Origin of the sequence: Stenotrophomonas sp. (assembly GCF_031995405.1) — a bacterium.
Classification (GTDB): Bacteria; Pseudomonadota; Gammaproteobacteria; order Xanthomonadales; family Xanthomonadaceae; genus Stenotrophomonas.
On the sequence record NZ_DAMAGC010000023.1, the window covers coordinates 1 to 46,940 of the forward strand.

Annotated in this window: 38 protein-coding genes; 24 read left to right on the plus strand and 14 right to left on the minus strand. The window is 64.9% G+C overall.

Annotated elements, in window-relative coordinates; all coding sequences use genetic code 11:
• Positions 1–182: 182 nt before the first annotated feature.
• The 6 genes from RTO53_RS05995 to ykgO all read right to left on the minus strand — a co-directional run bounded on the left by RTO53_RS05995 (position 183) and on the right by ykgO (position 4,897).
• Positions 183–1,406, minus strand: a complete 1,224-nt coding sequence (locus RTO53_RS05995; protein ID WP_312236949.1) for a TraB/GumN family protein — start codon at positions 1,404–1,406, stop codon at positions 183–185.
• Position 1,407: 1 nt separating this feature from the next.
• Positions 1,408–1,938, minus strand: coding sequence for an N-acetyltransferase family protein (locus RTO53_RS06000; RefSeq protein ID WP_312236950.1), 531 nt, complete (start codon positions 1,936–1,938; stop codon positions 1,408–1,410).
• Positions 1,939–1,957: 19 nt separating this feature from the next.
• Positions 1,958–2,845, minus strand: coding sequence for a carbon-nitrogen hydrolase (locus RTO53_RS06005; protein ID WP_312236951.1), 888 nt, complete (start codon positions 2,843–2,845; stop codon positions 1,958–1,960).
• Between the two features lie 344 nt (positions 2,846–3,189).
• Entirely contained in the window at positions 3,190–4,227 is a 1,038-nt protein-coding gene (locus RTO53_RS06010; RefSeq protein WP_312236952.1) for an agmatine deiminase family protein, read from the minus strand.
• Positions 4,228–4,273: 46 nt separating this feature from the next.
• The gene (locus RTO53_RS06015) at positions 4,274–4,600 is read right to left on the minus strand and encodes a hypothetical protein (protein ID WP_312236953.1); all 327 of its coding nucleotides are present in this window, start codon (positions 4,598–4,600) and stop codon (positions 4,274–4,276) included.
• Positions 4,601–4,771: 171 nt separating this feature from the next.
• Positions 4,772–4,897, minus strand: a complete 126-nt coding sequence (gene ykgO / locus RTO53_RS06020; protein WP_017355593.1) for a type B 50S ribosomal protein L36 — start codon at positions 4,895–4,897, stop codon at positions 4,772–4,774.
• A 194-nt stretch (positions 4,898–5,091) separates the two neighbouring features.
• Between ykgO and cmk the strand changes: the two genes are divergently transcribed.
• The 8 genes from cmk to galU all read left to right on the plus strand — a co-directional run bounded on the left by cmk (position 5,092) and on the right by galU (position 13,401).
• A complete protein-coding gene (cmk, locus tag RTO53_RS06025; protein WP_312236954.1) occupies positions 5,092–5,772 on the plus strand; it encodes a (d)CMP kinase in 681 nt (226 codons plus the stop codon).
• A gap of 194 nt (positions 5,773–5,966) precedes the next feature.
• Complete coding sequence (rpsA, locus tag RTO53_RS06030) at positions 5,967–7,652, plus strand: 30S ribosomal protein S1 (RefSeq protein ID WP_121042136.1); 1,686 nt, start codon at positions 5,967–5,969, stop codon at positions 7,650–7,652.
• Between the two features lie 86 nt (positions 7,653–7,738).
• The gene (locus RTO53_RS06035) at positions 7,739–8,044 is read left to right on the plus strand and encodes an integration host factor subunit beta (RefSeq protein ID WP_017355596.1); all 306 of its coding nucleotides are present in this window, start codon (positions 7,739–7,741) and stop codon (positions 8,042–8,044) included.
• 98 nt (positions 8,045–8,142) lie between these two features.
• Positions 8,143–8,433 carry a hypothetical protein gene (locus tag RTO53_RS06040; protein ID WP_312236955.1) on the plus strand — a complete coding sequence of 97 codons (291 nt, stop codon included), beginning with the start codon at positions 8,143–8,145 and terminating at the stop codon, positions 8,431–8,433.
• 6 nt (positions 8,434–8,439) lie between these two features.
• Positions 8,440–9,618 carry a lipopolysaccharide assembly protein LapB gene (lapB, locus tag RTO53_RS06045; protein ID WP_312236956.1) on the plus strand — a complete coding sequence of 393 codons (1,179 nt, stop codon included), beginning with the start codon at positions 8,440–8,442 and terminating at the stop codon, positions 9,616–9,618.
• 18 nt (positions 9,619–9,636) lie between these two features.
• Complete coding sequence (locus tag RTO53_RS06050; RefSeq protein ID WP_312236979.1) at positions 9,637–10,596, plus strand: glycosyltransferase family 4 protein; 960 nt, start codon at positions 9,637–9,639, stop codon at positions 10,594–10,596.
• A gap of 16 nt (positions 10,597–10,612) precedes the next feature.
• Positions 10,613–12,520 carry a nucleoside-diphosphate sugar epimerase/dehydratase gene (locus tag RTO53_RS06055; protein ID WP_312236957.1) on the plus strand — a complete coding sequence of 636 codons (1,908 nt, stop codon included), beginning with the start codon at positions 10,613–10,615 and terminating at the stop codon, positions 12,518–12,520.
• Positions 12,517–13,401 (plus strand): UTP--glucose-1-phosphate uridylyltransferase GalU, encoded by an 885-nt coding sequence (galU, locus tag RTO53_RS06060; RefSeq protein WP_312236958.1) that lies wholly within the window; start codon positions 12,517–12,519, stop codon positions 13,399–13,401. Before RTO53_RS06055 ends, galU begins: the two co-directional genes overlap by 4 nt.
• A 233-nt stretch (positions 13,402–13,634) precedes the next feature.
• On the opposite strand, the gene RTO53_RS06065 is transcribed toward galU, so the two are convergent.
• The 3 genes from RTO53_RS06065 to RTO53_RS06075 form a co-directional block, all read right to left on the minus strand.
• On the minus strand, positions 13,635–14,843 hold the full coding sequence (locus tag RTO53_RS06065; protein ID WP_312236959.1) for an acetyl-CoA C-acyltransferase: 1,209 nt from the start codon (positions 14,841–14,843) through the stop codon (positions 13,635–13,637).
• A gap of 69 nt (positions 14,844–14,912) precedes the next feature.
• Entirely contained in the window at positions 14,913–17,285 is a 2,373-nt protein-coding gene (locus RTO53_RS06070; protein ID WP_312236960.1) for a 3-hydroxyacyl-CoA dehydrogenase/enoyl-CoA hydratase family protein, read from the minus strand.
• 44 nt (positions 17,286–17,329) lie between these two features.
• Positions 17,330–17,992 (minus strand): TetR family transcriptional regulator, encoded by a 663-nt coding sequence (locus RTO53_RS06075; protein ID WP_256773962.1) that lies wholly within the window; start codon positions 17,990–17,992, stop codon positions 17,330–17,332.
• A 319-nt stretch (positions 17,993–18,311) separates the two neighbouring features.
• On the opposite strand from RTO53_RS06075, the gene ndk reads away from it, so the two are divergent.
• From ndk to RTO53_RS06150, 15 genes are all read left to right on the plus strand, one after another.
• Positions 18,312–18,737 (plus strand): nucleoside-diphosphate kinase, encoded by a 426-nt coding sequence (gene ndk, locus RTO53_RS06080; RefSeq protein ID WP_038688788.1) that lies wholly within the window; start codon positions 18,312–18,314, stop codon positions 18,735–18,737.
• Positions 18,738–18,747: 10 nt separating this feature from the next.
• Positions 18,748–19,953 (plus strand): 23S rRNA (adenine(2503)-C(2))-methyltransferase RlmN, encoded by a 1,206-nt coding sequence (gene rlmN, locus RTO53_RS06085; protein ID WP_312236961.1) that lies wholly within the window; start codon positions 18,748–18,750, stop codon positions 19,951–19,953.
• A complete protein-coding gene (gene pilW, locus RTO53_RS06090; protein WP_312236962.1) occupies positions 19,940–20,737 on the plus strand; it encodes a type IV pilus biogenesis/stability protein PilW in 798 nt (265 codons plus the stop codon). Before rlmN ends, pilW begins: the two co-directional genes overlap by 14 nt.
• Before the next feature lie 6 nt (positions 20,738–20,743).
• Positions 20,744–21,613, plus strand: a complete 870-nt coding sequence (locus tag RTO53_RS06095; RefSeq protein WP_312236963.1) for a RodZ domain-containing protein — start codon at positions 20,744–20,746, stop codon at positions 21,611–21,613.
• A 59-nt stretch (positions 21,614–21,672) separates the two neighbouring features.
• Entirely contained in the window at positions 21,673–22,311 is a 639-nt protein-coding gene (locus tag RTO53_RS06100; protein WP_312236964.1) for a tetratricopeptide repeat protein, read from the plus strand.
• A complete protein-coding gene (bamB, locus tag RTO53_RS06105) occupies positions 22,311–23,519 on the plus strand; it encodes an outer membrane protein assembly factor BamB (RefSeq protein WP_312236965.1) in 1,209 nt (402 codons plus the stop codon). The genes RTO53_RS06100 and bamB overlap by 1 nt, the downstream gene beginning before the upstream one ends.
• A 12-nt stretch (positions 23,520–23,531) precedes the next feature.
• A complete protein-coding gene (gene der / locus RTO53_RS06110) occupies positions 23,532–24,923 on the plus strand; it encodes a ribosome biogenesis GTPase Der (protein WP_312236966.1) in 1,392 nt (463 codons plus the stop codon).
• Between the two features lie 327 nt (positions 24,924–25,250).
• Positions 25,251–26,390, plus strand: coding sequence for a molybdopterin-synthase adenylyltransferase MoeB (gene moeB / locus RTO53_RS06115; RefSeq protein WP_312236967.1), 1,140 nt, complete (start codon positions 25,251–25,253; stop codon positions 26,388–26,390).
• A gap of 296 nt (positions 26,391–26,686) precedes the next feature.
• Entirely contained in the window at positions 26,687–28,513 is a 1,827-nt protein-coding gene (locus RTO53_RS06120) for a monovalent cation:proton antiporter-2 (CPA2) family protein (RefSeq protein WP_312236968.1), read from the plus strand.
• A gap of 149 nt (positions 28,514–28,662) precedes the next feature.
• Positions 28,663–29,544: a bifunctional methylenetetrahydrofolate dehydrogenase/methenyltetrahydrofolate cyclohydrolase FolD gene (gene folD, locus RTO53_RS06125; RefSeq protein WP_256773954.1), complete on the plus strand. Its 882-nt coding sequence runs from the start codon at positions 28,663–28,665 to the stop codon at positions 29,542–29,544.
• Between the two features lie 229 nt (positions 29,545–29,773).
• Positions 29,774–31,231, plus strand: a complete 1,458-nt coding sequence (gene guaB, locus RTO53_RS06130) for an IMP dehydrogenase (protein WP_312236969.1) — start codon at positions 29,774–29,776, stop codon at positions 31,229–31,231.
• Between the two features lie 111 nt (positions 31,232–31,342).
• A complete protein-coding gene (gene guaA / locus RTO53_RS06135; protein WP_312236970.1) occupies positions 31,343–32,908 on the plus strand; it encodes a glutamine-hydrolyzing GMP synthase in 1,566 nt (521 codons plus the stop codon).
• 1,208 nt (positions 32,909–34,116) lie between these two features.
• Positions 34,117–35,739: a carbamoyltransferase C-terminal domain-containing protein gene (locus RTO53_RS06140; protein WP_312236971.1), complete on the plus strand. Its 1,623-nt coding sequence runs from the start codon at positions 34,117–34,119 to the stop codon at positions 35,737–35,739.
• A gap of 97 nt (positions 35,740–35,836) precedes the next feature.
• Positions 35,837–36,670: a glycosyltransferase gene (locus RTO53_RS06145; protein WP_312236972.1), complete on the plus strand. Its 834-nt coding sequence runs from the start codon at positions 35,837–35,839 to the stop codon at positions 36,668–36,670.
• Positions 36,671–36,697: 27 nt separating this feature from the next.
• Positions 36,698–38,815, plus strand: coding sequence for a family 16 glycosylhydrolase (locus RTO53_RS06150; RefSeq protein WP_312236973.1), 2,118 nt, complete (start codon positions 36,698–36,700; stop codon positions 38,813–38,815).
• Positions 38,816–39,637: 822 nt separating this feature from the next.
• On the opposite strand, the gene lpdA is transcribed toward RTO53_RS06150, so the two are convergent.
• Genes lpdA through RTO53_RS06170 form a run of 4 tightly spaced genes read right to left on the minus strand, consistent with a single transcriptional unit; the run spans position 39,638 to position 44,690 of the window.
• Positions 39,638–41,044: a dihydrolipoyl dehydrogenase gene (gene lpdA / locus RTO53_RS06155; protein WP_312236974.1), complete on the minus strand. Its 1,407-nt coding sequence runs from the start codon at positions 41,042–41,044 to the stop codon at positions 39,638–39,640.
• 3 nt (positions 41,045–41,047) lie between these two features.
• Complete coding sequence (locus tag RTO53_RS06160) at positions 41,048–42,388, minus strand: dihydrolipoamide acetyltransferase family protein (protein ID WP_312236975.1); 1,341 nt, start codon at positions 42,386–42,388, stop codon at positions 41,048–41,050.
• Between the two features lie 3 nt (positions 42,389–42,391).
• A complete protein-coding gene (locus RTO53_RS06165; RefSeq protein WP_070473120.1) occupies positions 42,392–43,435 on the minus strand; it encodes an alpha-ketoacid dehydrogenase subunit beta in 1,044 nt (347 codons plus the stop codon).
• 4 nt (positions 43,436–43,439) lie between these two features.
• A complete protein-coding gene (locus RTO53_RS06170; RefSeq protein WP_312236976.1) occupies positions 43,440–44,690 on the minus strand; it encodes a 3-methyl-2-oxobutanoate dehydrogenase (2-methylpropanoyl-transferring) subunit alpha in 1,251 nt (416 codons plus the stop codon).
• Positions 44,691–44,951: 261 nt separating this feature from the next.
• Between RTO53_RS06170 and RTO53_RS06175 the strand changes: the two genes are divergently transcribed.
• Positions 44,952–45,863 (plus strand): LysR substrate-binding domain-containing protein, encoded by a 912-nt coding sequence (locus RTO53_RS06175; protein ID WP_312236977.1) that lies wholly within the window; start codon positions 44,952–44,954, stop codon positions 45,861–45,863.
• Between the two features lie 64 nt (positions 45,864–45,927).
• On the opposite strand, the gene ftrA is transcribed toward RTO53_RS06175, so the two are convergent.
• Positions 45,928–46,926, minus strand: coding sequence for a transcriptional regulator FtrA (gene ftrA / locus RTO53_RS06180; RefSeq protein WP_312236978.1), 999 nt, complete (start codon positions 46,924–46,926; stop codon positions 45,928–45,930).
• Positions 46,927–46,940: the final 14 nt, after the last annotated feature.

Genomic DNA, 46,940 nt, shown 5'->3' on the forward strand with positions numbered 1-46,940 from the left:
GAGGCCGCCCCGCGGCCGGGGGCGTCGCCGGAAAGGGCAAGGGGCCCCAGCGCCCGACCCACCGACCGCGCGCGCCTGGAAGAAGTCAAAGCACGCTTCTGCTTGCCCCGCATAAGGGCGAGGAACCTAAAAAAAAAGACCACGCATTGCGTGGTCCTTTCATACGCATCGGCGCGGGGTGATTACCCCGCCAACTTGCCCCACACCTGGAAGGTGGTCAGCCACAGCCCCAGCATGCTGCCCAGGTTGGTCAGCATGAAGGTCAGCACCACGCGGGTGACGCGGTTGCGGTACCAGCCCTTTACGCTCTGCGCATCGTCGCGCAGCTTGAGGAAATCCTCGTACGCCGGCTTGCGCAGGCGGGTCTCGACCAGCGCGGCGAACGCACCGGTCGGGATGCTCAGGCGGAACGGCTTGAACGGGGCGACCACGATCGCGGTCAGGATGCTCAACGGATGGCTGCCGGCCAGCAGGCAGCCCAGGCCCGCCAGGCCACCGGTGTACATCGCCCAGGTCAGCAGCAATTCACCGCCCATGCCCAGGCCGCCGCGGTAGAAGCCGACCGCGATACCGGCCAGCACGATCGCCAGGATGGTCAGCGTGATCCAGGGGATGTTGCGCTTCTTCGCCACTTCTTCCAGCGATTCGCGCAACGGGCCCGGCGCGTCGGTATCGGTTTCCAGATACTTCGCCAGCCCGGCCAGGTGGCCCGCACCGACCACCGCCAGCACCTCGCGCTGGGCCGGGTCGTGCACTTCGCGCAGGCGGGTGGCCATGTAGCGGTCACGCTCGCCGATGATGGTCTCGTACAGCGCCGGACTTTCGCTGGCGAATTCGCCGAAGCTCGCTTCGAGCATGTCGCCCTGCTTGAGCTTCTCGATCTCCTCTTCGCCCACGTCTTCAGACGCGAACAGGCCCGCGCCCAGCCCCATCACCAGCTTGATCCGGCCGAAGAAGCCCAGTCGCTGCGACGCGCGCTTGAAGGTCAGCCCCACTTCGCGGTCGATCAGGTGCACCGGCAGGTGCTGTTCGTTGGCCAGGCTCACCGCACGCTTGAGTTCGGCGCCCGGCTCGATGCCCAGCTGCTCGGCCAGGCGGCGCTGATAGGCGGCCAACGCCAGGTTGGCGGCGAACAATGCCACGCGCCCTTTGCGGATCACCTCGACCAGGTCCAGCTTGGCCATCGCATCGGGATTGGTCAGCGCCTGCAGGCGCTGCGCGTCCAGCTCCACCGCCACCGCGTCGAAGCGGCCGCTGCGGATCGCCCGCTCCACCGCCTCCACGCTGGCCTGGGAGACGTGCGCGGTGCCGAGCAGGGTGTAACGCACGCCGTCGCGCTCGACCACGCGCACGGGCTGGCCGGCGAACAGGGTGTCGCCGGTGTCATCGATCTGGGGTTCAGTCATTTCATTCATTCGAAGGGGCGCTGTCGGCACCATCGCCGAGCGCGCGCTGCATCTGGACAGTGTCCAGCCAGCGGCCGTGCTTGCGGCCGAGGCCGCGGAAAATGCCGACGGTGTGGAAACCGAAGCGCTCGTGCAGCTTGATCGAGGCGGTGTTGGTCGGCTCGCCGATCACCGCCACCATCTGCCGGTAGCCGCGTGCCACGCAGGCATCGATCAGCCCCTGCAGCAGTGCCGTGCCGACGCCGCGACCCTGGAAGGCCGCATCGACGTAGACCGAATTCTCCACGGTCCACTGGTAGGCGATGCGGCCGCGGTAGGTGTTGGCGTAGGCATACCCGGCCACTTGGCCATCGACCTCGGCCACGATGTACGGGAACCCGCGGCCGACGATGTCGTGCATGCGTCGCTGCATCTCCGCCGCGTCGGGCACGTCGTACTCGTAGGTGTTGACCAGATCGGTCACCTCCACCGCGTAGATCGCGGTGATGGCGGGGATGTCGGCGTCGGTGGCGTCGCGCAGGGACACGGTCACGGGGCAGGGGTCCTGGGTATCAGTCGATGTAGCGCTTGAGCAGGTCGCCGTACGCATCGATGCGGCGATCGCGCAGGAACGGCCAGATGCGGCGCACGTGTTCGCTGCGCTGCAGGTCGACCTCGCAGATCAGCACGGTCGGCTCGCCACCGGCTTCGGCGATGAACTCGCCCTGCGGGCCGAGCACGTGGCTGTTGCCCCAGAACTGGATACCCGAGGCGCCCAGCGGCGAGGCTTCGTGACCGACGCGGTTGCAGCTCAGCACCGGCACGCCATTGGCCACGGCATGGCCACGGTGGCTGAGCACCCATGCATCGCGCTGGCGGCCCTGCTCGTCCTGCTGGTCGTCCGGGTCCCAGCCGATGGCGGTGGGATAGAGCAGCAGTTCGGCGCCGGCCAGCGCCATCAGGCGCGCCGCTTCCGGATACCACTGGTCCCAGCACACCAGCACGCCGAGGCGGCCAACCGAGGTATCGATCGGCTTGAAACCGAGGTCGCCCGGGGTGAAGTAGAACTTCTCATAGAAGCCCGGATCGTCCGGGATGTGCATCTTGCGGTACTTGCCCAACAGCGTGCCGTCCTTTTCGAAGACGACCGCGGTGTTGTGGTACAGCCCGGCGGCACGGCGCTCGAACAGCGAGCCGACGATGACCACGCCATGCTTTTTGGCGAGCGCGCCAAGGCGTTCGGTGCTCGGGCCCGGGATCGGCTCGGCCAGGTCGAACTCGTCCACCGACTCGTGCTGGCAGAAGTACGCGCCGTTGTGCAGTTCCTGCAGCAGGATCAGCTTGGCACCCTGGGCGGCCGCTTCAGCCACGCGCGTTTCGATCACGGCCAGGTTGGCCGCGGCGTCACCGTGGTTGCGCTCCTGGATCAGGGCGACGGAAAGGGTGTGGCGTGAGCTCATCCGAGTGCGGTCCTGCGGGGGAAAAACGCAGTTTATCGCGGATGGGTGCACGCGGCGTGCTGGCTGCTAAATGGGTGACACCCACGCGTCGGCAGTGCCGGCCGCTGGCCGGCTCCGCAGGGTGACCGGAACATCAGAAGACAGCCCACGACCATCGGTCGTGGGCTGTCGCTCTTCCGTTGGCGGCCAGTGCACTGTCGAAGGGATGGCGGGGGCGGAGGTGCGGGACCGTCAGGGCGCCATGGATGGCGCCCACGAGCCCCCGGGGATGGGTTTACGGCGCGTCCCGCACCTCCGCCCCCGCCAGCCCAGCCTCCGCAGCCTTCCGGCCGCGTGCTTTGCTGTCAGGCCAGCAACCCGGCCGGCAGCTGCATCGTGATGCAGTGCAGGCTGCCGTTCTGCCAGATCAGCGACCGGCAGGGCACCGGTACGATCTCGCGGTCCGGATAGGCCTGCGCCAGCACCGCGCGCGCGGCCTCGTCGGCGACATCGCCGTAGGCCGGCATCAACACTGCCCCGTTGAGGATCAGGTAGTTGGCGTAGGACGCCGCCAGGCGGCGGCCATCGTCGATCACCGGCTGCGCCCACGGCAGCGGAAACAGACGGTACGGCGTGCCCTGCGCGGTGCGCAGCGCGGCCAGCTCGTTGCCCATCGCCTGCAGTTCGGCGAAGTGCGAATCGCCGCTGTCATCGCAGGCCTGGTAGACGATGCTGTCCACCGATGCGAAGCGGGCCAGGGTGTCGATGTGGGCGTCGGTGTCGTCGCCTTCCAGGTAGCCATGGTCCAGCCACAGCACCCGATCCTGCTGCAGCCAGCCAGCCAGGTCGGCACTGAGCGACGCGCGCTCGCGATCCGGATGACGCTCGTGCAGGCACTGCCAGGTGGTCAGCAGGGTGCCGGCGCCATCGGTCTCGATGCCGCCGCCTTCCAATGCGAAGGGAATGCTCTGCACTTCGGCGGTCGGTGCGAACACGCCAGCCGCATGCAGCACCCCGACCAGCTGGTCGTCCAGGCTCGCGTCGAACTTGCCGCCCCAGCCGGTGAAGCGGAAGTCGAGCAGGCGGAAGCCGCCGTCGGCACGCTTGAGGGTGATCGGGCCGGAATCGCGCAGCCAGGTGTCGTCGTACTGCGCGGTGACGAAACGGACACGGTCCATGTCGATCCGGTTGGAGCGCAGGCGCGCATCGGCGTAGGCCTCCAGGTCATCGTCGGCGACGATGATCAGCACCGGCTGGAAGCGGGTGATGGCCGCGACCAGGGCGATGTAGGTGTCCTCGACGTCACCCAGGCGGTCGGCCCAGTCGGTGTCGGCGTGGGGCCAGGCGATCAGGATGGCGGACTGGGTTTCCCATTCGGCCGGAAAGCGGAGCGTGTCGTTCATGGTCTCGATGCGAAGGCCCGCCGGGCGGCGGGCGGTAGGAATGGGGTCAGCGGATCGGCGGCTTCGGGCCGACTTCGTTGGCGTCGGCCTTGTTGGCCACCACGTCGATCACCTTCTGCTTCTCGAAGTAGACGGTGAACTGCGGGTAGACCCAGCGGTTGATCGTCGGCCACTGGCGCTTCTGCCCGCCGCGCGGATCCAGGCGTTCGCCCGGGTCGCCGAACTGGGCCTGCACCTGCTGCATGCTCTGGCCGCGGACGGGCAGGGCAATGGCGGGCTTTTCCTGGCTGCGGTCGATCAGCAGGGTGTCGGCGTGGGCGCTGGCGCAGGCCAGCAGGGCAAGCAACGGCAGGGTGGTCAGGTAACGCTTCATCTCGATCTACTCCCCAGTGGTCAAGAATGCGGAAGGACTCACGACGGAAGACCGCATGGACAACGGTCGTGGGCTACCCGGCGATTACAACAAAAACGGCAATAAAAAACCGCCCGGAGGCGGTTTTTTATTCAGGCAGCTCGCGACCCGGGGGTCGTGACGCCTTTGGGCTCAGCGCTGGCGAGCCTTGAAACGCGGGTTCGACTTGCAGATCACGAAGATCTTGCCGCGACGACGAACGACCTTGCAATCGCGGTGACGGGACTTGGCCGACTTCAGGGAAGACAGGACTTTCATTGCATACCTCGGCGTAAACGTTGGATTCGGTTGGAGCGCGGCCGCGATATGCAGATGACAATCGGCAGGTGACGCCCGTTCAAGCCCGCCATTCTACCGGGCTTTTTTCCATCCTTTCAAGTGGTTGCACCAAAAAAGTCTCAAGCGGCCCCGGGCGGGGGCTAGAATGGGCGGTCAAATCTACCGGGAAACCCATGAACCAGCTTCCTTCCGTGCTCACCATCGATGGCCCGTCCGGGGCCGGCAAGGGGACCGTCAGCCGCATTGTCGCACGCCGCCTGGGCTGGCATTACCTGGATTCGGGCGCCCTGTACCGCGCCGTGGGCGTGGCCGCCAGCTGGGCCGATATCGACACCTCCGACGCCTCGGCGCTGGTCCGCTGCACCTTCGACACCCACGTCCGCTTCGTCGAAGCCGCCGACGGCGGGCTGCGGGTGGTGGTCAACGACACCGACGCCACCGACGAGCTGCGCCTGGAAACCACCGGCGCCCTGGCGTCGGCCATTGCGGCCATCCCGGAGGTGCGCGCGGCGCTGAAAGAGCGCCAGCGCGCATTCAGGTTGGAGCCCGGCCTGGTCGCCGACGGCCGCGACATGGGCACGGTCATCTTCCCGGACGCGCCGTACAAGGTGTTTCTGACCGCCAGTGCCGAGGAGCGCGCCGAGCGCCGGCATAAGCAGTTGAAAGACAAGGGGGTTTCTGTTAACTTTGATGACCTCCTGCGCGAGATCATGGCCCGCGACGCCCGTGATGCACAGCGCACAGTGGCGCCCCTGAAGCCGGCAGACGATGCCGTCATCATCGACACCAGTGGCATCGGCATCGACGCAGTCGTTGCCAACGTGTTGGATCTGCTTCCGGTTTCGGGTGCCTGATCCGTTGTACAGGAGGACCGCCAATCCATCGGCGGTGTCGCACCATCGCAAGGCAGCAAAAGCTCCGTCCCGCAATGTTGCGTGGCGGTTTTCCTACTTAACACACGACCTGCGTTACCGGGGTCGACCAACAGGCGGGCAGTAAGCGGTTCCCTTCGGGGGCCAATGCCCATGTGTCCAACAGAGTAAATCTAATGACCGAATCATTTGCCGAACTGTTCGAAGCCAGCCAGGCCAATCTGGCCAAGCTGAAGCCGGGCTCGATCGTCAGCGGCGTCGTTGTTGAAGTCCGCGGCGACGTCGTGGTGATCAACGCCGGCCTGAAGTCCGAAGGCATCGTGCCGATCGAACAGTTCCGTAACGACGCTGGCGAAATCGACGTCGCCGAAGGCGATGTCGTCAAGGTTGCCCTCGATTCCATCGAGAACGGCTTCGGCGAAACCGTCCTGTCGCGCGAGAAGGCCAAGCGCGCGATGGTGTGGGACGAGCTGGAAGAAGCGTTGGAGAAGAACGAAACCATCACCGGCCGCATCAGCGGCAAGGTCAAGGGTGGTTTCACCGTGGACATCAAGGATGTCCGCGCGTTCCTGCCGGGTTCCCTGGTCGATGTGCGCCCCGTGCGCGATCCGGCCTACCTGGAAGGCAAGGAGCTGGAATTCAAGCTCATCAAGCTGGACCGCAAGCGTAACAACGTCGTGGTTTCGCGCCGCGCTGTCGTCGAAAGCGAGCACTCGGAAGAGCGCGAGCAGCTGATGGACAAGCTGCAGGAAGGCGCGATCCTGAAGGGTGTCGTCAAGAACCTGACCGATTACGGCGCGTTCGTGGACCTGGGCGGTATCGACGGCCTGCTGCACATCACCGACATGGCCTGGAAGCGCGTGCGCCATCCGTCCGAAGTCGTGAACGTCGGCGACGAGCTGGACGTGCGCGTGCTGAAGTTCGACCGCGAGCGCAACCGCGTTTCGCTGGGCCTGAAGCAGCTGGGCGAAGATCCGTGGGACAACATCGCCCGTCGTTACCCGGCCAACAGCCGCGTCTTCGGCAAGGTCTCCAACGTCACCGATTACGGCGCATTCGTCGAGATCGAGCCGGGCGTGGAAGGCCTGGTGCACGTGTCGGAAATGGATTGGACCAACAAGAACGTCAACCCGTCCAAGGTTGTGCAGGTCGGTGACGAAGTCGAAGTCATGGTCCTGGACGTCGACGAGGAGCGTCGCCGCATCTCGCTGGGCATGAAGCAGGTTGCCGCCAATCCGTGGGAAACCTTCGCTGCCATCCACAAGAAGGGCGACAAGGTGTCCGGCCAGATCAAGTCGATCACCGACTTCGGCATCTTCATCGGCCTGGACGGCGGTATCGATGGCCTGGTGCACCTGTCCGACATCAGCTGGAACACCACCGGCGAAGACGTGGTCCGCAACTACAAGAAGGGCGACAACCTGGACGCAGTGGTCCTGGCCGTCGATCCGGAGCGCGAGCGCATCAGCCTGGGCGTCAAGCAGCTGGAGCAGGATCCGTTCGGCCAGTACATGGCGGCCAACCCGAAGGGTTCCAAGGTCGAAGGCGTGGTCAAGGAAGTGGACGCCAAGGGCGCTACCATCGAACTGGCTGACGGCATCGAAGGCTACGTGGCCGCTCGCGATGTTGCGAACGAGCGCGTGGACGACGCGACCCAGTTCCTGAAGGTCGGCGACAAGGTTGAAGCCAAGTTCGTGGGCATGGATCGCAAGGGTCGTACCCTGCAGCTGTCGATCAAGGCCAAGGACGACGCGGAAATGCGCGAAGTGCTGGAGGAATACCAGTCCTCTTCGGCTTCCAGCGGCACCACCCAGCTCGGCGCGCTGCTGCGTGCACAGCTGAACGGCAACAAGTCCGAGTAATCGGTCTGTCGCTGTCGTAGTTTCCTGGACGGCCCGGACATCAGTCCGGGCCGTTTCAGGGTCTAGTTCCCCCCGAAGAGCCCGTAATGACCAAATCCGAGCTGATCGAAATCCTGGCGCGCCGACAGGCGCATTTGAAGTCGGACGATGTCGATCTGGCCGTGAAGTCGTTGCTGGAAATGATGGGTGGGGCGCTGGCCGGCGGGGATCGCATCGAGATCCGCGGGTTCGGCAGTTTTTCGTTGCACTACCGGCCACCCAGGCTGGGGCGCAACCCCAAGACCGGGGAATCGGTCGCATTGCCGGGCAAGCATGTCCCGCATTTCAAACCGGGCAAGGAGCTGCGCGAGCGCGTCAGCGCCGTGGTGCCGCTGGAAAGCGACCCCGCGTAGAGCGGACCGCTGGTCCGCTGCTTTTTTCGTTCCGGGCCACTTTGTCCCGCTGCTCTATATTCCGCTACTCTTGAATCTCCCGGAACTGGAGCTGCTCCATGAAAGTCGTACGTCTCCTTATCCTGCTGGCGGTTCTCGTCGCCGGGCTCATCATCGGTGCGCTCAACTCGGACAAGATGGTTCTCAGTCTGGGCTTCACCCAACTCACCACCACCACCGGCCTGGCGATCATTGTCGCCCTGTTGTCCGGTGCCATCATCGGCGGCGGCATCGTGCTGGCCAGCCTGGTGATCCCGCTGTACGCGAAGCTGCGCAAGGCGCAGAAGGCTGCCCCGACCGTGGTCGTGGCGCCGGCTTCCACCCCTTCTTCCACTTTCGACGGACGCTGAGCCCCGATGGAATTTGTCTCCGAGTGGTTCTGGTTCTTCCTGTTCCTGCCGTTGGCGGCGTTGTCGGGCTGGGTGATCGGCCGTCGCGGCGGCCAGCGCCATGGCGACAACCAGGTCAGCCGCCTGTCCAGCACGTATTTCCGCGGCCTCAACTATCTGCTCAATGAGCAGCCGGACAAGGCGATCGAGCTGTTCCTGCATATCGCCGAGCTGGACAAGGAAACCTTCGAGACCCAGGTCGCGCTGGGCCACCTGTTCCGCCGTCGTGGCGAGGTGGATCGCGCGATCCGCCTGCACCAGGGCCTGGTCAACCGCGCCGATCTGAATGACGCGCAGCGGGTGCAGGCACTGCTGGCGCTGGGCGAGGACTACATGAAGTCCGGCCTGCTGGACCGTGCCGAAACCGTGTTCAGTGAGCTGGCGCAGATCGACCAGCGTGCACCGCAGGCGCTCAAGCACCTGATCGGGATCTACCAGGCCGAGCGCGACTGGGAAAAGGCGATCGACAACGCCAGCCGCTTCGAGGAAGTCACCGGCGAGCCGATGGGCAAGCTGATCGGGCAGTTCGAATGCGAACTGGCCGAGCGTTTCCGTGGCGCCGGCAAGATCGACGAGGCGAGGGCGGCCATCGCGCGCGCCTACCAGGCCGATGCGATGTCGGTCCGCGCCGGCATCATCGAGGGGCGTCTTGAAGCCGACGCAGGCAACGCCGAAGCAGCCGTGCGCGCGTTCGAGCGCGCCGCGCGCAACGATCCGGAATACCTGCCCGAAGTACTGCAGCCGTTGATGCAGAACTACCGCAAGGTTGGCGACCTCGGCGGTGCGCGCGCGTTCCTGTCGGAGATGACCGAACATTACCGTGGCATCGCCCCGGTGCTGGCGCTGACCCAGTTGATGGAGGAGCAGGAAGGCGTGGCCCCGGCGCGCGCCTATCTGGGCCGCCAGCTGAAGGACCGCCCGTCGGTCCGTGGCGAATCGGCGCTGATCGACCTGACCCTGGCCGAGGGTGCCGATTCCACCGCGACGCTGCACGACCTCAAGCACATCACCGACCAGTTGCTGGTGCGCAACCCGGCGTATCGCTGCACGCGCTGCGGTTTCGGCGCGCGTACCCACCACTGGCAATGCCCCAGCTGCAAGGAATGGGGAACGGTCAAGCCGCTGTTGAACTACGCGGTGCTCTAAGCGATGCCCGTGGCCTGGATGGTCGGGTTGCCGGCGGTGCTGGCGATCGCGGCGGTGCTCACCTGGGGGGCGCGCCAGTACGCGCTGCGCCGCAACCTGATGGATCAGCCCGGCGAGCGCCGCAGCCACGGGGTGGCCACCCCGCGTGGGGGCGGCATCGCGATCGTGCTGACCCTGCTGCTGGCCACGGCCATGGCAGCGCTGGCATGGCCGGGCGCGCGTGTCCCGTTGCTGGTGTTCGGCCTTGGCCTGGTACTGGTGGCCGGCATCGGCTGGTGGGACGATCACCGCCCGCTGCCGGCGGTGCGGCGGCTGCTGGTGCATCTGATCGCCGCCGCGTTGGTGGCCGCGCTGGTCTGGCAGGCCAGCGGCAACCCGTGGCAGGCGCTGCTGGCGCTGCTGTTCACGACGTCGTTGATAAACATCTGGAACTTCATGGATGGCATCAACGGCATAGCCACCACCCAGGCGATCCTGGCCGGGCTGGCCTTCGCGCTGGTGATGCCGGCGCCCTTTGCCCTGGCCGGGCTGGTGCTGGCCCTGGCGTGCCTGGGGTTCCTGCCCTTCAACTACCCGCGGGCGCGGATCTTCATGGGCGATGTCGGCAGCGGCGCGCTCGGCTATGCAATCGCTGCGCTGGTCTGTCTGGCCAGCGTGGTGACCGACATCAACTGGCTGCTGTTGCTGGTGCCGCTCACCGCGTTCCTCGTGGACGCAGGCTTCACACTGCTGTCGCGCATGCTGTCCGGGCAAAGATGGATGGAGCCCCACACCCAGCATCTCTACCAGCGCGCGGTCAAAGGTGGACTGAGCCACACTTCGATCACAGGGATGTACTTTGTTTTTGGTCTGTTCAGTATTACAGTGTTTAATGCTTGCAGTGATCTGCAGCCGAGGTGGGAGGCTGCCGTAGCCGTTGCGTGGATGATCCTCGCGACCGGCATGTGGCTACTCCTGCGCAAGGGAATGCGCAACTAGAAGGATTGTTCGTTTTATGACGCCTTGGCAGGACCGTCTTACCAGTTTGATTCCGCGCGGCGCCATCGTGGTCCACGACCTGTTCATGGTGTGGGCGTGCTGGCAGCTGCTGCATGCGGGCCGCTATTCGATGCTTGCCGATGCCCCCTCGCTTCCCCTGTGGAACATCGACACCTCGCTGGTGCTGGCGATCCAGGCGGTGGTGTTCTGGCGGGTGGGCCTGTATCGCGGCCTGTGGCGTTTCGCCAGCGTGGCCGACCTGCTCAACATCTTCAAGGCCAGCTTCATCGGCCTGCTCGCGATCGTGGTCGTGCTGGCCTACAAGCGCTTCAACGGCGTACCGATGTCGGTGCTGGTGATCTATCCGTTCGCGCTGTCGGCACTGCTGGGCGCGCCGCGCCTGCTGTACCGCGCATGGAAGGACTACCAGTCGCTGCAGTCCGACGCCACGGCGCGTCGGGTGCTGATCCTGGGCGCCGGCCAGGCCGCCGAGGCGCTGGTCCGCGACCTGCGCCGCTCCGGCGATTTCGAGCCGGTCGGCCTGCTTGACGATGCCCCGCACCTGCAGGGTGCCAAGCTGCAGGGCCTGCCGATCCTGGGCACGCTGGATGATGCCCCCGCCGCGGTGCGCGAAACCGCTGCCCGGCTGCTGGTGATCGCCATTCCGTCGCTGGATGCGGTGGGGATGCAGCGGGTGGTCGCCATCTGCGAGGCCACCGGCGTGCCGTTCCGCATGGTGCCCAAGCTCAATGATGTGCTGCTCGGCCATTCGCTGCCGGGCGAGCTCAAGGAAGTGGCGATCGAGGATCTGCTGGGTCGCAAGCCGATCCTGCCGGATTGGTCGCTGATCCGTGGCTGGCTGGGCGGGCGCACCGTACTGGTGACCGGCGCCGGTGGCTCGATCGGTTCGGAGCTGTGCCGCCAGTGCGCGCGGCACGGTGCCGGGCGGATCATCCTGCTGGAAATGAGCGAGCTGCTGCTGCTGACCATCGAGGCCGAGCTCACCCGCAGCTTCCCCGACCTCGAAGTGGAAGCGGTGCTCGGCGATTGCGGTGATCCGGCGGTGATCCGCCACGCATTGTCGATGGCCAGCGTCGATGCGGTGTTCCATGCCGCCGCCTACAAGCAGGTGCCGGTGCTGGAGCGCCAGCTACGCGAAGCGGTGCGCAACAACATCCTGTCCACCGAGACGGTGGCCCGCGCCTGCGTCGAGGCGCGGATCGAGCATTTCGTGTTCATCTCCACCGACAAGGCGGTCGATCCGGTCAACGCGCTGGGTGCCAGCAAGCGCTACGCGGAGATGATCTGCCAGAGCCTGGACCAGAAGACCAGCCACACCCGTTTCGTGACCGTGCGCTTCGGCAACGTGCTGGCCTCGGCCGGCAGCGTGGTGCCGCTGTTCCGCGACCAGATCCTCAAGGGCGGTCCGGTCACCGTGACCGATCCGGAAGTGACCCGTTACTTCATGACCATTCCAGAGGCCTGCCAGCTGATCCTGCAGGCCGCGGCGTCGGCGTCGCACGGGGCGATCTACACCCTGGACATGGGCGAGCCGGTGCCGATCCGCGTGCTCGCCGAGCAGATGATCCGCCTGGCCGGCAAGCAGCCGTACAAGGACATCGCCATCATCTATACCGGCCTGCGTCCAGGCGAAAAGCTGCACGAGACCCTGTTCTATTCGGACGAGGACTATCGCCCCACCGCCCATCCGAAGATCCTCGAAGCCGGCGTGCGTACGTTCGCCCGCGAGCAGGTCCTTGGCAACGTGCCGCGCCTGCGCGAAGCGATTGCCACGTACGACACCGATGCCATCAACAGCATCCTGTTCGCGACCATGCCGGAGTTTGCGCCGCTGCAACAGGACGATCACGTCGCCTCGGCTAAAGTGCTCCCCTTCCCGGCACGAGAGGCCAACAGGCTGTGACGAACAAGCGTATCCGCAAGGCGGTTTTCCCCGTGGCAGGTCTCGGCACCCGATTCCTTCCCGCAACCAAGACGGTTCCCAAGGAAATGCTGCCGATCATCGATCGGCCGTTGATCCAGTACGCGGTTGACGAGGCGATCGAAGCCGGCTGCGACACCCTGATCTTCATCACCAACCGCTACAAGCATGCGGTGGCCGATTATTTCGACAAGGCCTACGAGCTGGAGCAGAAGCTCGAGCGCGCCGGCAAGACCGAGCAGCTGGAACTGGTGCGCCACGTGCTGCCCAACGGCGTGCGTGCGATCTTCGTCACCCAGGCCGAGGCGCTGGGGCTGGGCCATGCCGTGCTGTGCGCCAAGGCCATCGTCGGCGATGAACCGTTCGCCGTGCTGCTGCCCGACGACCTGATCTGGAACAAGGGTGACGGTGCGCTCAAGCAGATGGCCGACGCCAACCAGGCCACCGGCGCGAGCATCATCGCCGTCGAGGACGTCCCGCACGACAAGACCGGCAGCTACGGCATCGTGGCCACCGATACCTTCGATGGCCGCCAGGGCCGGATCAGCGCGATTGTCGAGAAGCCCAAGCCCGAGGACGCGCCGAGCGACCTGGCCGTGGTCGGCCGCTACGTGCTGAGCCCGAAGATCTTCGAGTTGCTTGAAGCCACCGGCACCGGTGCAGGCGGCGAGATCCAGCTGACCGACGCCATCGCCGAACTGCTCAAGAGCGAGCGTGTGGACGCCTTCCGCTTCGAAGGCACGCGTTTCGACTGCGGTACCCATCTGGGTCTGGTCGAAGCGACCATCCGCTTCGCGTTGAACAACGAGAAGCTGGCAGGACCGGCGCGCGAGATGCTGAAGAAGGCACTCGCCGACAGCTGACGGTAGAGCCGGGCCATGCCCGGCTGGGGTTCTTGCCGGGCATGGCTCGGCACTACCGTCGAGCATGGCCCGGCACTACCGTCGAGCATGGCCCGGCACCTACCGGATTGGCTGTGCTGGGACACCGCAAAAAGGGCAGCCTCGCGGCTGCCCTTTTGCGTTTTTCGTGCCGACCAACGGCCGGCACCTACCGAGTGGGCGGTGCCGACCCTGAGTCGGCACCGCCTGTGACATCACAGCGACTCGAAGATACCCGCCGCGCCCATGCCGGTGCCGATGCACATGGTGACCATGCCGTACTTCTGCTGGCGACGGCGCAGGCCGTGCAGCAGGGTGGCGGTACGGATCGCGCCGGTCGCACCCAGCGGGTGGCCCAGGGCAATCGCGCCACCCAGCGGGTTGACCTTGGACGGGTCCAGGCCGCAATCGCGGATGACGGCCAGCGACTGTGCGGCGAAGGCTTCGTTGAGCTCGATCCAGTCCAGCTGGTCCTGGCTCAGGCCGGCCTGCTTGAGCGCCTTGGGAATCGCGGCGATCGGGCCGATGCCCATCACTTCCGGACGCACGCCGGCCACCGAGAAACTGACGAAGCGGGCCAACGGGGTCAGCCCGTAGTCCTTGATCGCCTGCTCGGAGGCGAGTAGCACGGCACCTGCGCCATCGCTCATCTGCGAGGAGTTGCCGGCGGTGACGGTGCCGCCGAACTGACCGTTGCGGAACACCGGGCGCAGCTTGGCCAGGCCTTCCGCGGACGAATCCGGGCGCGGGCCTTCGTCGGTGTCGACGATCCGGTCGCGGGTGATGATGCGGCGGCCGTCGGCGAGGTCCGGCTGGCGGGTACGCACGTCGTAGGGGCTGATCTCGTCCTTGAAGTCGCCGTTCTGGATCGCGGCGATGGCCTTCTGGTGCGAGGCGAGGGCAAAGGCGTCCTGGTCTTCGCGCGAGACCTTCCATTCCTCGGCGACCTTCTCGGCGGTGATGCCCATGCCGTAGGCAATGGCGACATGGTCGTTGTCGAACACGCTCGGGGCCATCGCGATCTTGTTGCCCATCATCGGCACCATCGACATCGACTCGGTACCACCGGCCAGCATCAGGTCCGAGTTGCCCAGGCGGATCTGGTCGGCGGCCATGGCCACCGCCTGCAGGCCGGAGGAGCAGAAACGGTTGACCGTCTGCGCGGCGATGGTGTCCGGCAGGCCGGCCAGCAGCACGCCGATCCGCGCCACGTTCATCCCCTGCTCGGCTTCCGGCATCGCACAGCCGATGATCGCGTCATCGATACGGTTGACGTCGACGCCCGGGGCCTGCGCAACCACCGAGCGCAGCACGTGGGCGAGCATGTCATCGGGGCGGGTATTGCGGAACATGCCCTTGGGCGCCTTGCCAACCGGGGTGCGGGTGGCGGCGACGATGTAGGCGTCCTGGATTTGCTTGGTCATTGCAGTGATCTCTCTGATAAGAATTGGAAGAGGTTGCCGGCCAGCGGCCGGCACTACCGTTTTCTTCCGTCAGTTCCGCAGCGGCTTGCCGGTCTTGAGCATGTGCGCGATGCGGGCCTGGGTCTTTTCCTGCTGGGCCAGTTCGACGAAGTGCTTGCGTTCCAGGGTCAGCAGCCACTCCTCGTCCACCAGCGTGCCGCGATCCACTTCGCCACCGCACAGCACGGTGGCGATGCGCACGGCGATCTCGTAGTCGTACGGGCTGATGAAGCGACCTTCCAGCATGTTGACCAGCATCATCTTGAAGGTGGCGATGCCGACGTCGCCGGCAACCTGGATGCGGCGGGCCGGCATCGGCGGACGGTAGCCGCCTTCGGCCAGCGCCAGCACTTCGGCTTTGGCGATGTAGAGCGCTTCGAAGCTGTTGAACACGACCTTGTCGGTCGCGCGCATCAGGCCCAGTTCCTGGGCGTTGACCGCCGAGTTGGAGACCTTGGCCATGGCCACGGTTTCGAAGGTCTTCTTCAGCTCGGCGAACACGTCGCCACCCGGACCGGCGGCCTGCGAGGCACGCACGGCCAGTTCCTTCAGGCCACCACCGGCGGGCAGCAGGCCGACACCGGCTTCGACCAGGCCGATGTAGCTTTCCAGTGCCGCCACGCTCTTGGCGCTGTGCATCTGGAATTCGCAGCCACCGCCCAGGGCCAAGCCGCGCACGGCGGTCACCACCGGCACCAGCGAATACTTGATCGCCTGGCTGGTGCGCTGGAAGTTGTGGACCATTTCCTCGAACTGCTCGACCTTGCCGGCCTGCAGCAGGCCCAGCGCACCGGCCAGGTCCGCACCGGCGGAGAAGGGTTCCTTCTGCTGCCAGATCACCAGGCCCTTGAAGCCCTGCTCGGCGCGCTTGATCGCTTCCTGCAGGCCATCGAGCACGTGGTCGGAAACGGTGTTCATCTTGGTCTTGAAGCTGACCACCGCGATGCCGTCGCCGTCGTGCCACATGCGCACGCCGTCGTTCTCGAACACGGTCTCGCCCTGGCTGAAGGTTTCACCCAGCAGCGGATCGGGGAAGCGCTGGCGCTGGTACACCGGCAGCGCCGAACGCGGCGGCTTGGCGTTGCGCGACGGGCTGTAGCTGCCTTCGGCGGCATGCACGCCATCGCGGCCATCGAACACCCAGTCCGGCAGCGGCGCATTGCTCATGCTCTTGCCGGCGACGATGTCATCGGCGATCCACTGCGCCACCTGCTTCCAGCCGGCGGCCTGCCAGGTTTCGAACGGGCCGAGCGACCAGCCGTAGCCCCAGCGGATGGCCAGGTCGACGTCGCGCGCGGTTTCGGCGATGTCGGCCAAATGGTAGGCGCTGTAATGGAACAGGTCGCGGAAGGTCGCCCACAGGAACTGCGCCTGCGGGTGCTGGCTTTCGCGCAGCTTGGCGAACTTCTCGGCCGGGTTCCTGATCTTGAGGATCTCGACCACTTCCGGCGCGGCGGTGCGATCGGCCGGGCGGTAGTCCTGCTTCTCCACGTCGAGGACGACGATGTCCTTGCCGACCTTGCGGAAGATGCCGGCACCGGTCTTCTGGCCGAGCGCGCCCTTGGCGATCAGCGCGTCCAGCCATTTCGGCGACTTGAAGAATTCATGCCACGGATCGTTGGGCAGGGTGTCGCCCATGGTCTTGATCACGTGGGCCATGGTGTCCAGGCCGACCACGTCGGAGGTGCGGTAGGTGGCCGACTTCGGGCGCCCGACGAGCGGGCCGGTCAGGCCATCGACTTCGTCGAAGCCCAGGCCGAATGCCTGCGTGTGGTGGATGGTGGACAGGATCGAGAACACGCCGATGCGGTTGCCGATGAAGTTCGGGGTGTCCTTGGCGTACACCACGCCCTTGCCCAGGGTGGTGACCAGGAACGCTTCCAGCCCTTCCAGCACCGACGCATCGGTGGTGCTCGCCGGGATCAGCTCGGCCAGGTGCATGTAGCGCGGCGGATTGAAGAAGTGCACGCCGCAGAAGCGGTGGCGCAGCTGCTCGGGCAGCACGTCGGCGAGCTTGTTGATGCCCAGGCCGGAGGTGTTGGAGGCCAGCACGGCGTGATCGGCCACGAACGGCGCGATCTTCTTGTACAGGTCCTGCTTCCAGTCCATCCGTTCGGCGATGGCTTCGATGATCAGGTCGCAGTCCTTCAACTGCTCCAGGCCCGTCTCATAGTTGGCCGGGGTGATCGCCTCGGCGTAGGACTTGCTGGCGAGCGGGGCAGGGCTGAGCTTGCCCAGGTTGGCGATTGCCTTGAGCACGATGCCATCGGCCGGACCTTCCTTGGCGGGAAGATCGAACAGCACGGTGTCGACGCCGGCATTGGTCAGGTGGGCCGCGATCTGGGCACCCATCACACCGGCACCCAGCACGGCGGCGCGGCGGACTAGCAGGGAATTGGACATGTCGATAAGCCTTTGGTTGTCTGGAAGCCGGGCAGCGCCCGGCTCTACGGGGTGGAGAGGGAGGTCGTCGGAGCGTCGATGACCGCGCTGGCGCGGAAACCGGCTTCGGCGAAATGAATCAGTTCGCGGGCGGCATGGGCACGATGCGCCGCTTCGGTGACACCGGCGGGTCGCTTGATCAGGCCGAAATCGGCCATCGCATAGGTCAGCGACCCGGCCAGGAAGTCCAGCCGCCAGTAAAGCTCTTCCTTGCTCAGCTCCGGCACGCAGGCCGCGATGGCCTTGCCGAAGTCGCGCAATACATGGCCGTAGTGGTCGGACAGGAACTTGCGCAGGTTGTCGTTCTTCTCGGCATAGGCGCGGGCGATCACCCGCACAAAGGCGCCGCCGGTCTGACGGTCCTGCGCCATGGCCAGGGCCGGTTCGACGAATGCGGCTAGCACCGGGCGCAGCTGGCCGGGATGCTCGCGGCGGGCGCTATCCAGCTGGGCAAGGCGGGCGGCGGTCATCTCGTCCATGCGCCGGCGGAACACCTCGTTGACCAGGTTTTCCTTGGATCCGAAGTGATAGTTGACCGCCGCGATGTTCACATCGGCCTGGCTGGTCACCTGGCGCAGCGAGGTACCGGCGAAGCCATGCTGGGCGAACAGCTCCTCGGCCGCGCCGAGAATGCGGTCCTTGGTGGAGAAATGAGCGGGCTTGGCCATGGGGCGGGCAGAGTTCAATCAAACGATTGTTTGATATTAGACCCGTGGCTGCGCGGGAGCATTGTGCGGCGCACAATGGGGCGGGGGATCCGTTCATGCGCCGCAGGGAGTGCCGGCCCATGGCTGGCAACCGCATACATCCCTGAATGGCCATCCATCCCCGGCCGGGCAGGGGCTGCCACGCATGGCGTGCCACTACCGTAGCGCCGGGCGACGCTGTAGAATTACGCCACGTATATAGGCTAAGCCCGCGTTTTGACGCGGGTTTTTTTCATGTTACTCTCGGGCCGATCAGTGGCCCGCCCAACGGAGAATTCCCATGGCGCTGGAGCGCACCCTTTCCATCATCAAGCCGGACGCCGTCGCCAAGAACGTCATCGGTGAAATCTACGCCCGCTTCGAAAAGGCCGGCCTGAAGGTCGTCGCCGCCAAGTACAAGCAGCTGTCCCGCCGTGAGGCCGAAGGCTTCTACGCCGTGCACCGCGAGCGTCCGTTCTTCAACGCGCTGGTCGAGTTCATGATCTCCGGCCCGGTGATGATCCAGGCGCTGGAAGGCGACAACGCCGTGCTGGCCCACCGCGACCTGCTGGGCGCCACCAATCCGAAGGAAGCCGCTGCGGGCACCATCCGCGCCGACTTCGCCGAATCCATCGATGCCAATGCCGCCCACGGCTCGGACTCGGTCGAGAACGCCGCGATCGAAATCGCCTACTTCTTCGCCGCGACCGAAGTCGTCTCGCGCTGAGAGTGATGCCGTGAACGAGGTCGTACAGCCAACCGCCATCCCCGTCGTGCTCGTCCCGAGCGCGCCGGTGGCCAAGCAGAACCTGCTCGACCTCGATCGCGAGGGTCTGGAGCGCTTCTTCGCCGACACGCTCGGCGAAGCGCGCTACCGTGCCCACCAGGTGATGAAGTGGATCCACCACCACTACGTCACCGATTTCGATGAGATGACCGACCTGGGCAAGGCGCTGCGCGCCAAGCTCAAGCAGCATGCCGAGGTCCTGGTCCCCAACATCGTGTTCGACAAACCCTCCGCCGACGGCACCCACAAGTGGCTGCTGGCGATGGGCAACGATGGCAAGAACGCCATCGAAGCGGTCTACATCCCGGACAAGAACCGCGGCACGCTGTGCGTGTCCTCGCAGGTAGGCTGCGCGCTGAACTGCACGTTCTGTTCGACCGCCACCCAGGGCTTCAACCGCAACCTCTCCACCGCCGAAATCATCGGCCAGGTGTGGGTGGCTGCGCGTCATCTGGGCAACATCCCGCACAAGCAGCGTCGTCTCACCAACGTGGTGATGATGGGCATGGGCGAGCCGTTGATGAATTTCGACAACGTCGTGCGCGCCATGAGCGTGATGCGCGACGACCTGGGCTACGGCCTGGCCAACAAGCGCGTGACCCTGTCGACGTCCGGCCTGGTGCCGCAGATCGACCGCCTGTCGGCCGAAAGCGACGTGTCGCTGGCGGTGTCGCTGCATGCGGCCAACGACGCGCTACGCGAGACCCTGGTCCCGCTCAACAAGAAGTACCCGATCGCCGAACTGATGGCCTCGTGCGCACGCTACCTGCGCGCCAACAAGCGTCGTGAATCGGTCACCTTCGAATACACCCTGATGAAGGGTATCAACGACCAGCCCGAACACGCCCGCCAGCTGGCGCGGCTGATGCGCCAGTTCGACAACGCCGTGCAGGCGTCGCATGCGGGCAAGGTCAACCTGATTCCCTTCAATCCGTTCCCGGGCACCCGCTACGAGCGCTCCGGCGACATCGAGATCCGTGCGTTCCAGAAGATCCTGCTGGATGCGCAGGTGCTGACGATGGTGCGACGCACCCGTGGCGACGACATCGATGCCGCCTGCGGCCAGCTCAAGGGCCAGGTGATGGATCGCACGCGCCGCCAGGCCGAGTTCAACAAGACATTGCAGGAAGGAAAAGGCCGGGATGCCGCTGCCTGATATCCGATTGCCAGCCGTTGTTTTCATCGCGCTGGCATTGGTCGGCTGCGGTAAACAAGGTGTGAGGGCGCCGTCTGGCCAATTGGCCGTCGCGCCGGTGTACGAGGTTCGCGACAATGCGTCGATCCGCCAGCGGGTCGGCTACCAGGACCAGATGACCCTGGCCACCGAGGCGTTCCGCGCCGGCCAGGTCCAGGCGGCCGAAAAGAAGGCCCGCGCGGCGGTGAAGATCGACGGCAGTCGCCCGGACGCCTACCTGCTGCTGGCCAACATCGCCAGCCAGCGCGGTGCCGACACCGAGGCCGGCAGCCTGTACCGCAAGGCCGTCGACGTGGCCCCCGGGCAGGGCGACGCACTCAACAACTATGGCGCGTGGCTATGTACTCATGGCCAGGCCGCCGAATCGCTGGTCTGGTTCGACCGCGCCATGGCGGCCCCGGGCTACGCTACGCCGGGCGCGGCGTTGGCCAATGCCGGCGGCTGCGCACTGGATGCGGGTCAGTCCGAACGGGCCGCCCGCGACCTGCGCCGTGCCATCGAACTGGACCCGACCAACGCTTATGCACTCGAGTCGATGGCACGCAGCGAGTACGCCCAGGGCCGGTATTTCGAGGCCCGGGCCTTCTCGCAACGTCGTCTCGCGGCTGCACCGGCCACACGTTCCGTGTTACAACTTGCGTCTCAAATCGAGGCGCAGCTCGGCGACGACGTGGCATCCGGTCGCTATCTGCAGCGAATTCGCAACGAATTTCCGCAGGATGCGGCACCTAATCCCCGGGGTTGAAGCATTGTGATTGATGACCAGACTGTGAACGCTTTTGATGCCGCGGCCGGCTGTGGAGCGCGTCTCCGCCAGGCGCGGGAAGCGGCAGGACTGACGCTCGAAGCAGTGGGGCAGCAGTTGCGCATGCCGATGCAGGTGGTGAAATCGCTTGAAGATGAGCAGTGGCAGCGCCTTGGCGCGCCGGTGTTCGTGCGCGGCCAGCTGCGCAGTTACGCGCGGCTGCTGAAGGTCGACCTGGGCGACGTGCTGGAACAGGCCAGCATCGGCCCGGTGGTGCCGCCGCAGCTGGTCAGCCATACGCATACCCCGCGGGCCCGCCGCATCGCCGAGAGTCTTGGTCGCCGGGTACTGTATGTCGGTATCACCGCCGTTCTGGCGGTGCCGGTGTGGTTTGCCACCCGTGGTCATTTCGATGGCAGCGCCCCCGCGCCCAGCACCGCTTCACTGGACGTTGTCCCGGCCGCGGTGCCGATGAGCGGCGGTCCGGCCCCGGCCGAGCCGGTCCGCCCGGACGCGGCCCCGATCGTGGCCACCCCGGCCACCCCGTCGGCGCCGTACCTGGCCTCGCTCACCCCGGTGCCGCGCCCGGCCGCCGCCGCGGCCACGCCGAGCGGCGCGCTCAGCCTGCAATTCAAGGGCGACAGCTGGGTGGACATCGCCGCCCCGGACGGCAGTACGGTCGAAAAGGCCTTGATCAAGTCCGGCGACACCCGCAGCTTCAGCCCTGGCCAGGTCGGGCGCATGACGCTCGGCAACGCCTCGGCGGTCGAGGTTCAGCAGGCCGGCACTATCGTCGACCTTTCGCCCTACCAGCGAGCCAACGTGGCACGCTTTACGGTATCCTCTGACGGCTCCGTGGCCCCAGTTCCGCACTGAGCCGCGTTTCCCAATCCAATTCAAACAGCTCCTCCTTCACAGGCGGGGCGAGAGTACGCATGGCGATCGACGACCTGCTCGACGAGCACGAACAAAGTGAACGCGTCCGCAGTTGGCTGCGGAAGAATGGTGTCAGCATCCTCGCGGGTGTGGCGATCGCGATCGGCGGCATCGCCGGTTGGCAGTGGTGGCAGAAGGAGCACAGCAACTCGCTCGCTGGCGCCAATGTCCAGTACCAGGCGGTGCTCAAGCACCTGCAGGACAAGAATCTGGCAGAGGCCGCCAAGGGCGTGAAGGCGCTCGACGACGGCAAGGCCAACATCTATTCGGACCTGGCCGCGCTGCAGCTGGCCAAGGCCCAGGTCGAGGCCGGCAAGAACGATGACGCGCTGGCGACCCTGCGCGCGATCAAGGCCGACCCGGAATTCCAGCCGGTCATCGAGCAGCGCATCGCGCGCCTGCTGCTGGCCACTGGCAAGCATGACGAGGCGCTCAAGGCGCTCGGCGACGCCACCGACAGTGCCAGCCTTGAAATCCATGGCGACGTGTTGATGGCGCAGGGCAAGCGTGACGCTGCCCGGGAACAGTATGAGAAGGCGCTCAAGACGCTGGACGTGGCAGCGCCGCAGCGGCGTCTGCTTGAAACCAAAGTGACGGATGCCGGTGGCAACGTCACCGATGCTGCGGAGTCGGTGTAATGAAGCAGATGGTCATGATCAAGCGCGTTGCCACCCTGGTCCTGTTGGGCGTGGCGTTGTCCGGCTGCACCACCGTCAAGGGCTGGTTCGCCGGCAAGGACGCGGCTGCCAAGAAGGCCCTCGAGCCGGCGGAACTGGTGAAGTTCGAGCCGACCGTCAAGGTCGACAAGCTCTGGAGCGTCAACGTCGGCAAGGGCGAGAAGCGTATCGGCGTGCGCCAGGGCCCGGCCGTGGCCGATGGCCGCGTGTATGCCGCGGCGATCTACGGTGGCGTGCACGCCATCGACCTGCAGACCGGCAAGAAGGTCTGGACCTGGGAGCCGGCCAAGGAAAAGAAGAAGCCCAAGCTGCGCCTGTCCGGTGGTCCCGGCGTCGGCGAAGGCCTGGTGGTGATCGGTACCCTCGACGGCCAGGTGATCGCGCTCGATGCCAACGACGGCACCGAAAAGTGGCGTGGCAAGGTGACCGGCGAAGTGATTTCCGCCCCGGCCGTTGCCCAGGGCATGGTGTTCGTCCGCAGCAACGACGGTCGCGTGACCGCGCTGGACGCCGGCAACGGCACCCAGCGCTGGTTCAACCCGCGTGAGCTGCCGGCCCTGACCGTGCGCGGCAACGCGGCGGTGGTGGCCGGCCCGGGCGTGCTGTTCATCGGCAACGATGACGGCAGCGTGTCCGCTCTGGCGATGACCGACGGCCGCACCGTGTGGGACCAGATGGTCGCCAACGGTGAAGGCCGCACCGAGCTGGAGCGCATGTCCGACGTGGACGGCGCCCCGGTGCTGGAAGGCAACACGCTGTTCGTGAGCAGCTTCAAGAGCCAGACCATGGCGATCGAAGGCCCGACCGGCCGTCCGCTGTGGACCCGTGACCATGGTGGCGCCGGTGGCGTGGCCCTGACCTCGGGCAATGTGTTCGTCACCGACAACAAGGGCGGCGTGTTCGGCCTGGACAAGAACAGTGGCACGGCGATGTGGTCGCAGACCGGCCTGGCCCGGCGCTCGCTGACTGGTCCGGCGCTGCAGGGCGACTATGTCGTGGTCGGCGACTACAAGGGGTATCTGCACTGGTTGCGGACCGACAATGGCGAGTTCGCAGCTCGCGCCAAAAGTGGCGGCGACGCCCTGCTGGCGCAACCGGTAGCCGCCGATGGGATTCTGCTGGTGCAGAACGTTGATGGAAAGCTGACCGCATTCCGGTTGGCACAATAAGGAGTTACCGCGATGCTGCCCTTGGTCGCCCTGGTTGGACGGCCGAATGTCGGCAAGTCCACGCTGTTCAATGCGTTTACCCGTACGCGCGACGCGCTGGTCCATGACCAGCCCGGCGTGACCCGGGACCGTAATTACGGTGTTTGTCGTCTTAACGAAGACCACCCGTTCCTGGTGGTCGATACCGGCGGTATCGCCGGTGAAGAAGAAGGTCTGGCCGGTGCTACCGCCCGCCAGGCCCGCGCCGCCGCCGCCGAGGCGGATCTGATCCTGTTCGTGGTCGATGCCCGTGAGGGCCCGATGGACGACGAGATCCTGGCGTGGCTGCGCAAGCTGGCGCGCCCGACCGTGCTGCTGATCAACAAGATCGACGGCATGAACGAAGATACCGTGCGTTCGGAGTTCGCCCGCTACGGCTTCGGCGAAATGCTGACCGTGTCGGCCGCCCATCGCCAGGGCCTGGATGATCTGCTGGACGAAGTGGTGGAGCGGTTGCCGGAAGAAGGCACCACCGAAACCCTCGACAACGATCCCGGTCGCGTGCGGATCGCCTTCGTCGGCCGCCCCAACGTGGGCAAGTCGACGCTGGTCAATCTGCTGCTCGGCGAAGAGCGCATGATCGCCTCCGAAGTGCCCGGCACCACCCGTGATTCGATCTCGGTGGACATGGAGCGTGACGGGCGCGAATACCGCCTCATCGACACCGCCGGCCTGCGTCGCAAGGCGCGCGTGGAGGAGGTGGTCGAGAAGTTCAGCGTGATCAAGACGCTGCAGGCCATCGAGCAGTGCCAGGTGGCCGTGCTGATGCTGGATGCGTCCGAAGGCGTCACCGACCAGGACGCCAGCGTTCTCGGCGCGGTGCTCGATGCCGGTCGCGCGCTGGTGGTGGCGATCAACAAGTGGGACGGCCTGACCGATTACCAGCGCGAACAGGCCGAAGCACTGGTCTCGCGCAAGCTGGGCTTCGTGCCGTGGGCGGAAGTGGTGCGCATCTCGGCCAAGCATGGCTCGGGCCTGCGTGAGCTGTTCCGCTGCATCCACGCCGCGCATGCCTCGGCCACGCACGAATTCAGCACCAGCGAAGTCAACAAGGCGCTGGAAGTGGCTTACGAGACCAACCCGCCGCCGGCGATCCGTGGTCACGTGTCCAAGCTGCGTTACGTGCATCCGGGCGGCTCCAATCCGCCGACCTTCATCGTGCACGGTACGCGCCTGAAGGATCTGCCGGAGTCGTACAAGCGCTATCTGGAGAACTTCTTCCGCAAGCGCTTCAAGCTGGTCGGCACGCCGGTGCAGTTCATCTTCCGCGAGGGTGTGAACCCGTACGAAGGCAAGAAGAACGTCCTCACCGAGCGGCAGGTCAAGCGCAAGCGTCGCCTGATCAAGCACGTCAAGGGCCGATGATGCAAAGAAGAGCCGGCGAAAGCCGGCTCTTCTGCATCCAAGGTAGCGCCGAGCCATGCTCGGCAGGCCACGCGCAGCGTGGCAATGATCGAAACCGGTAGCGCCGAGCCATGCTCGGCAGGCCACGCGCACCGTGGCAACGATCGAACCCGGTAGCGCCGAGCCATGCTCGGCAGGCCACGCACAGCGTGGCAATGATCGACCCGGTAGCGCCGAGCCATGCTCGGCAGGCTCTTGCGCGTGGCAGTTATCGGCGCTCGGAGCAGCCGAGCATGGCTCGGCTCTACCTTGCCCAATCCTCCTGTCGGTCTGCGCGATAATCCTTGCATGAGCACCGTCCCCGAACTCACCCCCGGCCAGGCCCGCGCACGCATCGCCCATGGCGCCCTGCTGATCGACGTCCGCGAGGCACACGAACGGGCCGGCGGCATGGCCGAAGGCGCGCTCGGCATCGCCAAGGGCGACCTGTTGGCCTCGCCGGCGACGCATCTGCCTGCCCCCGAGCGCGAGATCGTCCTCATCTGCCAGAGCGGCAAGCGCTCGCTCGACGCCGCGCTCGCCTTGCGGGATCACGGCTATGCCCACGTGGTGTCGGTCCTGGGTGGCACCACTGCCTGGCGCGCCGATGGCCTGCCGCTGGTGCAGCCGCTGCAGAGCGAGGCCGAGGCAGACTTCAACGAACGGTATGCGCGCCACCTGCTTTTGCCCCAGGTGGGCGTGGCCGGTCAGCAGGCATTGCTGGCCGCGCGCGTGCTGGTGGTCGGGGCTGGCGGGCTCGGCGCGCCGGCCGGTTTCTATCTCGCCGCCGCCGGGGTAGGGCACCTGCGCATCGCCGACGATGACGTGGTGGAGCGCAGCAACCTGCACCGGCAGATCCTCCATACCGACGCCAGCATCGGCACGCCCAAGGTGCTTTCGGCGCGCGAACGGCTGCTCGCGCTGAACCCTCACCTGGACATCGACGCGGTGCAGGCGCGCGTCACCTCGGCCAATGTGGATGCGTTGCTCGAGGGGGTCGACGTGGTGCTGGACGGTTCGGACAATTTCCCGCTGCGCTACCTGCTCAATGATGCCTGCATCCAGCACGGCATCCCGCTGGTGTACGGCGCGGTGGAGCGCTTCACCGGGCAGGTCAGCGTGTTCGATGCCGGCCGCCATCGCGGGCAGGCGCCCTGCTACCGCTGTCTGTTCCCGGAGCCGCCGCCGGCCGCGTTTGCCCCCAATTGCTCCGAAGCCGGCGTGCTCGGCGTGTTGCCGGGGATGGTCGGCCTGCTGCAGGCCACCGAAGTGCTCAAGCTCCTGCTGGGAATGGGCGAACCGCTGGTCGGGCGGCTGCTGACCTTCGATGCGCTGGGCATGCGTTTTCGTGAGGCGCGCCTGCGCCCCGACCCGGCCTGTCCGCTGTGCGCGCCGGGCACGGCTTTCCCCGGGTATATCGACTACGCCGCGTTCTGCAGCACCAGCTGATGCGGGCCGCGGGTCGCGGGTCGCAGGCCGCAGGTCGCGGGTCGTGGGTCGTGGGGCAGGGTAGAGCCGACCTATGGTCGGCTGCCTTTGGCGCGGTCTCCGGCCGGGCGAGCAGCCGACCATGGGTCGGCTCTACACGGCTTGCGTGGCGCCACGCGCTGTTTTCGGGACGATATGCCGAGTGCATCGCGTCATCGTTCTGTTTTCGGCACGATAAAACGTAACACGCACGCTACTTCCATCCGAAGCTTTGCCCTATCGTTGTCCCCATCAATGTAGTCCGGGGAAGCAACCGCATGGCGGTGGAAGCAGGTGCCAGTGAACTGGTGAAAGTCGTCGCCCTGCTGGGCGCGGCAGTGGTCATGGTGCCGCTGTTCCGTCGGCTCGGGTTGGGCTCGGTGCTGGGCTATTTCGCCGCGGGCCTGGCGATCGGTCCGTTCGGCTTCGGCTGGTTCGCCGACCCGCAGGCCATCCTGCATACCGCGGAACTGGGCGTGGTGATGTTCCTGTTCGTCATCGGGCTGGAGATGCGCCCTTCGCACCTGTGGGGGCTGCGCAATGAAATCTTCGGCTTGGGCACGCTGCAGATCGTGGTCTGTGGCGCGGTGCTCACCGGGGTGTGCATGCTGCTGGGCCTGCCGGTCAAAGTCGCCTTCATCGGTGCCTTCGGCTTCGTGCTGACCTCCACCGCCGTGGTGATGCAGCTGCTGGCCGAGCGCGGCGACATCGCCTTGCCGTCGGGCCAGAAGATCGTCTCGATCCTGCTGTTCGAAGACCTGCTGATCGTGCCGCTGCTGGCGGTGGTCGCGTTCATCGCACCGGTGCAGGCCGATGCCGGCGAAAGTTCGCGCTGGGTCAGCGTGGGCATCGGTGCCGGCGCGATCGTCGGGCTGGTGCTGGTCGGGCGCTTCCTGCTCAATCCGCTGTTCCGCATCCTGGCCGCGGCCAAGGCGCGCGAAGTGATGACCGCCGCCGCCTTGCTGGTCGTGCTCGGCGCAGCCCTGCTGATGCAGCTGGGCGGGCTGTCGATGGCGATGGGCGCGTTCCTGGCCGGCGTGCTGCTCAGTGAGTCCACCTTCCGCCACCAGATCGAAGCGGACATCGAGCCGTTCCGCGGCATCCTGCTCGGCCTGTTCTTCCTAAGCGTGGGCATGGCGCTGGACCTGACCGTGGTGGCCAACAACTGGCCGCTGATCGTGTCCGGTGTGCTCGCGCTGATGCTCGCCAAGGCGGCGTGCATCTACGCGGTGGCGCGGATCATGGGCAGCGATCACCGCCAGGCGCTGGACCGGGGCGTGGTGATGGCGCAGGGCGGCGAGTTCGCCTTCGTGCTGTTCTCGGCAGCTGCCGCGGCGGGCGTGATCGGGGTGGAAGTCAACGCCAACCTGACCGCGATCGTGGTGCTGTCGATGGCGCTGACCCCGCTGTTCGTGCTGCTGCACGACAAGCTGATGCCCGACCGGGTGATTTCGCTGGAGGGTGTTGAGGCGGCCGATGGCATGTCCGGCAGCGTGCTGATGATCGGCTTCGGCCGCTTCGGCCAGGTCGCCAGCCAGTCGCTGCTGGCGCGCGACGTGGATGTCACGATCATCGACAACGATATCGAGATGATCCAGAGCGCCGAGAAATTCGGCTTCAAGATCTACTACGGCGACGGCACCCGGCTGGACGTGCTGCACGCCTCCGGCGCCGGCGTGGCGCGTGCCATCGCCGTGTGCGTCAACGACAGTGCGCAGGCCGACCGCATCGTCGAACTGGTCGCGCACGAATTCCCGCAGGCCAAGCTGCTGGTGCGTTCCTTCGACCGCGAGCATTCGCTGCGCCTGATCCACGCCGGCGTCGATTTCCAGATCCGCGAGACGTTCGAGTCGGCGGTTGCGTTCGGCGAGGCCGCGCTGATCGAACTCGGTCTGGGGGAAGAGGATGCAGCGACCATCGCCCGCGAGATCCGTCGCCGCGACGCGGAACGTTTCGAGCTGGAAATGGCCGGCGGCGGGCTCATCGCCGGCGCGCACATGACATACGGCAACTCGCTGCCCGGCGTACCCACGCCGACGCCGTTCACCGCGCCCAAACGCAAGGCGCGCACCCTCAACGCGGACGCGTTGCCCGAGGAAGAATGACGATACGGTAGTGCCGGCCGCTGGCTGGCAACCCGGCGGACCCCGACCGGACGGATGCATTCGTCAGCCAGCACCCACCACGACCGGTGGGCGAGGGGGCCTGAATCAGTGACAATGCACGACCGTCGCCCCCACGCCTGCCGCCCTCGATGAGCTCACCGACCCCCGCACCCGCCGCCCCCGCCCGCATCCTGGACGGACGCCGCATCGCCGAAGACCTGCTGGACAGCCTCAAGGTCCGGGTCGATGCCCGTCTGGCCGCCGGTGGCAGCCGCCCGGGCCTGGCCGTGGTGCTGGTCGGCGGTGACCCGGCCTCCACCGTGTACGTGCGCAACAAGCGTCGCGCGGCCGAGAAGGTCGGTATCGAAGCCTTCGATTACGACCTGCCGGCGGGCACCACCGAGGCCGAGCTGCTGGCGCTGATCGATCAGCTCAACCACGATCCCAAGATCCACGGCATCCTGGTGCAGCTGCCGCTGCCGGGCATCCCCGACGCCAGCCGCCTGATCCACCGCATCGACCCGCGCAAGGACGTGGACGGTTTCCACCCGGAAAACGTCGGCCATCTGGCCCTGCGCGAGTTCGGGCTGCGCCCCTGCACGCCGCGCGGCATCGTGACCCTGCTGGGCCACACCGACCAGCCGGTGCGTGGCCGCAACGCCACCATCGTGGGCGTGAGCAACCATGTCGGCCGCCCGATGGGGCTGGAGCTGCTGATCGCCGGCTGCACCGTCACCAGCTGCCACAAGTTCACCCCGCGCGATGTGCTCGAACGCAGCGTGCGTGACGCCGACATCCTGGTGGTGGCGGTGGGCCGCCCGGGCATCGTCCCGGGCGAATGGGTCAAGCCCGGCGCGGTGGTGATCGATGTGGGCATCAACCGCCTGGACGACGGTCGTCTGGTCGGCGACGTGGGCTTCGAGGCCGCTGCCGAGCGCGCCAGCTGGATCACCCCGGTCCCGGGCGGGGTAGGGCCGATGACCGTGGCCACGCTGATGCAGAACACGATTGAGGCGGCCGAAGCGTTCTGAGCCGGGTAGTGCCGGCCGCTGGCCGGCAGCCCTGTAGCGCCGCCGAAGGGTCATGAGGTTGCCGGCCAGCGGCCGGCACTACCGCGGGGTGGCGTTGGCGGATTTATCGGTCGCCTTCCACCGTCCTGAACCGGCGTTTGCCGGCGCGACACAGCGTCGCATCCGCCCCCTGCCCAAGGCGGCCGAATCAGGGTAAAATGTCGCGCTTCCCCACATCTCGGGTATGCCGATGCTGCGCATCCAGGCTGAAGCTCTCACCTACGACGACGTCTCGCTCGTCCCCGCACACTCCCTGATCCTGCCCAAGGATGTCAGCCTGGAAACCCGGCTGACCCGCGACCTGCGGCTGAAGCTTCCGATCCTTTCCGCGGCCATGGACACGGTCACCGAAGCCCGCCTGGCGATCGCCATGGCCCAGCTCGGTGGCATGGGCATCATCCACAAGAATCTGAGCGTGGAACAGCAGGCCGCCGAAGTGGCCAAGGTCAAGAAGTTCGAGGCCGGTGTCATCCGCGACCCGATCACGGTCGGCCCGGAAACCACCATCCGCGACGTGCTGGCCCTGACCCAGTCGCGCAACATCTCCGGCGTGCCGGTGGTGGATGGCGGCGGCCAGCTGGTCGGCATCGTCACCCACCGTGACATGCGCTTCGAGACCGAGCTGGACGATCCGGTCCGCCACATCATGACCAAGAAGGATCGCCTGATCACGGTCAAGGAAGGCGCCGCCTCCGATGAAGTGCTGCAGCTGCTGCACCGCAACCGCATCGAGAAGATCCTGGTCGTCAACGATGAGTTCGCCCTGCGCGGCCTGATCACCGTCAAGGACATCCAGAAGAACACCGACTACCCCAACGCCGCCAAGGACACCGCCACCCGCCTGCTGGTCGGCGCGGCCGTCGGCGTCGGTGGCGATACCGACCGCCGGGTCGAGGCGCTGGTCGCCGCCGGGGTGGACGTGCTGGTGGTGGACACCGCGCACGGCCATTCGCAGGGCGTGCTGGACCGCGTCAGCTGGGTCAAGAAGCACTTCCCGCAGGTGCAGGTCGTCGGTGGCAACATCTGCACCGGTGAAGCCGCACTGGCGCTGCTGGACAGCGGCGCGGACGCGGTCAAGGTCGGCATCGGCCCGGGCTCGATCTGCACCACGCGCGTCGTCGCCGGTGTCGGCGTGCCGCAGATCACCGCGATCGACCTGGTCGCCGAGGCGCTGCAGGACCGCATCCCGCTGATCGCCGACGGTGGCATCCGTTACTCCGGTGATATCGGCAAGGCGCTCGCCGCCGGTGCCTCCACCATCATGATCGGTGGCCTGCTGGCCGGTACCGAGGAATCGCCCGGCGAGACCGAGCTGTTCCAGGGCCGCTCCTACAAGAGCTACCGCGGCATGGGCTCGCTGGCCGCGATGGAGAAGGGGTCCAAGGACCGCTACTTCCAGGACGCTTCCAGCGCCGACAAGCTGGTGCCCGAAGGTATCGAAGGCCGCGTGCCGTATCGCGGCCCGGTCGGCGGCATCATCCACCAGCTGATGGGCGGCCTGCGCGCCACCATGGGCTACGTGGGCTGCGGCACCGTCGAAGACATGCGCAGCAAGCCGAAGTTCGTCAAGATCAGCGGCGCCGGCCAACGTGAGAGCCACGTCCACGACGTGCAGATCACCAAAGAGCCGCCGAACTACCGCGCCTGATGCGGCATGAGCAAAGAGGAACGAGGAAGCAGATTCCCGTTCCTCTTTCTCTATCCGCCGCCGGTAACGACGCTGTGTTTCCCGTATTTACTCCTGCATTGCCCGGGCACCATGACCAACATCCATAACGACAAGATCCTCATCCTCGATTTCGGCTCCCAGTACACCCAGCTGATCGCGCGCCGCATCCGCGAGCTCGGCGTGTACTGCGAGATCTGGGCATGGGACCACAACCCGGCCGACATCGCCGCGTTCGGCGCCAAGGGCATCATCCTGTCCGGTGGCCCGGAATCGACCACGCTGCCAGGCGCGCCTGCCGCACCGCAGGAAGTGTTCGACAGCGGCCTGCCGATCTTCGGCATCTGCTACGGCATGCAGACCCTGGCCGCCCAGCTCGGTGGCGCCACCGAAGCGGCCGACCAGCGTGAATTCGGCCATGCCGAAGTCAACGTCGTGCACCCCGATGCGCTGTTCAAGGGCCTGAGCGACCACGGTGGCGAGCCGAAGTTGAATGTCTGGATGAGCCACGGCGACCACGTCTCCGTCGCCCCGCCGGGCTTCACCGTCACCGCCGTGACCGATCGCATTCCGGTGGCCGCGATGGCCAACGAAGAAAAGCGCTGGTACGGCGTGCAGTTCCACCCGGAAGTGACCCACACCCTGCAGGGCCAGGCGCTGCTGCGCCGCTTCGTGGTGGACGTGTGCGGCTGCGAAACCCTGTGGACCGCCGCCAACATCATCGACGACCAGATCGCCCGCGTGCGCGAACAGGTGGGCGATGACGAAGTGATCCTGGGCCTGTCCGGCGGCGTCGATTCGTCCGTCGTGGCCGCGCTGCTGCACAAGGCGATCGGCGACAAGCTGACCTGCGTGTTCGTCGATACCGGCCTGCTGCGCTGGCAGGAAGGCGACCAGGTGATGGCGATGTTCGCCGAGCACATGGGCGTCAAGGTGATCCGCGTCAACGCGGCCGACCGCTACTTCGCCAAGCTGGAAGGCGTGAGCGATCCGGAAGCCAAGCGCAAGATCATCGGCAACCTGTTTGTGGACATCTTCGATGAAGAGTCCAACAAGTTGAAGAACGCGAAGTGGCTGGCGCAGGGCACTATCTACCCCGACGTGATCGAGTCGGCCGGCAGCAAGACCGGCAAGGCGCATGTGATCAAGAGTCACCACAACGTGGGCGGCCTGCCGGAGCACATGAAACTGGGCCTGGTCGAGCCGCTGCGCGAGCTGTTCAAGGACGAAGTACGTCGCCTCGGCGTTGAGCTTGGCCTGCCGCGCAGCATGGTCTACCGCCATCCGTTCCCGGGCCCGGGCCTGGGCGTGCGCATCCTCGGCGAAGTGAAGCGCGAATACGCCGAACTGCTGGCCAAGGCCGACGCCATCTTCATTGATGAACTGCGCAAGGCGGACCTGTACGACAAGACCAGCCAGGCGTTTGCCGTGTTCCTCCCGGTGAAGTCGGTGGGCGTGGTGGGGGATGCGCGAGCTTATGAGTGGGTGATTGCGCTGCGTGCGGTGGAGACGATTGATTTCATGACGGCGCATTGGGCGCATCTGCCGTATGACTTCCTGGGTACGGTGAGTAACCGGATCATCAATGAGTTGCGGGGGGTGTCGCGGGTTGTTTATGACATTTCGGGGAAGCCGCCGGCGACGATTGAGTGGGAATGAGTTGAAAGCACGAGGGCGCCGAGAGGCGCCCTTTTTCCTTTGTGCTTTCAGGTTGGGCATTCTTCTTATCTGAAGAGGGCGGTCGGAAAGGAGCTGCCTTGAGCGCTCGTCGAAAAGATGAGCCGCTTCAATGCAGCCGAGTACTCCTTCAACAAACTGGAAGCGTGAGGGGGCCGAAACTCAGGCGCTAGATCATCATTGATCTGTTCGCGGAAAACTCCAAAGAAAAATCCACTTCACGGAAGTACCAAGTAGCTTGTGCGTGCCACCAACTAGCCCGACTTAAGCGGGTCGACTGGTGGTAAGAATGGCAAGGCCCACGTGATCAAGAGCTACCATGATGTCGGCCCCTGACCGAGCACATGAAGCTCGGCCTGCAGGGGTAGCCGAAAAAATGTGGCCGTGCGCGCCTTGACGGCACGCCGAGCTCGGAAAGGTCGCGGAAAGCTGCCGAAGGAAGGATGGCGACCGCAGCAACACTACCCCTTGGGAAGCAGATCTTGCGTGAGCATAGCGCGCGGCTCCGACCAGGCCTGGGGCGAAGTTGTTAGCCCATCGCAGGTCGGTGCGACGAAGGCCTGTCAGGAACGAGGTGCCGAGGGCGGCCTGACGCGCAACACAGAGGCTCCTAGCTCGCTCTGCAGTACCGAGGCTTCACCGGTCTGGCTCAGTGCATGCGTGCATAGACGACAAGGGTGCTGTTTCGAATCCCGGCGGGTCACCTGAACCGCCCTCTGTTCGCATATAGATGTCGTCCGAGGCCGTTAGGGTGCCCAAACACTCGAAATGACATTGATTTTTCTAGAAATTACTTGGCGATCCGTGATTTTATGTATGCTCATTGGTGCAAGGGCAAAAGCGCAAGGAGAGTGGGGGTGAAACTGCAGCGAGCGAGGGTGATGAACTGCTTGAAATCATGGGTGCCGCGTCGTTCGATATAGAAATATGTAGATCATGATGGTTACCCTTTGGGGAAAGAAGGGTGGGCGTACTACAGTTCCACCGAAGCCGCAACTAGACTGGGATTTCCCTCGTTGCGCCGCAAAAGTACGCGCGTTTCAGCTCCAGCTAGATTACGATTGGCTTGGTCATGATCGGGACTGTCACCGGAAGTGAAGTCAAATTCGTCCATTATGGTCGTATCCGTCATTGCCATTCATAAATATTGTTGAAACGACGGCATTAACTATTTGGAGGAAGGCCTTGAGATGAAAATTCTAGCCTACAATCCCGGCCATGATGGAGCGGTTGCCCTACTCGAGGACGATCAACTGGTGATGTCGATCGAGGCGGAGAAGGACTCGAATTACCGTTACTCCTCTGTATCAATTCCGGATGTATTGGATGCTTTGGGGGAAGTCGACGATATTCCAGATGTCATCTGTGCAGGCGGGTGGTGGCCTCGAGATCACCATGAATATCTGCACGGATCAAAGATCTATGCTGGGTACCGCGGAATTTCAAATGACGATGTGATCATTAGTCGTAAGCGATTTTTTCAGAAAGAGATCAGGTATTTTTCGTCGTCGCATGAGCGTGCTCATATCCTCTGTGCCTTTGGCATGTCGCCCATACCCAGCGGAACTCCCTGCTACGCACTGGTATGGGAGGGCGCAATCGGTGCGTTCTATGAGATTGATTCTAATCTAAATATTAGGCTGATCGCGGATGTATTGAATCAGCCTGGCAATCGATACGGGCTGCTATACGGGCTCGCCGACCCTAGCTTTCCCAAGGACGGCGAATATCCGCGCACCTCTGACGCCGGAAAGCTCATGGCTCTGGCTTCTTTCTCAAACCGCGGTGTTCCAACTGAGGGTGAAATTGGTCTCATGGAATTTCTACTCGATGGGCCATTTAGAAAGCTAAGCGAGCTCAAACATGGCACGCCTCACTTGAATGTGGGTCTAGATGATCAGGAGTTCAGGAATTTTTCTGGGATCTACAGTGATGCCATCTTCAATAAGTTCTATCGGTTCGCGAAAGCGAATCTAAAGAAAGGGTGGCCGTTGGTGATTTCGGGCGGATGTGGACTCAACTGTGATTGGAATTCAAAGTGGCGGCAGACCGGCCTATTCGCAGATGTTTTTGTCCCCCCTGTCGCAAACGACTCTGGATCCGCAATTGGCACCGCAATCGACGCTCAGTTTCGCTTCACGGGAAATCCGAAGATCGAGTGGGATGTATACAGTGGACTTGCTTTCCGTTCAGGGCGGAATTTCGCCGAAGGGAAATACGAGATTTGGGAGGAGGGATGTGTCGACGTCGCGAGTCTGTTAGCGAACGATCTGATCCTGGGATGGGTCAGTGGAAAATACGAAATCGGTCCCCGCGCGCTTGGCAATCGATCTATCATCGCCGCACCCTTTAAAGGCAGTACCAGGGAGCGTCTAAACGAGATCAAGCAAAGGGAACAATTCCGCCCGATCGCCCCCGTATGTTTGCAGGAGGACGCTGAAGAGCACTTCGGCTGCAATCGCGAAAGTCCGCACATGTTGTTCACTTTCAGGGCCAAGACGGATGCGTTGAGGGCGGTCACTCACGTGAACGGTACGGCGCGAATTCAGACCGTCACCCGTACATCAAATATGCGCCTGTATGAGCTGCTTGTCGCCTTCAAGGCGCTGACCGGCTATGGCGTGCTGTGCAATACTTCGCTCAATTTCAACGGTAGGGGGTTCATCAACAATATTTCCGATTTGGATGAATATGCTGTGAAACATGGGCTAGACGGTTTCGTGGTCGAGGGTCGGGCATATCTGCTGTTAACTTCTTCGAGATACCAAGCATATAGGCAAAAGTTCAGCCTGATTCCGGCTCCTGGGTCATAGTTGCACCAAGTGGATTTGACCCGGCCCGAGAAATAAGAAGTTTTTGCCTGTTGGTATTCTCAGTCAAATCGATAACAGCCAACTGTGAATATAAAAGATGAATTCATACCCAGAGGGTTTCGAGGAAGATCACCGGTTGCGGTCCCTTTTCGTTCGCGACCTTTTACGCTATGAACTCGATGGGGAATTAAGCCCCCGCGATCTTCGTGATTCAATGGAAGTGACGATTCCGAAAACACTGATCAGGTATTGGCATGACGAGAGTGATGTACCAGACGACGTGAACGATTGCCTCAGGAGTTGGGACCGACTGTCGACGGAGGGTGTCGTGCTTCAGATGTTCAACGACACATCTGCTGCAGCATATATCGCGCAGCGATATGGGATTCCGGAGATGACAGCATTCTCGCGCTGCCGCCATCCAGCGATGCGTTGCGACTACTTCCGGATGTGCGCTCTGGCTTGGGAGGGTGGACTCTATGTGGATGCCGACGATGTGCTCTTAGGTGACGATTGGAAGTACCTTTTTCATGACGCGGCGCTCAAGCTGCAGCCGCTGTGCTATGACATTCTGGCTGCTGGAATGGTTCCGGCGACCGAGTTCTGGCAGAGGGATGCAAAGACAGATGAGCGGGTGTTTTACGTAAACAACGATCCCATCGCCGCACCTCCCGGTCATCCTGTACTTCTGCGTGCGCTGGCGAATTCAACAGAGAAGCTCCTGTGCGACGACGGTCTCCCCGAAATTCAGGCTACCACTGGGCCCGGTAACCTCACCGCTGCCTTGGTGGCCCATGCCAGGGATCTGGTCAATGCAAATGCGCCATTCGACTTCGAGTTGCTGAAGGACTGGGATGCCATTGCTGAAACCCGCTGGCACCTGTCTTATCGAGGAGACGCGCGCAACTGGCGGAACATGGATCATGGGTGACATAGTCTTCTCCTCTGGAAACCGCAAATGAATCTGACGGAGGTCTCAAGCGCATTGGGCGGATTCCTGTTTCGGGCGTCGCGCTTGCTTTTTGGACTTCTTCCGAGGTTCAAGATTTCCGCGTTTGGGCCGGGCGCCGATGAAATTGGGGCGATCATTGTCGTTAACCTTGATCGGCAGCCAGAAAGATGGCGGCGTGTAACGCAGGAGCTGAGGCGGTTTCGAACACGCAGCGGAGTTCCGTTGGAAGCCGTTGCAATGCGCTTCTCAGCAGTGGACGCCCGTGACGGGAGTGCCGTTGCACCCACGGCCGACGTTGATCCGATTTACAGCGTTGGTGATCAACTGTTTGTCCAGCCGGATTCTCGGCTTGAGCGTTGCTTTTCCCTTCACGAACCGATCACCATGACGCGACAGGAAGTCGCGGTGGCTAGGTCGCATATTGAGGTTTGGAAGGCCATCGTGGCCGGCGACAACGAGTATGTCCTTGTCCTTGAGGACGATGTTTGGTTTCGATGGAATGCTGCGCTGACGATCTCTCGGGGCTGGCAGGCAGCTCTTCGGCGCAGTAAGGAAGATGGCGGTCCGCGAATGCTCTACTTGTCGTATCAGGATGCAGGAGGTACTGCGGAGCGCATCGATGAATGCGAGTTTCTTTTCCGGCCGGTACGAGGGCTTTGGTTTCTTTCGGGCTACGTTCTTTCTCGGGGTGGCGCGGCCGCGCTGCTTCGGGCAATGCCAGTAGTTGGCCCGGTAGATCTGTGGATGAACTATCGCTTCGGTGAGCTCGGTTCACTCGCACTGCCTTCGCCAGCGATACTACAACGCCACGATGCGGGCTCCGATAACGCCTACTCCGCGCTTCCGTACCTAGCTCGTGCTGGAGCTATCGACGCGCGCAGCTTTCCAGCATCTCCTCCAGAGTCGAGTGCACAAGTCATTATGGTTTGGACGGGGCGTGGAGAGAGAGAGGGTCTAGCGATGGCGCTTGCCATGCTCGGTTTTCGCGTTCGGGTATTTGATGGTGATGAGGAGCCTTTACGGGCAGAAGTAGTGTTGGAGCTCCTCGTCGCGTTTGACGCTCTCGTTGACGTCCCGCTTGCGGCTTGTGCGTTGCATGCTGTAATCGATAAGAGTGATGCAAAATTCTTCGTCGAAGCCGACGGAGTCTTGCCTTCTACAATGCTCATCGATGGCTTGCCGTGCTCAAGAACGGTGCGGCTGATGAATGAACAATCGGGAGACCAGCGCTGGAAGCCGATTTGTGAAGTTCTAGGGATTCCTTTACCTGTGCAGCCGTTCCCCGTCGGCGCCCCAAGAGATCACAGAGTTTTCCGGGATGATCGTCCAGTCACCGGCGAGTCTGCGCTTTCAGGATCGTCTTGGACACCGGCCTTCATGGATGAGTCGCCATGGATTTTGCCGACAAGTAGTCACTGGAGGCCGCGCGCTCCAGGAGGCCGCGCGGCCCCTGCGGCTGGACAATGCCTCGTGCGGGAAGATATGAGGGCGGCCGCGAGTAGTTCCATTGCGGTCATGAACGAAACGTTTCCGGGGAATTTGGCGTCATTCGCAGAAGATGGTTTTGTGTGTGACGAGGAAGGCGCCCACCTATGTCTCGTCAGACGCCTCCGCGACGGAAAGCCGTACTGCTCAGGTGCTTTCGCATCGATTGGGACTTTCCCATATGGACGATTCGAGGCTGAAATGAGGGCCGCTCGAGGGCCGGGCGTGGTCACTGGCTTCTTCCTACACCGTAATGCGCCGCGGCAGGAAATCGACATCGAGATCATGGGGGACGACCCACGGAGCATGCTAGTCAACGTTTACTACAACCCTGGAGACGACTTGGCGGCGATGAATTACGGCTATCGAGGGGCTCCTTGTCGCGTTGAGCTCGGCTTCGATGCCGCTCAGGATTTCCATCGTTACACGATTGATTGGAGGCCTGGACTTATTGTGTGGTCGGTCGACGGAATAGTGGTACATGAGCGTGTTGGATGGGACCCTAGCCCTGTTCCGCATCTGCCGATGCGCTTTTATGGAAATCTCTGGGCTCCGTGTTCTGAGGATCTCGCCGGAAGGATTGATCCGACGACCTTGCCTGCGAGGGCAACGTTCAGGAATGTTGCAGTTTGGACCTGACTCATTACTTGCCAGCTTGGTTGTCGACGCAATTTGCTATTGGTGCTGGAGTGGAGAAAGGGAGGCGCGCTCCGAGAAACTAGTGGAGCATCCTTGCAGCTATGGTTGCACTCCAACTCGGATGCCGTCTCCCAGGGGACATTTCCGTTTCACAACTGGGTATAGGCAGATTTGGTGAGAGCCGTCGTGCTAAAGGCACTCGCGCCTCCGGCCCATCGCGCGGCGTTAGCCGGCCGACAGTGGCTCGGTCGAAGAACAGGCCACGGCCGGAATCGATGACTGGCTCAAGGATGCGGCGCCATTGCTGGCGCGGTTGGCGTATAGCGTGCCTTGTCCGATCTCGGACATGACCTAGGTGCTAGGGCGACGCGGGTGGGTTGGCGGGACTGTAGAAAACTTGGGGCTGGCGTATACGTCGGACGGGTTGGCCGCACGCTTAGCCTGGAATCTTGCCGGATGCGCAGAGCACCGTATTCAGGCTGGTCCTCCCCAAGCCGGATTCACTGCCCATCCCATACGGAGGCGTACTCACGACGTTTGAGGTTCACGAAGATCCAACGTCATCGCAAGGGCTGACGATCTACGCCGCGCATCACCGTGATCGGGCGCTGGGTGTGGCGGGGCGGTTACTGCTTGAAGATCTGGGTCGACGTGTGGTCTCCTGATTAAGTAAATCGTCCGAAAAAGCGCAGCTCGAAATCGCTCGCCTGCCTCCGACAGCCGAAGTCTGGCTGCGGTTCGATGAGCAAAAACAAACGGCCCGCTTTGCGAGCCGTTTGTTTGCGTGCCTGCCAAGGCGTCCGAGCATGGCTCGGACCTACCTCAGATATGCAACGCATGCCCCAACGCACGCAGCGCCGCTTCCTGCACCGCCTCACCCAGCGTCGGGTGCGGATGGATCGTCCCGGCGATGTCTTCCAGCGTGGCGCCCATCTCAATCGACTGCACGAAGGCGATCGACAGCTCCGAGACCTGCACGCCCACCGCCTGCCAGCCGAGGATGCGATGGTCGCTGCTCCGCGCGACGACGCGCACGAAGCCATCGGTGGATTCCAGCGACATCGCACGGCCATTGGCCGCGAACGGGAACAGCGCGACCTTGGTCTCGACGCCCTGCGCCTTGGCTTCGTCCGGTGACAGCCCGACCACCACGATTTCCGGATCGGTGAAGCACACCGCCGGAATCGCGGCCGGCACGAAGTGCCGCTTCTTGCCGCTGACGATCTCGGCCACCAGTTCGCCCTGCGCCATCGCCCGGTGCGCGAGCATCGGCTCACCGGCGACATCGCCGATGGCCCACACGTTGCGCATCGAGGTCTTGCACTGGTCGTCGATCTTGATCGCCTTGCCGGTCAGATCCAGCTGCAGCGATTCCAGATTGAAGCCGTCGGTCTTCGGGCGGCGACCCACCGCGACCAGGATCTGGTCGGCGTCCAGCGCGATTTCGTTACCGTCCTTGTCGCGCACGCGCAGCTGGCCGTTGTCGGCCAGGCCGAGCACGCTGTGGCCGGTCAGCAGCTTCACGCCGGACTTCTCCAGGTGCGTGGCCACCGGCTTGGTCAGCTCGGCGTCGTAGGCCGGCAGGATGCGCTCCTGGGCCTCGACTACGGTGACCTCGCAGCCGAGCTTGCGGTACACCGTGCCCAGCTCCAGGCCGATGTAGCCGCCACCGACGACGATCAACTGCTTGGGCAGCGAGGTCGGCGAGAGGGCTTCGGTGGAGGAGATGACCTTGCCACCGAACGGCAGGAACGGCAGTTCCACCGGCACCGAACCGGTGGCCAGCAGCAGGTGCTCGCAGGTGATGCGCAGCGTGCCGCCGTCTTCGGCGGCGCCGGCGATCTCGACGGTCTTGCCGTCGACGATCGTGGCCCAGCCCTTGATCAGCTGCGCGCCGTTCTTCTTCAGCAGTGCGCTGACGCCGCCGGTGAGCTTCTTGACGATGCCGGCCTTCCACGCCACGGTCTTGGCCAGGTCCAGCGACGGGGCCTGCACGCTGATGCCCAGCGGCGAGGTGCCCGCCGCATACGCGGTGACCTTGGCGAATTCCTCGGCGGCATGGATCAGCGCCTTGGACGGGATGCAGCCGATGTTGAGGCAGGTGCCACCCGGATTGACGCCCTCGACCACGATGGTCTTGACGCCGAGCTGGCCGGCGCGGATGCCGGCGATGTAACCGCCGGGACCGCCGCCGATGATCAGCAACTGGGTTTGAAGGGTATTGGACATCGCTTACTCCACGAACAGCAGGGCCGGGGTTTCCAGGCGCGTACGGATGGCCTGCACGAACTCGGCCGCATCCATGCCATCGACGATGCGATGGTCGAACGAGGACGACAGATTCATCAGCTTGCGCGCCACCACCTGGCCCTCGCGGAACATCGGGCGTTCGATGATGCGGTTCACACCGACGATCGCCACTTCCGGATGGTTGATGATCGGCGTAGAGACCACACCGCCAACGGCACCGAGGCTGCTGATGGTGATGGTCGAGCCGGACAGCTCCTCACGCGTTGCCTTGCCCACACGCACGGCATTGGCCAGGCGCGCGATCTCGGTGGCGGTCTGCCACAGGTCCAGCGATTCGGCATGCGCGACCACCGGCACCGACAGGCCGACCTCGCTCTGGGTCGCGATGCCCAGCTGCACGCCTTCATAGCGGGTGACGATGTTGGCCTGGTCATCGAACCGGGCGTTCATCTGCGGGAAGTCGCGTGCGGCCAGCACCACGGCGCGTGCCAGCAGCGGCAGCAGGGTCAGCTTGCCGCGCTCCTTGGCCCAGCGCTCGTTGAGCTTGGCACGCAGGGCTTCCACTTCCGTGACGTCGATTTCTTCCACATCGGTGCTGTGCGGAATGGTCGTCCAGGACTGCTGCATCTTCTGCGCGATCTTGCGGCGCAGGCCCATGATCGGCACCTGCTGCTCGCCGGTACGGCGTGCGTAGCTGCGGCCGCCGGCACTGCCACCGACCGGCTGCGCCTTGCCACCGGCGGCGGCGTAGGCATCCAGATCGGCCTGCAGGATGCGCCCGCCCGGGCCGGTGGCCGGCACGTAGCGCAGTTCGATGCCCAGGTCCCACGCGCGGCGGCGCACGGCCGGCGAGGCCAGCGGCGCTTCACCGGCGTTGAGCACGCCGTTGGTGACAGCGCCACGCTCGTCGCGCTTGGCGGCAGGGGCGGGGGCGGGCGCTGCGGCGGCCTTGGCCGGGGCGGCAACGGGTGCAGCTTCAACCTCAGCAGGCGCAGGCGCGGGCGCGGCAGCCTTGGGTGCAGCAACCGGCTCGGCAGGCGCGGCGGCAGCCGGCGCACTGGCGGCGCTGGCATTGCCGGCACCGTCCACTTCCAGGCGGATCAACTCGCTGCCGACGGCCATCATCTGGCCGGGCTTGCCGCCCAGCGAGACGACGGTGCCAGCCACGGGCGAGGGGATCTCGACCATGGCCTTGTCGGTCATGACCTCGGCCACGACCTGGTCTTCGGCGACCGGGCCACCGACCTCGACCTTCCAGGTGATCAGTTCGACTTCGGCGATACCTTCACCGATGTCCGGCATCTTGATGACGTGATGTCCCATGGTTCAGTCCTCCAGCACGCGCTGCATTGCATCGATGACCCGGGATGGACCCGGGAAGTAGTCCCATTCCTGCGCGTGCGGATACGGGGTGTCCCAGCCGGTGACGCGTTCCACCGGGGCCTGCAGGTGGTAGAAGCAATGCTCCTGCACCAGCGCGACCAGTTCGGCGCCGAAGCCGCAGGTGCGGGTGGCTTCGTGCAGCACGATGCAGCGGCCGGTCTTCTTGACCGAGGTGACGATGGCCTCCAGGTCCAGCGGCCACAGGCTGCGCAGGTCGATCACTTCGGCATCGATGCCGGCATCTTCGGCGGCGGCCTTGGCCACCCACACGGTGGTGCCGTAGGTGATGATCGTCAGCGCCTTGCCTTCGCGGGCGATGGCGGCCTTGTCCAGCGGGACGTTGTAGTAGCCCTCGGGCACCAGGTTGTCCGGGTACTTGGACCACGCGGTGACCGGGCGGTCGTGGTGGCCGTCGAACGGGCCGTTGTACAGGCGCTTGGGCTCCAGGAAGATCACCGGATCGTCGTTCTCGATCGAGGCGATCAGCAGGCCCTTGGCGTCGTACGGGTTGGAGGGCATGACGGTGCGCAGGCCGGTGGCGTGGGCGAAGATCGCCTCCGGGCTCTGGCTGTGGGTCTGGCCGCCGTAGATGCCGCCGCCGCACGGGGTGCGGAACACCAGCGACGAGGTGAAGCTGCCGCCGGAGCGATAGCGCATGCGTGCCGCTTCGGACACGATCTGGTCGTAGGCCGGGTAGATGTAATCGGCGAACTGGATTTCAGCGACCGGGCGCAGGCCGTAGGCGGCCATGCCGATCGCCGCGCCGGCGATGCCGTTCTCGGAAATCGGTGCATCGAACACGCGCTGCTTGCCGTACTTGGTCTGTAGGCCGTCGGTGCAGCGGAACACGCCGCCGAAGTAGCCCACGTCCTGGCCGAAGACCACCACGTTGTCGTCGCGTTCCAGCATCACGTCCATCGCCGAGCGCAGCGCCTGGATCATGGTCATCGGCGTACCGCCGGTGTTGTTCTGTTCAATCCCGCTCATGTGTTCAGACTCCCAACTGCTGACGCTGGCGACGGAGGTGTTCGGGCATGTCCTTGTAGACGTCTTCGAACATGAGCGCCGCGCCGGGACGGTTGTCGCTGCCGAGCAACCCGTGGGTTTCGGCTTCCTTGAGGGCACGCAGGATCTCGGCATCCAGTTCGGTGCGGAGCGCGTCGTGCTGCTGCTCGCTCCACAGGCCGCGCTTGATCAGGTGCTGCTTCAGGCGGTCGATCGGATCGCCGAGCGGGAACTGCTGCGCGTCGTCGGCAGGGCGGTACTTGGAGGGATCATCCGAGGTCGAATGCGGGCCGGCGCGATAGGTGACCCATTCGATCAGGGTCGGGCCCAGGTTGCTGCGGGCGCGCTCGGCGGCCCAGCGCGAGGCCGCATACACGGCCAGCAGATCGTTGCCGTCCACACGCAGCGACGGAATGCCGTAGCCGACGCCGCGCGCGGCGAAGGTGGTGTTCTCGCCGCCGGCGATGGCCTGGAAGGTGGAGATCGCCCACTGGTTGTTGACCACGTTGAGCACGACCGGGGCGCGGTACACGTGCGCGAAGGTCAGCGCGGCGTGGAAATCGCCTTCGGCGGTGGCGCCATCACCCACCCATGCGGTGGCGATGCGGGTGTCGCCCTTGATCGCCGAGGCCATCGCCCAGCCCACCGCCTGGATGTACTGGGTGGTGAGGTTGCCGGAGATCGAGAAGAAGCCGTAATCCTTGTACGAGTACATGATCGGCAGCTGGCGGCCCTTCAGCGGGTCGGCCGCGTTGGACAGCACCTGGCACATCATGTCCACCATGGGCACTTCCTTGGTGACCAGGATGCCCTGCTGGCGGTAGGTCGGGAACTGCATGTCGTCATCGCGCAGGGCCAGGGTCTGGCCGACCGCGATGGCTTCCTCGCCCAGGCACTGGATGTAGAACGAGGTCTTTTTCTGGCGCTGGGCGATCAGCATGCGGGCGTCGTAGGCGCGGGTCTTGAGCATGGCGTGCATGGCACGCAGCAGCACCGCGTCGTCGATGTCGGCGGCCCAGGGGCCGACGGCGTCGCCGTTGTCGTCCAGCACGCGGATCAGCTGGCCGGTCAGCGGCGCGGTCTGGCTGGCGGCCACGTCCACGGGGGGCTTGTCCACGGCGCCGGCCGGGCTCAGCTTCAGGTAGGAGAAGTCGGTGGCCTGGCCGGGACGGGCGCTGGGCTCGGGCACGTGCAATCGCAAGGGTTCGCGCGTGGCTGGAATATGGGGTGATGACATGTCAGGGGCCTCGCTGGGCATGGGTCATGAAGCTACAGGCTTACCGCCGGCGGGGGGCAACGGTAATGGCGATGTTGACGCGCCGACATCCGGGTGGGATCTCGTCGCGAAGCGGGTAAGGACCAGCGCTTTGAAGGCGGCTGGGGCCATGGCGCATTGCACCCGGTGTGAAGTCTAGAGCCATGGCGGCATATCGTAAATTTGTTTAATAGCGTATGAGGTATTGTTTATTCAGATATCCCCATGCTACGGGAGCGGTGCATGCAAATCCCAGCCAACCTGACCCTGCGCCAGATGCGGTATTTCGCCGAGGCGGCGGAGCTGGGGCAGTTCTCGCAGGCCGCGCGCAAGCTGCACGTCTCCCAGTCGGTGATCACCACCGCCGTGGCCCAGCTGGAGACCGCGCTGGGTCTGAAGCTGTTCGATCGCCTGCCGCACGGGGTCGGCCTGACCGCCGAGGGGCACCGCTTCCACCAGCACGTCCGGCACATCCTGGACACCCTGCAGGATGCGCTGAGCGAGCCGATGTTCCTGGCCAACACCCTGCCGGGCCGGGTCAGGATCGGCGCGTCCTATACCGTGCTCGGGTACTTCCTGCCGAGCCTGCTGGCGCGCTTCAAACGCTCCTACCCGCAGGTGGAGGTCGAGCTGGTCGACATGGACCGGGCGATGATCGAGCAGGGCGTCGGCAGCGGCGAGCTCGATTTCGGGCTGTGCATCATCTCCAACATGGCCGAGCCCTATGTGCTGCGTCGGCAGGTGCTGATCCGGTCGCGTCGCCAGCTGTGGCTGGCCGAGTCGCACCCGCTGCTGCAGCTGCCGGTGATCAGCCCGGCCGACGTCGAGCCGTACCCCTACATCATGCTGACGGTCGACGAGGGACAGGAGTCGGCGATGCGCTACTGGCGTTCGGTCGGGCGCGAGCCCAACGTCGTCTTCCGCACCTCGTCGCTGGAGGCCCTGCGCGGCATGGTCGCCTACGGGTTCGGGGTGAGCATCCTGTCGGACATGGTGTACCGGCCGTGGTCGCTGGAGGGGCGCCGGATCGACGTGCGCACCCTGACCGATGCGGTGCCGCCGATGGACGTCGGCCTGGTCTGGCGCCCGGACGAGGACCTGTCCGCGCCGGCACGCGCGCTGCATCAGTTCCTGGTCTTCGCCTGTGGCGGGTAAGCGCTGACGCTGCCGTCCAACGAGGGCATCGGCGCAGGCCGAGTCCCGATCCGGGCTTCCGTGATCAGCAGCCGGGTCCGCGTGCGGTGGCGGCCTGGCGATGGCGATCGCGATAGAGGGTCGGGCTCAGCGCGGTCTGCCCACGGAAATGCCGGCGAAACGACTCCTGTGAGCCGAACCCGGCCTGCTCGGCCACCCACTGCAGCGGTCGATCGGTGGTTTCCAGCAACTCGCGCGCATACGCCACGCGCTCGCGGATCAGCCAGTCGATGGGCGACAGCCCGGTGGCGTCCAGGAACTGCCGCTGCAACGTGCGCTGACTCAGCGACGCCTGCTCGGCGAGGCTTCGCAGCGAGTGTTCCTCGCGCAGGTTGCGGCGGATCCATTCCATCAACCGCGCCAGCCGCGTGGGCTCGCCCAGTGGAATCGAACGCACCACGCGCTGGCTGCGTTCGGCATCGCGCCACGGTGCCAGCACCAGCCGCTCGGCCACCAGGTTGGCCACGCGCGCGCCGTAATCCTTGCGCACCAGGTGCAGCATCATGTCCATGCCGGTGGCCGAGCCGGCGGAGGTGACGATGCTGCCTTCGTCGACGTACAGCACGTCCTCGCGCACGCTGATGTCGGGAAACTCGCGGGCAAGTGTTTCGGTCAGGCGCCAGTGCGTGGTCGCGCTGCGGCCGTCGAGCAGGCCGGCCCACGCCAGCACGAACGCACCGGAGCAGATCGAGGTGATGCGCGCGCCGCGCTGATGGGCGCGGGTGAGGGCGTCGAGCAGTGCCTGCGGTGGGCGTTCTGCCGGATCGCGCCAGCCGGGGACGACGATGGTGTCGGCATGCTCCAGCGCCTCGATGCCGTGCGGAAGCGCCACGTGGGTGCCGCCGAGCATGCGCAGTGCGCCGGGTTCGGCGGCGCACAGACGCGTGGTGTACCAGGCGACCTCGAGCTCGGGGCGGACGGGGGCGAACAGGCCGACGGCGCAGCCGAACTCGAACAGGCCCTGGCCGTGGCAGGCCACGATGGCGACGGTGGGCTGGACGTGCGGGTCGTGGGGGGCGGGCATGCTTCGATGCTAAC

What these genes read in the sequence shown, in the direction of transcription:
- RTO53_RS05995 (WP_312236949.1), bottom strand. Translation starts at nt 1,406, where the DNA reads ATGACTGAACCCCAGATCGATGACACCGGCGACACCCTGTTCGCCGGC.
- RTO53_RS06005 (WP_312236951.1), bottom strand. Translation starts at nt 2,845, where the DNA reads ATGAGCTCACGCCACACCCTTTCCGTCGCCCTGATCCAGGAGCGCAAC.
- RTO53_RS06010 (WP_312236952.1), bottom strand. Translation starts at nt 4,227, where the DNA reads ATGAACGACACGCTCCGCTTTCCGGCCGAATGGGAAACCCAGTCCGCC.
- RTO53_RS06015 (WP_312236953.1), bottom strand. Translation starts at nt 4,600, where the DNA reads ATGAAGCGTTACCTGACCACCCTGCCGTTGCTTGCCCTGCTGGCCTGC.
- ykgO (WP_017355593.1), bottom strand. Translation starts at nt 4,897, where the DNA reads ATGAAAGTCCTGTCTTCCCTGAAGTCGGCCAAGTCCCGTCACCGCGAT.
- cmk (WP_312236954.1), top strand. Translation starts at nt 5,092, where the DNA reads ATGAACCAGCTTCCTTCCGTGCTCACCATCGATGGCCCGTCCGGGGCC.
- rpsA (WP_121042136.1), top strand. Translation starts at nt 5,967, where the DNA reads ATGACCGAATCATTTGCCGAACTGTTCGAAGCCAGCCAGGCCAATCTG.
- RTO53_RS06035 (WP_017355596.1), top strand. Translation starts at nt 7,739, where the DNA reads ATGACCAAATCCGAGCTGATCGAAATCCTGGCGCGCCGACAGGCGCAT.
- RTO53_RS06040 (WP_312236955.1), top strand. Translation starts at nt 8,143, where the DNA reads ATGAAAGTCGTACGTCTCCTTATCCTGCTGGCGGTTCTCGTCGCCGGG.
- lapB (WP_312236956.1), top strand. Translation starts at nt 8,440, where the DNA reads ATGGAATTTGTCTCCGAGTGGTTCTGGTTCTTCCTGTTCCTGCCGTTG.
- RTO53_RS06050 (WP_312236979.1), top strand. Translation starts at nt 9,637, where the DNA reads ATGGTCGGGTTGCCGGCGGTGCTGGCGATCGCGGCGGTGCTCACCTGG.
- RTO53_RS06055 (WP_312236957.1), top strand. Translation starts at nt 10,613, where the DNA reads ATGACGCCTTGGCAGGACCGTCTTACCAGTTTGATTCCGCGCGGCGCC.
- RTO53_RS06065 (WP_312236959.1), bottom strand. Translation starts at nt 14,843, where the DNA reads ATGACCAAGCAAATCCAGGACGCCTACATCGTCGCCGCCACCCGCACC.
- RTO53_RS06070 (WP_312236960.1), bottom strand. Translation starts at nt 17,285, where the DNA reads ATGTCCAATTCCCTGCTAGTCCGCCGCGCCGCCGTGCTGGGTGCCGGT.
- RTO53_RS06075 (WP_256773962.1), bottom strand. Translation starts at nt 17,992, where the DNA reads ATGGCCAAGCCCGCTCATTTCTCCACCAAGGACCGCATTCTCGGCGCG.
- ndk (WP_038688788.1), top strand. Translation starts at nt 18,312, where the DNA reads ATGGCGCTGGAGCGCACCCTTTCCATCATCAAGCCGGACGCCGTCGCC.
- pilW (WP_312236962.1), top strand. Translation starts at nt 19,940, where the DNA reads ATGCCGCTGCCTGATATCCGATTGCCAGCCGTTGTTTTCATCGCGCTG.
- RTO53_RS06100 (WP_312236964.1), top strand. Translation starts at nt 21,673, where the DNA reads ATGGCGATCGACGACCTGCTCGACGAGCACGAACAAAGTGAACGCGTC.
- bamB (WP_312236965.1), top strand. Translation starts at nt 22,311, where the DNA reads ATGAAGCAGATGGTCATGATCAAGCGCGTTGCCACCCTGGTCCTGTTG.
- der (WP_312236966.1), top strand. Translation starts at nt 23,532, where the DNA reads ATGCTGCCCTTGGTCGCCCTGGTTGGACGGCCGAATGTCGGCAAGTCC.
- moeB (WP_312236967.1), top strand. Translation starts at nt 25,251, where the DNA reads ATGAGCACCGTCCCCGAACTCACCCCCGGCCAGGCCCGCGCACGCATC.
- RTO53_RS06120 (WP_312236968.1), top strand. Translation starts at nt 26,687, where the DNA reads ATGGCGGTGGAAGCAGGTGCCAGTGAACTGGTGAAAGTCGTCGCCCTG.
- folD (WP_256773954.1), top strand. Translation starts at nt 28,663, where the DNA reads ATGAGCTCACCGACCCCCGCACCCGCCGCCCCCGCCCGCATCCTGGAC.
- guaB (WP_312236969.1), top strand. Translation starts at nt 29,774, where the DNA reads ATGCTGCGCATCCAGGCTGAAGCTCTCACCTACGACGACGTCTCGCTC.
- guaA (WP_312236970.1), top strand. Translation starts at nt 31,343, where the DNA reads ATGACCAACATCCATAACGACAAGATCCTCATCCTCGATTTCGGCTCC.
- RTO53_RS06140 (WP_312236971.1), top strand. Translation starts at nt 34,117, where the DNA reads ATGAAAATTCTAGCCTACAATCCCGGCCATGATGGAGCGGTTGCCCTA.
- RTO53_RS06145 (WP_312236972.1), top strand. Translation starts at nt 35,837, where the DNA reads ATGAATTCATACCCAGAGGGTTTCGAGGAAGATCACCGGTTGCGGTCC.
- RTO53_RS06150 (WP_312236973.1), top strand. Translation starts at nt 36,698, where the DNA reads ATGAATCTGACGGAGGTCTCAAGCGCATTGGGCGGATTCCTGTTTCGG.
- lpdA (WP_312236974.1), bottom strand. Translation starts at nt 41,044, where the DNA reads ATGTCCAATACCCTTCAAACCCAGTTGCTGATCATCGGCGGCGGTCCC.
- RTO53_RS06160 (WP_312236975.1), bottom strand. Translation starts at nt 42,388, where the DNA reads ATGGGACATCACGTCATCAAGATGCCGGACATCGGTGAAGGTATCGCC.
- RTO53_RS06165 (WP_070473120.1), bottom strand. Translation starts at nt 43,435, where the DNA reads ATGAGCGGGATTGAACAGAACAACACCGGCGGTACGCCGATGACCATG.
- RTO53_RS06170 (WP_312236976.1), bottom strand. Translation starts at nt 44,690, where the DNA reads ATGTCATCACCCCATATTCCAGCCACGCGCGAACCCTTGCGATTGCAC.
- RTO53_RS06175 (WP_312236977.1), top strand. Translation starts at nt 44,952, where the DNA reads ATGCAAATCCCAGCCAACCTGACCCTGCGCCAGATGCGGTATTTCGCC.
- ftrA (WP_312236978.1), bottom strand. Translation starts at nt 46,926, where the DNA reads ATGCCCGCCCCCCACGACCCGCACGTCCAGCCCACCGTCGCCATCGTG.